This window comes from Robiginitalea biformata HTCC2501 (assembly GCF_000024125.1).
GTDB classification, from domain to species: Bacteria; Bacteroidota; Bacteroidia; order Flavobacteriales; family Flavobacteriaceae; genus Robiginitalea; species Robiginitalea biformata.
The window spans coordinates 3,440,000-3,496,980 of record NC_013222.1; the positions used below are offsets into that span (position 1 = coordinate 3,440,000).

The window sequence follows — 56,981 nt, forward strand, 5'->3', positions numbered from 1 at the left end:
CTTTTCACGGACCAGGGGCATCAGCGGTTTGTAGTCGTTGCCCTTATCGACGCCGCCAACAATCCACACCGTCGGGGCCGTCATGCTGTCCAGGGCGTAAAACGTGGCATTTACGTTGGTGGCCTTGGAGTCGTTGATATACTGGACGTGATGAATCTTGAGTACCCGTTCCAACCGGTGGGGCGCCCCCTGGAAATTGGCGACGCTCTCCCGGATGCTCTCCTTGCGGATGCCGAGCAACCGGGCCACCGTGGCGGCGGCCATCGTATTCTTCATGTTGTGTCGGCCTTCGAGGGCCAGCGTGTCGTTGCTCATAGTAAGTGGCGTATTTTCTTTTTCCAATTGTATGTTTATATCGTTTCCTTTCAGCCAGCCGGCGGCCCCGGGATCTTCTTCCAGGGTCAATGGGAGGAGGTTGGCGGCAAACGCCTCCGGGTTTATTTCCCTTGCCAGCACCGGGTCGTCCCGGTCAAAAACCAGGAAATCCGAGGGCCCCTGGTTCTCGGCAATCCGCTTTTTTGACGCGATGTATCGGTCCATCCGGTATTCGTACCGATCCAGGTGGTCCGGGGTAATATTTGTGATCACCGCAATGTGCGGCCGGAAACCCAGAATGCCGTCGAGCTGGAAGCTGCTGACCTCCAGCACGTAGCAGGGGTGGGATTCCCGGGCTACCATGGCTGCGAAACTATCGCCGATATTCCCCGCCAGGGCCGCATCCATACCCCCCTGCCGCAACAGGTGGTGCGTGAGCATGGCCGTGGTGGTCTTTCCGTTGCTCCCGGTAATGGCCACCAGGGTGGCCTGGCAATACCAGGAGGCGAATTCGATTTCCGAAATCACCGGTACGCCCCTGGCCACAAGCTGCTCCACCAGGGGGGCCGTGTCCGGGATCCCCGGGCTTTTCACGCACAGGTCCGAGTCGAGGATCCGCGATTCGCTATGCCCGCCTTCTTCCCAAAGAATGCCAGTCTGATTAAGAACGTCTCTGTATTTTTCGGCTATCGGCCCATTGTCCGATACAAATACCTCAAATCCTTTTTGCTTCCCCAGCAGGGCCGCCCCAACTCCGCTTTCGCCTGCGCCCAGGACTGCCAACCTGCCGCCCTGCCGAAGCACTGCTACCTGCCGCGCCGTATCCCGTTTTGCCCCTGTTGCCATATCAGCGCACCTTCAGGGTGACGATGGTGACGATGGCCAGCAGGATCCCGATAATCCAGAACCGGGTCACGATTTTACTTTCGTGATACCCCATTTTCTGGTAGTGGTGGTGCAGGGGCGCCATCAGGAAAATCCGTTTCCCCTCCCCGAGCCGCCGCCGGGTATATTTGAAATAGCTCACCTGCAGCATCACCGAGATGGATTCGGCGAAAAAAATGCCGCAGAGCAGCGGTATCAACAATTCCTTGCGCACGATGATGGCAATCACGGCAATGACGCCCCCGATGGTCAGGCTGCCCGTATCGCCCATAAATACCTGGGCGGGATATGCATTATACCAGAGGAAGCCCACGAGCGCCCCCACGAAGGCGGCGATGAACACCACGAGTTCCCCGGCCCGGGGGATGAAAAATATATCCAGGTAATCCGAAAAGATGGCGTTCCCCGAAACCCAGGCAAATATGCCCAGGGTGAGCACGATGATGGCCGATGTCCCGGCCGCCAGCCCGTCGATACCATCCGTCAGGTTGGCCCCGTTGGAAACTGCGGTCACAATGAATATCACAATGGGGATGAACAACATCCAGCCGTATTTCTCAGCCCCTTCCCCGATCCAGCTTACCCATTGGCTGTAATCGAGTTCGTTGTCCTTGAAAAACGGGACATTCGTTTTCAGGGACTTCACCTCCTGCCCCTCCACCTCCTCTAATTCAAAGGATTCCGTAATCACGGTGGTGTTCTTTTCCTTCATGGTGACCTCCGGGTGGAAATACAGCGTGGCCCCCACGATGAGCCCGAGAACCACCTGGCCCGTGATCTTGAACCGCCCTTTGAGGCCTTTCTTGTTCTTTTTAAAAATCTTGATGTAGTCGTCGATAAACCCGATAACCCCCATCCAGAGGGTGGTTATTATCAGGAGGATCACATAGATATTGTCGAGCCGGGCAAATAGCAGGGTGGGAATCAGGGTGGAAACGATGATGATGATCCCCCCCATGGTAGGCGTCCCGGCTTTTTCCTGCTGCCCCTTGAGGCCCAGGTCCCGAACGGTTTCGCCAATCTGTTTGCGTTTGAGGAAGTTGATTACCCGTTTCCCGTAGGCGGTTGCAAGCACCAGGGAGAGCAACACGGCCATGGCCGCGCGGAAGGTCAGAAACCTAAAGAGCGACGCCCCGGGGAACTGGTACGTGCTTTCCAGATACTCGAACAGGTAATACAACATGCGTTGCCGTCTTTTATCGTTATTGCACCAGGTGCATTGATTCGTTCTTTATTCATACTTCCGAAGCCAGCCGCTCGAGCACCTCGCTGACCAGTTTGTAATCGTCGAAATCCCTGCGGACCCCGGCAATTTCCTGGTAGGTTTCGTGCCCTTTTCCGGCAATCAGGATAATGTCGCCTCCTCCGGCCATCTTGCAGGCGGTTCGGATGGCTTGTTCCCGGTCCTCGATTACGAGGACTTTCCGGACATTCTGGGGTTCCACCCCGGCCTCCATTTCCGCGATGATGTCCCGCGGGGGTTCGCGGCGGGGGTTGTCTGATGTGAATATGGCCGTTTCACTCATATCGGATGCGATATGACCCATAACCGGACGCTTAGACTTGTCACGTTCACCACCACACCCCACTACGGTGATGACGCTTTCATTTCCAGTCCTCAATGCATTGATTGTTACCAACACATTTTTTAAGGCGTCCGGAGTATGGGCATAATCAACAATAGCCGTTATGCGCTGCTTCGACACAAAATATTGGAAGCGGCCGTCAACTGTTTGCAGGCCGCTGAGTAATTGTAATATCTCGAGCTGTCCGAGCCCGAGCAGGCTGGCGGTCGCGTAGATCGCCAGTAAATTGTATGCGTTGAACTGCCCGATGAGCTTGGTCCAGACCTCGTTGTCCTGGATCTTGAGCAGTTGCCCGTCCAGCTGCTGTTCCAGAATCTGCGCGCGGAAGTCCGCATAGGAGCGAAGCGCGTAGGTGAGCTTGCGCGCCCGGGTGTTCTGGATCATGAACAGGCCGTTCTTGTCGTCGGCATTGGTCAGCGCAAATGCGCTTTTGGGCAGGCCGTCGAACAGTTTTTTCTTGGTATCCCGGTAATCGGCAAAATCCTTGTGGTAGTCCAGGTGGTCGTGGGAAAGGTTTGTGAAGATGCCCCCTTCAAAAACCAGGCCCTCTGTCCTGCGCTGGGCAATGCCGTGGGAACTGACCTCCATAAAACAGAATTCCACACCCGCCTCATTCATCCGGGACAGGTATTTATTGATCGTCAGGGAATCCGGAGTGGTCAGCCGGGTGGGGAATTCCTGGTCGTCCACCATGATTTTGATCGTCGAGATCAGCCCCACCTTGTATCCCGCCTTCTTAAAAAGCTGGTAGAGCAACGTACTCACTGTGGTCTTCCCGTTGGTCCCGGTAACCCCCACCAACCGCAGGTTGGCAGACGGGTTCCCATAATAGTTCGAGGCCATCACCGCCAGGGCCAGTTGCGTATCCGCGACTTCCACGTAGGTCACCCCGTCCGCCAGATCCTGGGGGAGTTCCTCGCAAATCACGGCGCGCACCCCGTTTTTCACCGCCCCGTCGATAAACCGGTGGCCGTCGGCCTCCGTTCCCCGGATTGCCACAAACGCATCGGACGCGCCGGTTTCCCGGGAATCGAAACGGATCGATTCAATGCCCACAGCGGTACTGCCGCTGACTGCGTGGAGGGATACCCCGAACAACAAGTCCTTGAGTTGTTTCATGAGAGTTCCAGGACAATTCGTTTGACTTCTCGGACTTTGGTTCCCTTGGAAACCGATTGCCGTTTTACCTTGCCGTTTCCACGGACTTCCACCTGCACCCCGAGGTTTTCCAGGATGGATATTGCGTCCATCCCGCTCATCCCCCGCAGGTCCGGCAGCGTTTCCGGCGCCTGGCGCGAGGTTTCATAGTATTTTTCGTATTCCGCTTCCAACCCGGAAGGGTCAATTTGAATCCCGGCCAGGTATTGCTCGCGGGGTTTATTGGCGATAACTTTCTGGGCCACCGACCGGAATACCGGCCCCGAAACGTCCGCCCCGTAGTAGCCCACGCTTTTGTCGGGTTCGTGGATAACCACAATACAGGAGTACTGGGGGTCGTCCGCAGGGAAATAACCCGCAAACGTGGAGATATACGCCAGTTTTTCCGGGTCCTTGTGCGCGTAATTCTTTTGGGCGGTACCTGTTTTACCTGCCAGCGACAGGTAAGGGGAATACAGGCTGCGGCCCGTTCCGTGCTCCCCGGATACCACATTCTTCAGCAGCCGTTGTACCTTCCGAACCGTTTCCCGGGAACATATGGCCGGGTTGATCACCTCTTTTTCGAACCGCTCCACTGTCCGGTCCCATTCCCGAACCTCCTTGATGAGCCGGGGACGCAACAGCTCCCCGTCATTGGCGATCGCATTGTAGAAGGCGAGCGTCTGAAGGGGCGTAAGGGACACTTCATAGCCGTGGGACATCCAGGCCAGGGAAATGCCCGACCACCCTTTATCCCCCGGGTTCCGGAGTACGGGTTTGCCCTCTCCCTTGATCGGCATGCCCAGCGGCTGGGCGAGCCCCATTTCCATCAGGCGGTTAACAAACCGCTGCGGGTTCTCCTTATATCCATTGTGGATGATCTTGGCGAAAGCCGTATTGGAGGATACTTCAAATGCCTTCCCGACGGATATTTCCCCATAGCCCCCGTGTTTCGAATCGCGGACCACGCGGTCGTAGATGCGCCAGTAGCCCTTTCCGGTATCCACCACGGTACTCGTATCCACCACCTGGTCCTCCAGGGCCGCCACCAGCGACATGAGTTTAAAAGTTGAACCCGGCTCGTGGGATTCGCCAATGGCGTAATTCAGCCGTTCGTAGTACGTCCCCTCGGAGGTGCGCCCCAGGTTGCTGATCGCCTTGATCTCCCCGGTGCGGGTTTCCATCACGATTACCGTACCGTGTTCCGCCTTGTAGTGTTCCAGTTGCCGCAACAGGGCATGGTGGGCGATGTCCTGTATATTGATGTCGATGGTAGACACCACGTCATACCCGTCCTGGGGCTCAATAATATTGTCCAGGCCGATGGGCTTCCACTGCCCCTTGGCAATTTTCTGTTTGAGGCGTTTGCCTTCAACCCCCCGGAGGTAGCCCCCGAAGGCGCCTTCCAGGCCCACCCGGGTGGCATAGCCGTTTTCATCAAAGCGCTCGTATCCGACGCTGCGTTCGGCGATTTTCCCTAGGGGGTGTTCCCGCACGGTACGCTGCTCCACGATGATCCCTCCCTTGTACGGGCCTTTGCGGAACAAGGGAAATTCCCGGATCGCCATGTATTCCGAGTAATCCAGGTTCCGGGCCACCAGGAGGTACCGGTTTTTGTTGGCGCGGCCCTTGCGCAATAGCTGCTCGTAATAAGCCGAAGGTTTCCCGAGCAGGTCGGACAGGGCGCGGGAGAGCGGCCCCACCCCTTGAGAAAAATCCGCATCGGAAACGGTCACCGCATCGAATCGGATGGTGTATTTGGAAACCGAAGTGGCCAGCAGGCTCCCGTCCTCGGAGTAGAGGTTGCCCCGGTTTGGGGCAATGGTAAAGAGCTTTTCGGTCCGCTGCATGGCGAGCTCGCGGTACTTATCGCCGTCCACCGTCTGGATGTTGACCAGCTTGAACACCACCGCCCCGGCAAAGAGGAACAGCCCTCCGGCGACAATATACAGGCGTACGAGTATGTTCTTCGGGGTGATAGCCACGTTATTCCTCGGGTGTTACGATTATTTTATTCGGCGGCGTTTCGGCCGGGAGCAACCCGGCTTCCTTCACGCTTTCGCGGATGGTTGATTCCAGTTTCAGCCGCTGGGCCTGCGACCGGATCTCGACAAATTCGCTGCGCAATTCCTTTACTTCCTCATTGAGTGCCGCCAGTTGGTGTACTTTTTTATCGGCAGCATGCGAACTGGCGATCATGATGGTGGCCAGCCCGGAGATAAAAACGATAAAAGCCCAATTCTTGGGGGCGTCCCCGCTTACCAGGAAGGTGCCTCTAAGTATGGATACCAAGCGTTTTCTCATGCTTCTCAATCAATTGACGGACCGCGTGTCCGTTGTTTCAATATCTGTGCGTTCTGCTATTCTGAGTTTGGCGCTCCGGGCCCTTGGGTTCTCCTCCAACTCGTCATCCCCGGGGACAATGAGCTTACCTACTTTGCGAAAGGGCGCCAGCGGGTTTCCGTAAAAATCCTTGTCAACCTCCCCCTCGAATTTCCCGGTCCGGATAAACCGCTTCACCAGTCGATCTTCCAGGGAATGGTAGCTGATCAGGCTCAAACGCCCCCCGGTCGGCAAGAGCGCAGCGGTCTGTTGCAAAAACGCCTCCAGAGCCGCGAGCTCCTGGTTCACCTCCATCCGGATGGCCTGGTAAATCCGGGCCAGCACCTTGTTCTCCTTGCCGCGGGGCAAGAAGGCGCTAACCGCTTCATTCAGGCCGTACGTGGTCTGAATGGACGCCTTGTCCCGCGCCCTGACCAACTCCCCGGCTATCTTCCCGGCGCTGCGGAGTTCCCCGTATCGCTGCAACACGCTGCGCAGCTTTTCAAAGGAATAGGTGTTGACCACATCCCGGGCCGTGATTTCCGCCCGGCGGCTCATCCGCATGTCCAGCCCGGCGTCGAAGCGGGTGGAAAACCCGCGTTCCGCACGGTCGAATTGATGGGAGGAAACCCCGAAATCCGCGAGGATCCCGTCTACCTTCAGAATGCCATAGAACTTCAAAAACTGTCGTATATACCGGAAGTTTTCCCCAATCAGCAAAAACCGTTCGTCTTCCGGCTTATTGGCCAGGGCCTCTTCGTCCTGGTCAAATGCAATCAACCTCCCTTTCGGCCCCAACCTGCCGAGGATTTCCCGGCTGTGTCCGCCCCCGCCAAAGGTGACGTCCACATAGGTGCCGTCCTCCCGGATCGCCAGCCCGTCGACCGACTCCCGGAGCAGGACCGGTTTATGATATTTCATCTCCGTCATCCCCCATCACCTCCTCGGCGAGGTCTGCAAAATCAGCAGCCGTCTCTTCGAGTACATTCTCATAGCTGTCCTTGTCCCAGATCTCCACAATATTAATTGCCGAGCTCAGGACAACTTCCTTGCCGATCCCCGCCACATCAATCAGGTTCTTGGGGATGAGCAGGCGGCCCGTGGCATCGATTTCCACCAGCTTGACCCCGGCGGTGAACCGCCGGATAAAATCATTGTTCTTTTTGCGGAAACGGTTTTTTTTGTGCATCTGCTGCATCAGCTGGTTCCACTCGGCCATGGGATATAACTCCAGGCAGGGCTGGAACACGGAACGCTTGATGACAAACCCCTCGTTCAGGATGGGAACCATCTGGTTTTTCAGCGCCACAGGGATCATAATACGGCCCTTGGAATCGGCCTTGCATTCATATGTCCCGATGAAGCTGATCACAGTTAAAGCTGGTTGTTTGGTATTATAAAACTCAAATATATAGAAATTATTACCACATTTTACCACAAATTACCACTTTGTTCATAAAAAATAGGGATTGCACCCGGAAGTCGCCAATCTGTTCCGCAATTCCGGGCGGTTTCGCAGTGGGAAGGTTGCCTGCCGCTATTCCGCCTTCAATAGCGTCTTCCAACAGGCCCGGGAAGGCCTTATAAAACCTTGCCATATGGTGGAAATGCCTATATTTGCCAACTGACAGCAGCAACCGCCTGTATGAAAGACCAGATTATCAAAGACGGTAAATACCGGTACATCGAAAAGGGCGAAGGGACCCCGATGATTATCCTTCACGGTTTGATGGGCGGCCTGAGCAACTTTCAGGGCGTCTCGGATTATTTCCCCGAAAAGGGCTACCAGGTCCTGATCCCGGAACTCCCCATCTACGACATGCCGCTTATCAAGACGAACGTGAAGAATTTTGCGCGTTTCCTGGAGGGGTTCATCGAGTACAAGGGGTTAAAAGACGTTATCCTGCTGGGGAATTCCCTGGGGGGGCATATAGGCCTGCTGCATACCAAGATGTTTCCGGAAGTAGTCCGGGCCCTGGTCATCACGGGGAGTTCCGGTTTGTACGAAAGCGCCATGGGCGACGGTTACCCCAAACGGGGCGACTACGAATTCATCAAGAAAAAGGCCGAGGACGTTTTCTACGACCCCAAGGTGGCCACCAAGGAAATCGTGGACGAGGTATACGCCACGGTGAACGACCGGATGAAGCTGGTCAAGACGCTCGCCATCGCCAAAAGCGCGATCCGACACAATATGTCCAAGGACCTGCCGGCCATGAAGACGCCCACCTGCATCATCTGGGGAGAGAACGACACGGTAACCCCGCCCAATGTGGCCAAGGAATTCCACGAACTGCTGCCGGATTCCGATTTGTTCTGGATCCCGGAATGCGGGCACGCCCCCATGATGGAACATCCGAAGGATTTTAACCGCATATTGGCTGGCTGGCTGGAAAAGCGCAACTTTTAAGGCAGCGAACCAAACCCCGGGCCTGCCCGGTAACCCGCCGTTTTTATGAAAATCCGATCTGCAGAATTCGTCGTCAGCAATACCGACGTGTCCCGGTGCCCTGCCGAGCCCCTGCCGGAATACGCTTTTATCGGCCGTTCCAATGTGGGTAAATCCTCCCTGATCAATATGCTGACCGATCGGAAACACCTGGCAAAGATCTCGGGCCGGCCGGGTAAAACCCAACTCATCAACCACTTCCGCATCAACGACAACTGGTTTTTGGTAGACCTGCCGGGATACGGGTATGCCCGGACTTCCAAAAAGGACAAGGCCGCCTTTCAAAAACTAATCCACCGGTATTTCAGGGAGCGGCGGCAATTGCTGTCGGCATTTCTGCTCGTGGATATCCGCCACGAGCCCCAGCCCATCGACCTGGAATTCATGGAATGGCTCACCGGCGAAGGAATACCCTTTGCCCTGATCTTTACCAAAGCGGACAAACTCAAACCCGGCGCCGTATCCAGGCAAACGGACGGGTACCTGCAGGCCATGCGCAACGCCGGATGGGAAGCCGACCCGCCTTTCTTTGTGACCTCCTCCCTGAAGGGGATCGGCAAGGATGAGGTACTTGCTTATATCGGGGAGATCAATCAAAATTTCCGGGAGGCTTCCGGGGGACCCCCCCAATAAAAATTACGCCAGCACCCCGCAAACTGCCAGCAGCCCCCGGCATTCACGCCAGCCGTTCCCGCAATACGTCCACCAGGACCTCGAGCCGTTTGACCGCATTCAATTCCCGTGCGGAAAGCAGTATCCGAAGGTGTCCGCTGCGCACTTGCAGCACCGCAGGCAAGGCAACAGCCTCCAGGTCCTTTTCGGCCTGGAGTTGCCGGTATTCATCGCGGTGCAGGAAATGGACGGGCCTGTCCACGGCCTGCAGGAACGCCCTCCAGGACTCCCGGGGCCCTATCGGGCCGTGCGTGAGTTTACAGAGGTTGCAGCCGTAGGTATCCGGACGCATATACTTATGAAGCGTATCCCAAAAAGCCTGGCGCCATCCGGTATCCGCATTGTAGACGAATACCAGGGTTCCGTCTTCCTCCAAAAATTCCGTGTTCATTTTTGTCTTCCTTTCCTTTCTGGCACTGCGCGCCCTTTTCAGTTGGTTCCTTCTTAGGTCAATTCCTTACAATCCCATCTCCTTTAACCTTTCATTAGGCCGGCCCGGCCGGGGAGTTCAGTAAATTAGCCGGAAGTGAAACCGGATATCCATTAAGTTATGAAAAAGATTGTACATCCCTCAGGAGATCGGGGGTTCGCCGACCACGGTTGGCTGAAAAGCAGGCACAGCTTCAGTTTTGCATCCTTCTACGACCCGGATAAAATTCAGTTCGGGGCACTGCGCGTCCTGAACGACGACCGCGTGGCTCCCGGGAAGGGGTTTGGCACCCACCCGCACCGGGATATGGAGATCATTTCCATCCCCCTGGAGGGCGCTCTGGAACACGAGGACAGCATGGGTAACAAAGCGGTAATCCGCGAGGGGGATATCCAGGTGATGAGTGCCGGCACCGGCGTCCGCCACAGCGAATACAATAAAAACCAGGACCGGGAGGTAGCCTTCCTGCAAATCTGGATCCTCCCCGATACGCCCGGGGTGAGCCCCCGGTACGATCAAATCCGGCTCGACCCGGCTGCCGCGCGAAACAAATGGTTTACCGCCCTGGGCCCGCAAGGGAAACACGACGGCCTGTGGATCCACCAGGATGCCTGGCTGCACCTCGGTCACTTTGAATCCGGACAAACACCCCGCTACTCGCTGAAGGCGCCGGAACACGGGCTTTATATTTTTGTCCTGGAAGGTGAAGTGCAAGTGGCGGATACGCGGCTGGCCGACCGGGATGCCCTGGGGGTCTGGCAAATAGGCTCGGTGGACTTCGACATCCTGGAGCAGAGCCGCATACTGCTTATCGAGGTGCCGATGGCGGAACAGGCAGGTACCTGAAGCGAGCAATCCGGCAAATTTGATATTTGTCATGAATTATTCGTATCCTAGGGGGTAGATTTACAATCGAACCTATATTCAACGCATGGAACGCATCAACGACATCCTTGTCCCCTTTGATTTTTCCCCACCTTCCGAACAGGCCCTGGCCTACGCCCTGGATTTTGTGGGAAGCCGCCCCGGCAAAAAGATCACCCTTTGCTTTATGCAGGAAAAAGAAGACCTGAAGGCCCTGGAGAAACAGTTTGCGGATATTCGCGCCGGACTCAGCAAAGCGTTCCGCTCCGAATTGGACTGGGTGCATTTTTCGCCCCCGTCGGTGCCCGGCCTGATTGACAAGAGCCGGGAACTCCACACCGACCTGATCCTGATGGGCACTTCCGGCTCCCAGGATCCGGAGGGAACCACCCACACCTCGCAAACCGTCCTGTCCACGGATTGCCCGGTTTTGGTAATCCCCCAAGGGGTCCCGGAGGAATTCCGCCTGAAGAAAATCGCCCTGGTACTCGGCAGCAACGAAATAGACGACCCCAAGGATCTGGGGACCTTGCTGAATTTTGCACGAACCTTCAATGCGCAGGTGCACGTGCTGACGATTCAGACCACCCCTGGCGTATACGGGTATTCCAGGGAGGAAGAAAAGAACGAGCGGCTACTCGAGTACTACCTGGAAGATTTCTATGCCCAGCATACCTTTATAGAGAGTGACGACATGGTGGAAGGGATTTTTGACTACGCCCAGGAAAAAGAAATGGACCTGATTGCCATCCTGCCACGCAATCACGTGCGCAATGGCAAGCCGTCCGAGGGACGGCTCACCCGGATCCTGACCCTGCAATCCCGAATCCCCCTGCTGGCCATCGAGCACTAAGGACCTGTTATATGTCCTTGCTCCTGACCACTTGTCGGCCATTGGAGTCATTAAAAGGCCGATTTAAATAGAAAGCAACCATTTATACGTAATTTCCGCGGCAAAACGAATTGTACACACCGAAATACCACCCAATATGTCGCAACCCGTCTCCCCCTACCGCAACTGGTACCACCCGTACACCCCCGACCGGAAATACGCCCGCCGTGCAGCCTACTTCAGCATGGAGTTCGGTATCGACCAGGGGCTGAAAATCTATTCCGGGGGCCTGGGCTTTTTGGCCGGCTCCCACCTGAAGTCCGCCTTTGACCTGAAACAGAATATGATCGGTATCGGGATGCTTTGGAAATACGGCTATTACGACCAGGAGCGGCAGCAAGACGGCACCATGGCATCCCGCCTGGTGGAAAAAAGATACGATTACCTCCAGGATACGGGGATTGAGCTTTCGGTGGCTATTAATGACAACCCGGATGTTCGGGTTCGGGTCTGGGTACTCCCACCGGATGTCTTTCAGACAGTACCCCTGTACCTGCTCAGCACGGATGTCCCCGACAATGACCACCTTTCCCGGACGATCACCGACCGCCTCTACGACCCGAATGACGAAACGCGAATCTCCCAAAGCATTGTACTGGGAATCGGCGGGGCAAAGCTTGTCGGGCTGCTGGGAGGGGCCGACTGCTACCACCTGAACGAAGGCCATGCACTCCCGGCTTTTTATTACCTGCGCGACCAGGGGGTTCCCTCCTCCCAAATGGTCTTCACCACGCATACGCCGGAGAAAGGCGGAAACGAAACCCGCAATGGCTACCACCTGAACAACCGCGGATTCTTTGGCCGCCGGTTGCCCGACCCGGAATTGCGCCGGGAACTCGTCGGGGAAGAGCTCAATTATACCGTATCGGCCCTTCGGCATTCCAAAAAGGCGAATGCGGTTTCCAAACTGCACGCCCGGGTGGCCCGGCAGATGTGGCAACCCTTTGGCCTGGATTCCCGGATCGTCCCCATTACCAATGCCCAGCACCCGGGATACTGGACGGATCCTGCACTGCAAAAGCACTTTGAGAAAAATCAGGTTAAAGCCTTCCGAAAGCGCAAAACGCAAATGAAGGCCGACCTGTTCCGGGAAGTCATGAACCAGACCGGAAAGCGGTTTGACCCGGAGGTCCTCACCGTGGTCTGGGCCCGGCGGTTTGCCGCCTACAAACGGGCAGACCTGCTGTTGCGGGATTTTGAGCGTTTCCGAAAACTCCTGACCAACCCGGAAAAACCCATACAGATTATCTGGGCGGGCAAGCCCTACCCGGAAGACTACGGCGCCATCAATATCTTCAACCGACTCATCGAGGTCAGCTGGGGGTTCCCCAACCTGAGTGTGCTGACCGGCTATGAGATGGAACTCTCCAGGTTGCTGAAGGAAGGCTCGGATATCTGGCTCAACACCCCGCGAATCACCCGAGAGGCCTCCGGTACCAGCGGGATGACGGCTGCGATGAACGGTTCGCTGAACCTGACGGTGAACGACGGTTGGATCCCCGAGTTTGCCCGTCACGGCGAAAATGCCTTTGTCCTTCCCGAGGCAGATCCCGGACAGCCCCACAGCGTCCAGGACGAGGTAGACAGCAAAAACCTGTACGAAATACTCGAGAAAGACGTATTGCCCTTATACTACGAGCAACCCGAAAAATGGATGGAGATGGTATTCCGCGCCAAGGAGGAAGTTGTCCCTGCGTTTTCGAGCCACCGGATGGCCGACGCCTACTACCGGGAGCTCTACAAGGCCTGACCTCCCGGGCCGGGCGAATCGCCTTTTAGTTCGAGCTTCTCGGCAAAGTAGTCGCAGAAATCCTTCATGGTGGCCGTCATCTTTTCGTCCTGGGTGGCCTTCATAAACGTATCGGAAAGCGCCACCAGGGTCTGGTGGAAAAAGATCTTCATCTCCTCCACGGGCATGTCCTTGGTCCAGAGGTCAATTTTCAGGGACTCTTTGTTTGCGCTGTCCCAAACAGACAGGAGCATCGCCTTGGCTTCCTCGTTTTCAATCCCGCCGTCCTGGGCAGACCAGTGCAGCTTTTCCGGGACCCGGTTTTCATCCAGGGCCACCCGAAGGGTTATTTCCGATGTATGTAGTTCCGACATAATTTCTTATCTGGGGGGTTTGTAATTTGATTCCCTGAACAGTGCCTCCCCGGGCAATTCCATCAGTTGGCGAAGTTCCGTATCCGGGTTGGCCTCCATATAGGAGCGCACAATCTGCCATCCCATATAGCGACCGATCCTCCCGGGCGATTCGTTGTCGAGTTCCAGTCGGAACTTGCTGAAAGGCGCCGGGTCCAAAAATCGCGGGCCCAGTTCCCGGTCCGTGCTGTAGAGCAGTTCCCGTTCAATCAGGTAGCGCCAGATCTGGGCTTCGTTCTCCCGGGCCCATTGGAGCTCCTCCCCGGTATAGCCGATTTTGGTCGAATCCGGTTCCAGGGGCAGCAATTGATCCTTCAGGTAGAGGATTTTACCGTAATAAACCATCTGGCCGACAAAACTCCGCTCCCGGGGAGCCGGGACCACCGACCGGGCAAATGCCGCCGCCACATCGCTCATCATGAAATCCGCATCCAGGGATTTGGCGATATACCGGTCCATGTTGCCGTAGAAGGGGTGGTCCGGGCCCAGGTAGTTGTCCAGGCCAATCAGCAACAGCGTATCGGCCAGGACCACCCGGTTTTGGTAATCCACATCCGTTGTCAGCGTGATGACCGAAGGCACCGGGCGATCGGGAAAATAAAATTGTACGTGCTTGTAGAAGAGTTCGAGTTCCCGGGCAAACGGCTCAAAATCGGGAAAAACCCGTTCCACCTCCGCCCGCAGCCGGGTTTGCAGGGAATCCTCTTTTTTGGCCAGCCAAATACTGTCCGGGAATTGGGACGGAAACAGGTAGGGGAACCGGGCTTTTAAACCGGGGAGCTCCTCAGGGGCCACAGTGTCAAAGGCACGGTCAAATCGATGGACCTCGAGGTCTACCGGTATCCGGGCAATGCGTTCGGGTACATTCGCCCCGGTTTCCCCACAGCTGCAGAACAGCACCATGGCAACAACAGGTATTCCTTTTATAAGTAATCGCAGCAAGGCTTTCGTATTAGGAGGCGGGGTGCTATTTTTACGGGGCAAAGTTAGTGGTTTTCCAATTGAAACTAAAGCGGGATGCAATCTGAAAAAATCATCGAACATATCGTTAACTGGTTAAAGGACTATGCCCGTGATGCGGGAATGAAGGGGTTTGTCGTCGGGGTCTCCGGGGGCATCGATTCGGCCCTCACCTCCACGTTATGCGCCCGGACCGGGCTGGAGGTGCTCTGTCTGGAAATGCCCATTCACCAATCCACAGCTCAGGTTACGCGGGCTGCCAACCATATCGAATGGCTCCGGAACCAGTATCCCAACGTGCGGTCCGAATGGATCAACCTGACCCCGGTATTCGACAGCCTGATCGGGGTACTCCCGCCGGTGGAATCCGAAGACTCGCGGTTTATGTCCCTGGCCAATACCCGCGCCCGGTTGCGAATGACCTCCCTGTATTATTTCGCCGCCCTGGAAAAGTACCTGGTGGCCGGAACGGGCAACAAGGTGGAGGATTTCGGGGTGGGATTCTACACGAAATACGGGGACGGAGGCGTGGACCTCAGCCCGATTGCGGACCTGCTGAAGACAGAGGTATACCAGCTGGCTTCCCATTTGGGAATCAATAAGGAAATCCAGGATGCCCCGCCCACGGACGGGCTCTGGGGAGACAACCGCACGGATGAAGACCAGATTGGGGCCTCCTACCCGGAATTGGAGTGGGCCATGGAGATGGACGAACGGGGCAAAAAAGCCGATGATTTTAAGGGTCGGGAGCGTGAAGTCTTTAAAATATACAAACACCTCAATACCGTTAATCGACACAAAATGCTTCCTATCCCGGTGTGTGAAATTCCGGAATCCCTCAAATAAGCCACTCAGCCCCAATTCGATGCATTATCTCGAGAATTGAGGGAGATTTCCTAACCAATCGGGAATTTTTTGACAATTTTGTTGAGGTAATAACGGATTTAAGCCTTACATTGCATGTCAGTTTTTAGGGACGTGCCGAGCCTTGAAATCGATAAACAAACCAAAATGATCAATGTACTAATTGCGGATAATCACCCGGTTGTCCGTCTTGGCATCAAACAAGTTCTGGAAAATGATGGCGATATTCAGGTTCTCGGAGACGTTGGAACCACCACGGCGCTTTTCCAGATGCTTTCAAAAGCGACCCCCGACGTACTGATCCTCGAGATGGATATTCCGGAAATCAACGGAATTGCCACCCTGCGCAAAATGAAAGATGAATACCCGGAAGTCCAGGTGCTGATTTACAGTGGCCAGTCCGAGGACGTCTATGCCCTGAGCACCATCCGTGCCGGCGCGCGCGGCTACCTTTCAAAAAGCGCCGAACTCTCCTACCTGGCCGATGCCGTGCATAAGGTAAGTGACGGGGGCATGTTCATCACCAATGAACTCGCCCAGCGGCTGGCCTTTGACGAAGGCACCCAGAAACCCCGCCGCTTTTTCCGCAAGCTGTCTACCCGCGAGGTGGAAGTCCTTAAAATGCTGGCGAGCGGCAAACGAAACAAGGAAGTGGCCCTTGGCCTGAACCTGAACGAAAAAACCGTCAGTACCTACAAGGCCCGCCTGATGAAAAAGCTGAATGTCGACAATATGGTCGATTTGCTTCAACAAGCCAAAGCCCTGGAATTATACTGATTGCAGCGAGGCGAATACTGGATAAAAAAGCCCGGATCCCCGGGCTTTTTTATTTTCGTTGCCCGGGACGCGGGGGATACGCGGCACGTCCCTCAGCTTGCCGGGGTATCGCTTTCAGGATAATACCCGGTTGAGCTTTTTGTTGAGGAGTTTGTTGAGTTGCAGGTAATTGATAATCTCCTCCAGCACCTCGGCATTCGTCTCCCCGGGACGGGATTCGGTCTGCCCCCTCAGCGCCTCGATGCGCTTTTTGATCAGGTAACACCTCAGGGAGAGGATGGTTTCGCTTACGAGTTGCCCCAGGCTGTCCTGCTTTTGTTTCGGGTAGATATCCTTGCGTTCCCAATGGTGCAGCTCGTACTTCTCCTCGTCCATGAGGATGGCCGATAATTCCCCGGCAAATTCCGCATCCGCCTCTTCGGTTAACCGGTGCACGCTGAAATCCGGTTCGGAATTCAGCTTCTCGATGAGTTTGTAGTAGAGGCTCCGGAATCGGGCGTCGCTGAGTTCAATTTCATCCTCCTGAAGGTCCAGAAAAATTTTCTCAAAAACGCGTACTTCGCTACGCTCAGGTTCCAATACCAACTCCCCTTCGTCGTTCTCCTTCAGGACGAGATCCTCGAATTCCTCGGACTCCCTGCCGTAGAGCAGCAGTACTTCGATAATTTTACGCTCCAGCTCGTACTGGGGGTCTACCTTGGCGGCAGCGGGATCCTGCCGGACCACTTCCATGGGTCCCGGTTCGGGCTTGCGCGCCTCTTCCCGCTGGGCCTTGCGGGTCATCTGTGCCAGCGTGTTAAAGAGGACTTCTTCGGATATCCCCATCAGGGAGGCGCACTCCTGTACGTAAACCTCCCGTTTGATGCGATCGGGGATCCGGGCGATGCTGCTGACGATATCCCGGATGGTCTCTGCGCGCCGGATCGGGTCGTTGGCGGCTTCTTCGGTTAGCAGGGCCGTTTTAAACTGTATAAAATCCCGGGAATTCTCCTTGAGGTAGGCCTCGATGGCATCCCGGGAATGAGACCGTGCAAAACTGTCCGGGTCCTCCCCTGCCGGGAACGTGCATACCCGGACGTTCAGCCCCTCTTCCAGGATCAGGTCGATCCCCCGGAGGGATGCCCGCAGCCCGGCTGCATCCCCGTCAAAAAGGACCACCACGTTCACCGTCAGGCGTCGGATCAGGCGGATTTGTTCCGGGGTCAGCGCCGTACCGCTGGAGGCGACCACGTTTTCAATGCCGCTCTGGTACAACTGGATGACATCCGTATACCCTTCCACCAGGTAACAGACATCCTCGCGGGCTATTGCCTTCTTGGCGTGGTAGATGCCGTAGAGCACCTTGCTCTTGTGATAAATCTCGCTTTCGGGCGAATTCAGGTACTTGGCGACTTTCTTCTCGGAACTCAGGGTCCGGCCCCCGAATCCGAGAACCCGTCCGCTCATGGACTGGATGGGGAAGAGTACCCGCCCCTTGAAGCGGTCGAATTTCCTCGGTGGCTGGGCGGGGTCGGCGGCGGGTTTCACTATGGTCAGGCCCGTTTTCTCCAGGAATTCCAGTTGATAGCCCTTTTCCAGGGCCGCATCGGTAAAGGCAGACCACTGGTCCGGGTTGTACCCCAAGCCGAATTCGCGGATAGTATCTTCGGAAAACCCGCGCTCTTTAAAATACGTCAGCCCGATGGCCTTCCCGCTCTCGCTCTCCCAAAGGCACTCCTGGAAAAAATCCCGGGCAAACTCGCTGACCAGCAACATGCTTTCCCGTTCACTCGCCTGCTCCTTCTCCTCGTCCGTCCGCTGGGTTTCCTCTACTTCAATCTGATATTTGCGGGCCAGGTATTTGATGGCCTCCGGGTAGGTGAAATGCTCGTGTTCCATTAGAAACGCCACCACATTGCCCCCCTTGCCGCTGCTGAAATCCTTCCAGATCTGTTTCACCGGGGAGACCATAAAGCTCGGCGTCCGTTCGTCCGTGAACGGGCTCAGCCCCTTGAAGTTGGAGCCGGACTTTTTTAACTGCACAAAATCCCCGATGACCTCTTCCACGCGGGCGGCGTCAAAAACCTTGTCAATAGTCGTCCTGGCAATCAATTCTTCCCGTTTTTGGCAAAGGTAAATGTACGAAATCGTATGGTCCGGAAAAAGGTATTATATCCCGGGTCGTACTGGAAAAAATAAGGGGCGCCCGAAAGCGCCCCTACCGTTATCGGGAATCCGGAACAACGGCTCAAAGGTCAAATCGCAGGCCCATGGACAGGTTGTGCTCGTCCACCGCCGCGTTTTCAAATATGGGGTTCAGGTCGTACTTGGCATAGAGCAGCACCCCTTCCACGCCGATGTACCCGGCCAGGCCATAGACCAGGTCGGAGGTATTGTAGCCCCTTTTCAGTTTGTCTTTTACGCGTTCCCCGTCCCGGGTGTACTTGAGTTTCTGGCGCGCCCCCAGGTTGAAGCCGCCGTACCCGCCCAGCCCGATGCGGAACTGGTTCTCCAGGGAATACCGGAAATGGTCCTCGTACTCCTTGTAGCGCGAAGGCCCGAATTCCAGGTACACGGGCACCACCAGATTGTCCATCCGGAATTTGGATTTGTCCAGCTCGTACTCAAATTCCTGCAGGTTGGTTTGCCCGTCCTCGGCTACGAAATACTGGTTGCCCTCCGGTTTTAAGCCATTGAATTGCAGGGATACCCCGTAATGGAACCGCAAAAAATTACTGTTGTTGAAAACCCGGGTCCGCCAGGACCAGCCAATCTCAAAAAACCGGCTGCCGGCGAGTTTATAGGGGGCCTCCTCCAGGCTCCGGCCGGAAGCCATGGCGTTGTTAAAGCCCACGGCCACCACCAGGTCGGAATACGTGCGGCGGTCATATTTTACCGGCCGGTTCCGTTCGCGCCAGCTAAACACATCCTCGTCGTTAAACCGGATGTTGAAGCCCACCACCTCCCCGGCATCATCACGGTTCTTCCGGGTGCCGAGCACTTCACCTTCGTTCCGCTCCAGCAGGGCAATCTCCCGGTCGATCATGTTGAGCCGGTCCGCGATATTCAGGGCGCGTTTTTCAGCGGCGGCTTCTTTGAGCTGTGCTGCCTCCGCCTCCGTAATCTCCCCGTCAATCAGGCGCTCCTCAATGCGCAGGATTTCCTGTTTCAACGCCTCCTTCTCCTGAAGGGAGACCTGCTCCCGCATCTCTTTGAGGGATTCGACGCGATTTTCATAAGGTTCTTGACCCAGGGCGAGTTGTGTACTTGCGAGGATCAACATCGGGATTAACAGGCGTACTAATGTGTTCATTTCTTTTTGATTTGATGATTGATGAATAGACTCCTCCCGGACCCCGTTACGGGATCGGAATAATTGTTTGTATTTCAATGGGTTAATTGTTCCGGTCGGCTACTGCCGTCCGCACCTTCCTAAAGCCGTCTTTCAACTTTTCGAACAGCTCTTCCCGAAAAGTCTGGTCGAGTTCCGATTCGGCGGCCGAAAGTAGCGACCGCGCGTCCACCGAATCCCGGGGCATGCGGTAGGCCGAGGCAGCTATCCGCTCCTGCGCCTCCCGCAGCAGCGAATCGATTTCGGCATCCGTAACGACAGCGCCCCCTTCCTGCTCCCGTTGGGCAACCTCCGTGAGGATGGCATCGAGTTGCCGGTTTATCTGCAAGGCCAGGCCGCTGGTATCCACCCCGGTTGCCGGGGCCTCCCCGTTATTGGCGATATCCGGGCCGGGATCATCATTTAGCGGCAATTGGGCCGCCCGCGTCGGATCTGCCGACGGTTGCCTTCCTGCCGCAGATTCGGTGGCTTCCCGACGTTTCTCCGGGCTGGCCTCCCCGGCCAGGGCATCCGCAGGGGGCTGCTCCCCGGGGGGTTGTGAATGTTGGCGGTCCTCCGCCCGGGTGTCCGGGGCGGCAACTACGGGCAGGTCCCCGGAAGCCGGATACGGCCCCATGGGATCAATGCCCCCGGCGCTTCCCGGGCCGGATAGCATCCGAACCCCCAGGACGATCAGCAGGCAGGCTGCCGCAGCGTACATCCAGGGCAACCAACGTTTCCGACGGCCCGCCCCACGGGGTACGTCGAGCCGTCCGGACAGGCGCTCCCAGGCCCCGGGGGTCGGTTGGATCTCCTGTTCCTGTAATTTTTCCTTTATTTTCCTTTCAAAATCAACGGGTGCCATAGCGGGTAATTTGATGTTTTTCCAGCTGCTCCTGCAGCAATTTCCGGGCCTTGTACAGCTGGGATTTGGAGGTGCTCTCGGATATATCCAGCAACTCCGCAATCTCCGGGTGTTTGTAACCTTCCACGACGTATAGGACAAAAACGGTCCGGTACCCTTCGGGCAAGGCGTCAATGAGCTCGTAAATCTGGCGCAATTCCAGGAAATCCGATTCCCGATCCGGTTTGCTGGCGGGCTCCGGCAGTTCCTCATGGAGCACCAGGAATTGCCTTTTGCGCAAAAAGTCAATCGATTGCCGCACCATGATCCTACGCATCCAGCCTTCAAAACTCCCTTCGTGCCTGTAGGTTGCCAGGTTTTCAAAGACCTTGACAAACCCTTCGATCATCACGTCTTCTGCGTGCTGCAGGTCCCGTACATACCGACGGCAAACAGCCAGCATTTTCGGGGACCAGTGTTCGTAAAGCGTTTTCTGTGCTTCCCGATGCCCATCGCGGGCCTTTCGGATAAGGGCCTTCTCGTTCTGAAATAAGGCGATGATCTTCACGGTTTGGTGTCGGTTTCTATAGATATAGACGAAGCCGGATGAAAAAGGGTTGCCTGGCCGTCTGATTACTGCCTGCGGTCCACCACATAATTGACCATCAATTCCAGGGCCTCCCGGTAGGATGATTGCGGAAACGGTTTGAGCATTTCCAGGGCTTCCTGTTTGAATTCCTGCATCCGCCCTTCGGCGTATTCCAGGCCGCCGGAAGATTTTACAAAATCGATCACTTCGCGCACCCGCTTCTTATCGGTGTTGTAGTTCTTTACCGAATTGATCAGCCACTTCCGGTCCCGTTCGGATGCTGAATTCAGCGCATAGATCAGGGGAAGCGTCATCTTCTGTTCCTTGATGTCAATCCCGGTAGGCTTCCCGATCCGGTTTTCGCCGTAATCGAACAGATCGTCCTTGATCTGGAAGGCCATACCGCAGCGTTCCCCGAATTTCCGGAACATTTCCACATATTCCGAATCGGGACGGACCGAGGCGGCCCCCAGGCTGCAGCACGCCGCGATCAGGGTAGCAGTTTTCTGCCGGATGATCTCGTAATACACTTCTTCGGTAATATCCAGCCGGCGCGCCTTCTCGAGCTGGAGGAGTTCGCCTTCGCTGATTTCCCGCATGGCCGCCGAAATAATCCGCAACAGGTCAAAATCTCCGTTGTCCACGGATAACAACATCCCCCGGGCGAGCAGGAAGTCCCCCACCAGGACGGCAATCTTGTTCTTCCAAAGGGCATTAATGGAGAAGAAGCCGCGTCGCTTGAAGCTCTCATCCACCACGTCGTCGTGGACCAGGCTGGCCGTATGGATCAACTCAATGACCGAGGCACCGCGGTAGGTCCGTTCGTTTACCTGGCCTTCGTTGAGCAGTTTGGCTGTCAGGAAAACGAACATGGGTCGCATCTGCTTGCCCTTCCGGTTGACGATGTAATAGGTAATCCGGTTGAGCAGCGGCACCTTGGACGACATGGACTGATGAAACTTCTTTTCAAAGAGTTCCATCTCCTTATCAATGGGCTCACGGATGCGGGCGCTGGTCTTCAATCGGGTCGTTTTGGAAGGTCAGGTCTAAGCAGGTATAAATGTAGGCAAAAAGGCGGGAAGCCCGGCAGGAAACCGCCCAAGCGACCTGCATTGTGGATGGACATCGCCGGATTCCCTTCCTGGGCCAGCCATCCAGGGCCCTGGTCGTCCGCCCGTTGTAACAAAACGCAGCATCCTGCGACCTATTAGGCATGAAAAAGCTACAGATTATCAACGCGCTCCTATGGGCCGCATCGATCCTGGTAACCTCGTATTTCTTCCGGGAAGGGACGGGGTATGAGTATGTCCTGGGGGTACAGGTAATTGCGGCAACCCTGATGCTCGGGTTGATCCAGAACCAGAGCAGGAAGCGCGCGGGAACCCGTTAGGAACTGGTTACGGGTCGTGCCGGCCAGACAATGACAGGAGCAGTTGTCTTTTGGGGAGTTACCCCTTGTTGGCGAGCTGCCCGCAGGCGGCGTCGATGTCCTTGCCCCGGGAACGCCTTACAGTAACCGTGATCCCGGCTCCCTCCAGGGCATTGATGTATGCCTGCAGGGCGGGTTCGGATGCCTGCCGGAAGGCATCGTCCCCTATAGGGTTGTACTCAATCAGGTTGACCTTACAGGGGGCGGCCCGGCAGAATGCCAATAGTGCAGCCACGTCCTCCGGCCCGTCGTTAATCCCCTCCCAGACCACGTATTCGTAGGTCACCCGGTTCCCGGTCTTTTCGTACCAGTATACGATGGCGTCCCGCAGGTCGTCAAGCGGAAAGGTCTCGTTGAACGGCATAATCGTTGAGCGGGTGCTGTCGATGGCGGAATGCAGGGATACGGCCAGATTGAAACGCGGGCCCTCTTCGGCCATCCGGCGGATCATCTTGGGGACCCCTGAGGTGGAAACGGTAATGCGCCGGGGGGACATGCCCAGGCCCTCTTCCGAGGTGATTTTATCAATCGCCTTCATCATGTTCGGGTAGTTCATGAGCGGCTCCCCCATCCCCATAAAGACAATATTGCTCAGGGGGCGACCGAAATAGAGCCGGCTCTGCCGGTCGATTACCACCACCTGGTCGTAAATCTCGTCCGGGTTCAGGTTCCGCATCCGCTTCAGGCGGGCCGTGGCGCAGAATTTGCAGTCCAGGCTGCACCCCACCTGGCTGGATACACAGGCCGTGGTGCGGTTCTCGGTGGGGATCAGCACGGATTCCACCACAAGTCCGTCGTGCAGGCGCACAGCGTTCTTTACCGTGCCGTCCGCGCTGCGCTGCATCCGGTCTACTTCAATATGGTTGATGGTGAATTCGGCGGCCAGCTGCTCCCGGAGATCCAGGGAGAGGTTCGTCATCGCATCAAAGTCATGCGCCCCTTTTTTCCACAACCATTCATATACCTGGTTGCCACGGAAGGCCTCCATCCCGCGGGATTCGAAGAAGTCCCGCAGCTGCTCCCGGCTCAGGGCACGGATATCTTTCTTGGCCTCGGACTTCATATGGGCAGGGGTTCAGGCCGCTTCCGGCCGGTTTTAAATTAAAGGATCAGCATAGCATCCCCGTAGGAATAGAACCGGTACTGTTCCAAAATGGCTTCCTTGTACGCCCGCTTCATCAGGTCATGGCCCATAAAGGCCGAAACCATCATCAGCAAAGTGGACTTGGGCAGGTGGAAATTGGTCACCATGCAATTGGCGATGCTGAACTCATACGGAGGGAAGATGAACTTGTTGGTCCAGCCTTCGTGGGTGTTCAGCATGTGCTCGGACGAAACGGCACTTTCCAGGCCTCGCATCACCGTGGTTCCCACGGCACATACCTTGCGTTTGTTTTTCTTGGCGGTATTGACGATCTCGGTGGCCCGCTCGTCGATGACCAGTTCTTCACTGTCCATCTTGTGTTTTGACAGGTCTTCCACCTCAACCGGGCTGAAAGTCCCCAAGCCAACGTGCAGGGTGAGCTCGGCAAAGTTGATGCCCTTGATCTCCAGCCGCTTGAGCAGGTGCTTGGAGAAGTGCAGACCGGCTGTCGGGGCGGCTACGGCACCCTCGTACTTGGCGTAGATGGTCTGGTAGCGGCTTTCGTCTTCCGGTTCCGGGTCGCGCTTGATGTATTTCGGGAGCGGTGTCTGCCCAAGCTCCCGCATCTTGCGGCGGAAATCCGTATAGGAGCCGTCGTAGAGGAAGCGCAGGGTCCGTCCCCGTGAAGTGGTATTGTCGATTACCTCAGCCACCAGGGCCTCGTCTTCCCCGAAATAGAGCTTGTTGCCAATCCGGATTTTCCGTGCCGGGTCTACCAGCACATCCCAGAGGCGCTGTTCTTCGTTCAGCTCGCGGAGCAGGAAAACCTCGATGCGCGCCCCGGTTTTTTCTTTGTTCCCGTACAGGCGGGCAGGGAATACCTTCGTGTTGTTGAGCACTACCACATCGTCTTCCTCAAAGTAGTCGATCAGGTCCTTGAACAATTTGTGCTCGATCTTACCCGTTTCCCGGTGGACGACCATCAATTTGGATTCATCCCGGTTCTCTGTCGGGTACTCGGCCAATAGTTCTTTGGGAAGCTCAAAATTAAAATGTGATAGTTTCATAGTCTGGCGTTCGTGTTTTTTGCGGCTGCAAATATACGACCCTCAAACAGGGGATGTCAAGTAATAGAGAGACTTAAATTGGAAAATGCTGGGAAGTTGCAGGCGGATGCCCACCCGATTTCCGGCAGAAGCGCCAATTGCTTATCTTTAAACGCCCTGAAAGAGGGGGCAAAGCCTGGTATATGAAATACAATTATTGCCTATCCATCATCCTCTGCCTGGCAGCCTTCGGTTCCTGCGGGACCCCCAAAGCCACCGGCGGTTCCGGGTTTCCCTATGCCACAACCTGGGAACTCGATTTTATTTCGGGTACCCGAATCGCTTTTGAGGGCTTGTTCCCGGATCGGAAACCCGTCCTGACCTTTAATGCCGGCGAGGGCACCGCCTCGGGCAACAGCGGGTGCAACGGTTACACGGCTCCGGTTGAGATTTCCGGCAACCGGATTGAATTCGGGCAACCCGGCCCCTCCACCATGATGTACTGCGGACCCGGAGAGAACCAATTCCGGGAAATGCTTCAGAAGGTAAACCGCTGGGAGGTAAATTCGAACGGCAAACTCACGCTGCTCCTCGGGGACATCCCGATGCTGCGGTTTAAAAAGGCATCTCCGTGAATGGGATAAAATCCATAACGACAAATAAAGTTTGCTGCCCGGTTGCCATCGGCCTCTCTTTGTTGCTGGCCCTTGTCGGTTGCACGGAGTCTCCCACCGGGGAGGCAAAGCCCGTGGTGAACTGGCAGGAGCGGGCTACGCGTATCCCTGAAGATTCCCTGCAGGCAGGGGCTACGTATCTGTCGGTCTATTCACAGATCTACAGTCAGTCAGAGCACCGGACCTTCAACCTGACGGTCACCGTCAGCCTGAGAAACACGAATACGGCCGATACGGTCTATATCCAATCCGTGGATTACTACGACACCAGCGGGGAGGCTATCCGGAAGTACATCCGGCAGCCCGTATTTATCGCGCCCATGGAAACGGTGGAAATCGTTATCGCCGAAGACGACCTGCAAGGGGGTACGGGTGGCAATTTCTACTTTGACTGGCTCACCCCGGCAGGATCCCAACCGCCGTATTTCGAAGCGGTTATGATCAGTACCTACGGGTCTCAGGGGCTGTCCTTCAGCACCCAGGGACATCCGGTTGGCACCCCCCGGAAGCATCCGTAGAACCGGGTTGCCGTATAGGTTTTACACCTCCAGGTGGCTGAACCCCAGCGCCTCCAGGTCCTCCCAGAAGTCCGGGTAGGATTTGGAGACTACACCCGCATCCTCAATTACCAGGTCCGTTTTCAGCCCCAGGGGGGCGAAGGCCATAGCCATCCGGTGGTCATTGTAGGTGCGGATGCGCTGCATGGCCACAATTCTCCGGCTGGGTTCCAGGTGCAGGGATTTGTCTGTTACACGGATCTCCGCCCCGAGTTTCTTCAATTCGTTTTCCAGGGCTACCAGCCGGTCCGTTTCCTTGATCTTCAGCGTGTGCAACCCGGTGAGCTCGCATCCGATCCCCAGCCCGAAACAACAGGCTGCCAGGGTTTGGGCCAGGTCGGGGGAACGGATCAGGTCGCAGCGGAAAAAATCGGAATCCGGGTCCCCGCTGCGGGTAATTTCCAGCCGGTCGTCCTCAAAATGGGATTCTACCCCCAATTGCCCGAATATTTCGGGCAGCACGCTGTCTCCCTGCAGGGAGTCTCCCCGGAAGGATCGCAGGCCAATCTGGCTACCCGTGGGGGACAGGGCCACCAGGCTGTAGAAATAAGAGGCCGAACTCCAGTCGGATTCCACCGTGCAGATGCTTTCCGGCAGGGAGGCGGCGTGTTCCACCCGGATGGTTTGGTCCCTGAATTCGGTCTTCACGCCAAGGCGGTCCAGCAGTCCGAGGGTCATCCGGATATAAGGAACCGAGGTGATGGTCCCCTCCAGATGGAGGGTCAGCCCATTCGGAAGGCTCGGGGCAATCAGCAGCAGGGCCGAGATATACTGGCTGCTCACATGGGCAGGCAGGGTAACCTCAGACTTCTCCAGGCGTTTTCCCCGGATCCGCAGGGGCGGGCAGCCCGGGTTTTCCAGGTAGTCGATCTCCGCCCCCAGGTCCCTGAGCGCTTCCACCAGGATTTCTATCGGGCGTTCCTTCATCCGTTGCGATCCGGTAAGGGTCACCTCCCGGCCTTCCCTGCTGGCAAAATAGGCCGTCAAAAATCGCATGGCGGTACCCGCGTGGTGGATGTCCACGGTATCCGCCCCGGATGCCAGGCCGTTTTGCATAACGCGGGCATCGTCGGAATTTGAAAGATTCCGGATCTCGATACCCGGATAGAGGGCGCGCAACAAGAGCAGCCTGTTCGACTCGCTCTTGGAGCCCGTAATGGTGATATCCTGCTGGAGGCGTTGCTGGCGGGGGCCGCTGATTTGTAGATCCAAGTCGGGCGAATTTAATGAACGACCAAAGATAGTTATTTCAACTTTTCATTCCCCTGGTGCCGGTCGTGATCGCGCCGGGCCTTCAGGTGGAGTTTTCGGTTGAATGCGGCTTCCAGGTCAATCCCGGTCTGGTTGGCCAGGCAGAGGACGACAAAGACCACATCGGCCAGTTCCTCCCCGAGGTCTTTCCCCCGGTCCGATTCCTTCTCGCTTTGTTCGCCGTAGCGGCGCGCGATGATGCGGGCCACTTCGCCCACCTCCTCGGTGAGCTGCGCCATATTGGTGAGTTCGTCAAAATAGCGGACCCCGTGGGCCTGTATCCAATTATCTACCGCCTGCTGTGCTCCCCTGAGTTCCATCGGAAATTGTTTTTGTCAAAACTACTTGTTCTGAATCTTTTTTACACAATAAAATGGGGCATTATTCCCGCCTCCGGCTGTCGATGGTGATGGTTACCGGCCCGTCGTTGACCAGGTGCACCTGCATGTCCGCCCCGAATTCCCCGGTTCCAACCGGGCGTCCGGTTAATTCTGCCAGGCTGGCGACGAAGGCTTCGTACATCGGCACCGCCTCCTCGGGCCGGGCTGCCCGGATATAGGAAGGCCGGTTGCCTTTTTTGGTGGCGGCCAGCAGGGTGAACTGGCTAACCACAATGGCCTGCCCGGAGCTATCGATCAGCGACCGGTTCATCTGCCCGTCCGCATCCGGGAAAATCCGCAGGTTGGCAATTTTCCGGCAAAGCCATTCCCGGTCCCCGGCGGTATCCCCGGTTTCCACCCCGAGCAGTATCAGCAAACCCGGGCCGATTTCGGAAACCGCTGCTCCCGCCACTTCCACGCGGGCCTCCCGGACCCTTTGCACCACAGCCCTCATGTTTCCTGAAAAGGATCCTGGCGGTAGGTGTCTTCCTCCCCGGTTACCATTTGCACATAGGACCGGTAGCGACTCTGCGGTATCCGACCCTCCCCGACGGCGTCTTTGATGGCGCAACTGGGCTCATCCAGATGGAGGCAGTTGTTGAATTTACACTGAGCCTTCAATTCAAAAAATTCCGGGAAATAATCCCCGATTTCCCCGGGTTCCATGTCTACCAGGCCAAACCCCTTGATCCCCGGGGTGTCGATAATTTGCGCCCCGAACGACAGGTCGTACATCTCGGCAAAGGTAGTGGTATGCTGCCCCTGCCGGTGCTGTTCCGAGATCTCCGAAGTCCGGAGTTCCAGACCGGGCTCAATCGTATTGACCAGCGTGGATTTCCCCACCCCGGAATGCCCGGCAAAAAGCGAAGTTTTGCCCTCCATGAGTTGCCGCACCTCTTCCACGCGCTCCCCGGTCCGGGCCGAAATCCGCAGGCAGGTGTAGCCGATATCCGAATAGAGACGGTACATCCGGTCTACCTCTGCCTCCATGGCATCCCCGGTGACATCGATCTTGTTGAACAGCAACACGCAGGGGATGGCGTAGGCCTCGGCCGTGGCGAGGAACCGGTCGATAAAAGCCGGGTACGTCCGCGGGTTTTCCAGGGTCACCAACAGGAAAACCTGGTCGATATTGGCTGCGATGATATGGGTTTGTTTGGAGAGGTTGACGGATTTCCGGACGATGTAGTTCTTCCGAGGTTCAATTTCCTCAATGTTCCCAACGGTTTCGTCCCCGATGGTTTCCAGACTGAAGCGCACCCTGTCGCCCACCGCCACCGGGTTGGTGCTCCTGATCCCCTGCAGTCGAAACTTCCCCTTGATCCGACAATTCTGGAATACCCCGTCTTCGTCCTTCACGGTATACCAGCTTCCTGTCGATTTATATACGGTTCCCTGCATTTCTTTTTTTGGCGCCGTCGCAAATTAAGAATTATCGCGTAACATTGTACCGACTTCCCCCGTCATTCATTCATAACATTTTAAACCCATTCGCATGAAAAAATTGATTTTTCTGACATTTTGCGTGCTCCTCGGCCTCCCGGGGCTCAATGCGCAGACGTACAAAGTGGTTACCAGCGTGGAATCAATCGTCCCGAACGGACTCGGCCGTTCCCGGATCATCAACGCCATGGAGGACAAAGACTACAAGGAATTCACCAGCGTACAGACCGAAGACGACAACACGCGGAACAAATCGGACCGCTCGGAAATACGCGTCAAGAATTTTGAAGAGACCAAGTTGCTCAACTTCTACAACCTCGGCGGGATCCGCTTCCAGAACATTGCGGCCAACGACGCGCTTATCACCTCCATGATCAACGACATGACTGCCAACGGATGGGAACTCGTCTTTGTGTCCAGTGCCGTGGAGAGCGAAGGCGGCAAAGGGGATGGCCAGGGAATCTTTATCACCCGGTATATATTCAGAAAATAGCCGGGCAGTTTAAGCCGAAAAACCCCGGGAGCCAGGTGCTTCCGGGGTTTTTCATTTGTCTTGTGAGATGACGCCGCAGACTTAGTCCTTCAGGTAGATGCGGCCGCCAAAAATCCGGTCTTTCTGCACGCGTTTCGGGTTCCCGTAAACATAGACATCCCCGCCAGCGCGGATCTGTATATCCACTTCCTCCCGGGCAAATAGTTCGGCTTCCCCCCCGGCAGATACCCGGATACTGCTCGTTTCCGTTTCCAGGTCCCGGCCCTCGAAGATTCCCCCGGTATTCAGTGTAATCACCTGGTTGGTTGCCAGGCCGGAGGCATAGACCATCCCCCCGGTCACCGCCCGGATTTCCGCATCCCGGACCTTCATCCCGACCTCGATCCGGGCCCCTTCCTGGGCACGGAGTTCAATGCGGTCCTGCTCAATCATTTCGTTGCAGGTAATCCGGGCCCCTTCATTGGCATCCACCACCAGGATATCCGTGTAATATACCTCGATCAACGTGTCCTCCCCCCGGAATTTCTTGTCGAATTCCATCCGCAGTTTCAGCACCCCGTCCCGGTTGACAAACTCGATATCGCCGGCCCGGTCGCCCTTGATGACGATCCGGTTCTCATCGGATCGGATCATATTGACCTCGATCAGGTCAAAGACTTTGATTTCGTGAAAATTGCCGACCTCCCGGTCGATCATCTGCTGGGCACTTGCCGTGCCAAGGCCGAGGACCAGCATGGCAATCAGAAATGTTCTCATTGAAGTTATGTTTTTTCGTTGCTATATCTATAAAGACGGGGGCAAGACCCGGTTGTTACACCTGGCTGCCCCCGAAATTTTAAACCCGCAACGCATCCGGCTGCCGGCAGTGCGGAATCAGTTGTTGATCACCTTCTCCTGGTGGTTGATGGATTCCTGGTGAATCGCCTTGAACATCCTCAGCACGAATTCCTCGCTGAGCCCTTTGGACTCCCCTTCCAGGATCATATTACCCAGGATGGCATTCCAGCGTCCGGTTTGCAGGACTGCCACGTTGCGCTGCTTCTTGAGCGCCCCGATTTCATCCGAGATGCGCATCCGTTTCCCGAGGGTCTCGATTAACTGGTTGTCGATCACGTCGATTTGGGCCCGTAAATTGCTCAGCTTGTTGTTGTATTCCGCTTCCTCATCGGTTTCCTTCCGGATCCTCAGGTCGTTCATGATTTGTACAAGTCGTGCCGGGGTTACCTGCTGGGCGGCATCGCTCCAGGCGTTGTCGGGGTCGCAATGGGTCTCAATCATCAGCCCGTCGAAGTTCAGGTCCAGGGCGGTCTGGGATACGTCAAAGATCAGGTCGCGCCGCCCGCTGATGTGCGACGGGTCGTTGATCAGCGGCAGGTCCGGGAATCGCGTCTGCAGTTCAATGGCCAGCTGCCATTCCGGGATGTTCCGGTACTTGGTTTTTTCGTAGGTAGAAAACCCCCGGTGGATCACCCCGAGTTTCCCGATGTTGGCAGAGTGCAGCCGTTCCACGGCGCCGAGCCAAAGCGACAAATCCGGGTTTACCGGGTTCTTGATCAGCACCACCTTGTCCGTACCCTCCAGGGCATCGGCAATTTCCTGGACGATAAACGGACTCACCGTAGACCGCGCCCCGATCCAGAGCAGGTCCACATCGTGTTCCAGGGCCAGGTCCACGTGGGCCCGGTTGGCCACTTCAGTAGCCGTTTTCAGCCCGGTCTCCTCCTTGACCTTCTGCAGCCATTTCAGGCCAATGGCCCCTACCCCTTCAAAATTCCCGGGGCGGGTCCGCGGTTTCCAGATGCCGGCACGGTAGTAGTTGACATCCGTGTCCTTGAGTTCGTGTGCAATTTCGAGCACCTGCTCTTCGGTTTCCGCGCTGCAGGGCCCGGCAATCACCAGGGGGTGCGGCAGATCCATATCATCGAGCCATTTGCGCAGTTGTGTTGAATTCTCCATAGTCTGTTTTCAGCTTTTATTCAGTGGTATTCCTTTTAATATTTCCCGTATGCGGTTGGTTTGCTCCATTGCCTCATAGAGGGCTTCGTACTGGTCGGAATCGAGCAGGGCCCGGAATTCCTTCAGGTTGGCGATATACTCGTCCAGGGTTTCCAGGACGTTTTTCTTATTCTGTTCAAATATCGGCGTCCACATGGCCGGGGAGCTCTTGGCCAGGCGTACGGTGCTCTCAAATCCGCTTCCCGCCATATCGAAGATATCCCGTTCGTTCTTTTCCTTTTCAATCACCGTCTTCCCCAGCATAAAGGAACTGATGTGCGACAGGTGGGACACATAGGCTATGTGCCGGTCGTGCGCCTCCGGGTTCATATAGCGAATGCGCATCCCGAGCTCCCGAAAGAGGTCCAGGGCGCGTTCCTGTATGGCAAATGCGGTCTCCTCCACCTCGCAGATGATATTCACCTTGCCGTCAAAGAGCCCCTCGACAGCGGCGGCGGGGCCGGTGAACTCCGTGCCGGCAATCGGGTGGCACGCCAGGAAATTCCGCCTTTTGGGATGTGAGGCCACCTCCCTGCAGATCGGGGCCTTGGTAGACCCCGCGTCGATCACCAGTGTCTCGTCCCCCACCCGGTCCAGGATTGAAGGGAGTTCCTCTACAATTCGGTCTACCGGGATACTCACCACCACCAGGTCGGCCGCGGCCAGGTCTGCATCCGATGCCTTCCCGCCTATCAGCCCCAGTTCCCGGGCCGCTTCCAGGTGGGCATCGCTGATGTCCATCCCGAGGACGGTTGCCTCCGGGTCGCTGCGACGGATATCCCGGGCCAGGGACCCGCCAATCAAACCGATTCCAATGATCACTGCCTTCATTTACACTTCCTTTTTGGTTACCGCCGTTTGAATCCGCCCGAGGGCTTCCCGGATTTTCTCTTCGGGCACGCACAGGGAGAAACGGATATAACCGGCCCCGCGACTCCCGAAGATTGTCCCGGGGGCTACAAAGATATTGTGGTTGTACAGGAGCCCGTCAATATATGTCTCCGCGTCCGGGCTGCCTTTCGGCAGACGGGCCCAGACAAACATCCCCACCGCTTCTTTGTCGTAGCTGCAGCCCAGCAGGTCGGCGAGTTCATGCACGGCAGCGCGGCGGCGGCTGTAGATGGCGTCGAGGCCCTTAAACCATTCCGGGTCGCTTTTCAGGGCGGCAATGGCCCCCTTCTGTATCCCGTAGAACATCCCGGAGTCCATATTGCTTTTTACCTTCAGCACCGCAGCGATCAGGCGTTTGTCTCCCAGCGCCATGCCCACGCGCCATCCTGCCATATTGAATGTCTTGCTCAGGGAGTTGAGTTCCAGGACGTGGCCGGAGGCCTCCGGGATATCCAGGATGCTGATAGGTTCCCGGGCGAGCACAAAACTATACGGATTGTCGTTGACCAGCAAGATCTGGTGCCTGTGGGCAAAGGCCACCAGTTCCGATAACTGCTCCCGGGAAGCCTTCGCCCCCGTGGGCATGTGCGGATAGCTCGCCCACATAATCTTTACCCCGCTGAGGTCCGACTGTGAAAGGGCCTCGAGGTCCGGGAACCAACCGGATTCCCCGGATAGCCGATAATGGATGGGTTCGGCTCCTACCAGGCGGGTCACTGCCGCGTAGGTGGGATATCCCGGATCCGGGATCAGCACCTTGTCCCCGGGGTTCAGGAAGGCCATGCTGATATGCATGATCCCTTCCTTGGATCCCATCAACGGGAGGATCTCCGAATCCGGGTCCAGGGAAACGCCGAACTTCCGGTTGTAAAATTCGGATATGGTCTGCCGGAGTTCCGGCAACCCCTGGTAACTTTGGTACTGGTGGGCCCCCGCTTCGCGCACCGAGGCCGTGAGGGATTCCAGGACGGCCTGGGAAGGTGCCAGATCCGGGCTGCCGATGCCCATATTGATCACCGGGCGGCCTTCGGCCATCAGGCCCCGCACCTCGCGGAGCTTGCTCGAAAAATAATATTCCTTGACCGCCGAGAGGCGGCGGGCTTCTTCAATCATATCCGTGCATTTTTGTATTCCCCCAGGACCCGGAAGTCCTCGGTCATTATCGCCAGGAGGGACTTTGCCTTTTCGAACTGCGCATAGGCCTCAAAGGTCACGTCCACAAAGAAGGAGTACTTCCAGGGGGTGTCGATCACCGGCAGCGACTGGATTTTGGTCAGGTTCAGGTTGCAGTCGCTCATCACGTTCAGGACCGTGGCCAGGCTTCCCCGTTTGTGGTCGGTAAGGAAGCGCATGGAGGCCTTGTTAATTGCATCCCGCGGCCATTCCTTGTTCACGGTTTTGACGATGATAAACCGGGTGGCGTTGTTGTTGATGGTCTGGATTTCGGAGGCCAGGATCTCCAGGCCGAATAGTTCTGCTGCCAGGGCCGGGGCGATGGCGCCGACACCTTTTAATTGTTCCCGGGCAATCTTCCGTGCGGGTTCCGCCGTATCGGCATCCTCCACAACGGTCATTTGCGGCTTCTCCTTCAGGTAGTCCCCGCATTGGAGGAGTGCCATCGGATGGCTTCGAACCACCCGGATATCCTCCAGGCGCTGCCCGGGAAGCGCCATCAGGTGGTGGTGTACGTTCAGGTAGTGTTCCCCGATGATATGCAGGCCGTTGTCACAGACCAGGTTGTAATTCGGAATGATGGATCCGGCGATGGAATTCTCGATGGCCATTACGCCTTTCTCCGCCTTTCCCTCAAGCAGGCTGTCTACCAGGCCGGTGAACGACATGCATTCCACCAGCTCGATCCCCTGCCCAAAATATTCCGAAGCCACCTTGTGGTGGTTGGAGCCTTCGATTCCCTGTATGGCAATTTTCCTGGGTTTCATATTCCGTATGCCTTCTGGCACCCCTAAAAAAAAAGTCCCGTTAAGAACGGGACCCGGTTTTATATACTTGTGCGTATGCTACAACGGTCCCGTACTCCCCTTAAAAAAGAAGTAAAAAAAGAAGCCGTTCCAGAAATACGTGGTGTTCATAACGAATTAATCGGGGCTAATGTAGCCATTAATTTTGAATGCCTGCCGGGCACCGTAAATTTTTCACAAAAAAATGCGAATCCGGGATGATGTTGCATTTTTTAAAACGAAATGCGCGTTTTAATGAGAATCCCATATTGACCAGGCAGGTGGCGGTTGTCCGATTTACACGGCCGAATGCGGCAAATACCGCATGGTAAATCGGGGGCAATCCGTATTTTTACCCAAAATAAACGCTCATGTCCATCCGCGTTACCGGTATTTCCAAGCGATTCGGGGCCCAGCTGGCCCTGGACGATGTCCATTTTTCGATTGGCAAAGGGGAAGTGGTGGGGTTTCTCGGGCCGAACGGGGCCGGGAAATCCACCTTGATGAAAATCCTGACCACCTATTACCGGGCGGATTCGGGGACGGCGGAAGTGAACGGGTTGGATGTGGCACGGCATCCGGAACAGGTGCAGCGTAGCCTCGGCTACCTGCCGGAACACAACCCGCTCTACCTGGACCTGTATGTCCGGGAATATCTCGGTTTTTGCGCATCCGTTTACCAATCGTCCCGGGATCGGGTGGCCACTGTGGTGGAGCAGACAGGTCTCGCCCCGGAGGCAGGTAAAAAAATCGGGCAGTTGTCCAAGGGGTACCGCCAGCGCGTGGGCCTCGCCGCAGCCCTGTTGCACGACCCCGATGTCCTGATCCTGGACGAGCCCACGACGGGTTTGGACCCCAACCAGCTCCTGGAAATCCGCAAACTGATCCGGGACATTTCCGGGGAAAAAACCATATTGCTCTCCACGCATATTATGAAAGAAGTGGAAGCCGTATGCGACCGGGTCCTGATTATCAACAAGGGGCGGTTGGTAGCGGATACCACGCTGCGGGAATTGCGCAAGGATGAAATGCAGGTCATCGAGGTGGAGTTCGACTACCGGGTGGAAGAGGTATTGCTCCAGCAGATCCCGCATGTAGACGGGGTGCGCAATACGGGGGGCTTTGTATATGAACTCCGTTTCAGCACGGAGAAGGATATGCGGCCTGCAGTGTTCGACTTTGCCCACGACAACCAACTCAAGACGCTGCAACTCGCCCGGAAGACCCGGAACCTCGAAGCGCTCTTTACGGAACTGACTTCCGGGGCATCAATCGCCGATTAAAGCGGCTCTATTAGTCTACCAATTGAAAATCGATGGTGGAGACTACCCGGACATTTTTGATCTGAGGGGTGTTCGCATCCCGGTTGCTGATGGTGAACAAGCCCTGGCGGGCCACCCGGATCTCCCCTACTTCTGAGTCCGAGTCCCGCGCAAACTTATCTGCCACCTCCCGGGCATTTTTAGTGGCTTCCTCTATCATTTCCGGCTTGATTTCGTTGAGGCCCGTAAAGATATACTCAATGGGCTCCCACTCATTCTTGGATGCGAAGAGAATACCTTCGGACAACAAACCGAGGGAGGCATCCAGGGATTTGAGGAGTTTGGGGATATCCGATGTCCGGACGGTCAGTTCGGATTTGGCCAGGTACCGGTACTTGTTGTACTGGGCGTTTGAATTGTAGAGGTTGGCCTGGGCATCGCTGATATTCACCACGCCCCGGGTCACCTCATCCGCATCGAACCCCTGGTCCATAAAGAACCGGTAAACCTGTTCATTCTGGGTTTCGATCTCCCGCCGGAGCGTCTGCAGGTCGTTCCCTGTCAATACAATGTTGATTGGCCAGACGGCCAGGTCGGCCGGGACTTCCCGTTCGGAAAGCCCTTTTACGGAAACATACCGGTCGAATTTCTTGCCTTTCAGGAAGGTCTCCCCGATAAAATACCCGGCAAGGGCAAGCCCCAGGGCAACTATCAGGGCCGGGATCCAATTTGTTTGTTTCATAAGTCTTCGGTTTTGGGATGTTAAGGAGTCCGTATTGCCCGGAGCCCGGATGGGGTCCAGTTGCGGGCCGCTGATAAATATACGGGCATTTCAGGGGATTCAGATTTCAGGTATCCAATTCGGGGTAGGCCACTTCTGTTGTTATTTCGGGTACATTCCCCGGGTAGGATTTGCCCCGCAACTTCCCGACTGTGTAGGCGGCGAGCTCCTCCTCCGGATAAGAACGGATCAATTCCTCAAGGGCCTGGCGGTCTGCCGCGTCCTGGCAGGGCTCCAGCCACTTATCGGCCAATTCGTCCGGCAGGATCAGCGGCATCCTGGGGCCCGCCAGCTTTGGGTTGTTGTGGATTCGGGCCATCATCGGGTTGCCCTCGGTGGTGACAATGGAAAAGGAGGTGATGACCTCCCCGGTCTCCGGATCCGCCCAGTCGCTGTAGAGGCCGGCCAGGATCAGGGGTTCCCCGTCCCTGCGGTGGATATAATGGGGATAGGTGCTGCCTTTGTGGTGGTGGTGTTCGTAAAACCCGTCAATGAATAGCAGGCAACGATTGCCTTTGGCTGCCAGGCGAAAAGCGGGTTTCTCAAAAATCGTTTCGCCCCGGGCATTCAGCGTACGGTTCCAAATCTGTTTTTGCTGGGCGGAATCTTTTACCCAGTGCGGGATTAGCCCCCAGGTGGCAACGGACGGGTATTCCGGGGATTCGTCCGTATAGATGAGCAGGCGCGGGTGGCTGAACCCGGATGCGTGGAAAAGGGGCAGGTCGGTAAAGGGCAGTAATTTTTCCCGAATCTCCCCGGCTGCCTCCTGGTCGCCCCGCCTCAGGGCGCGTTTTAACTGGGTCTCCAGGCTGGCCCGGATATCGTAGCACATATTCTTGGTTTTCTCCGGGGGCCCTGCCCCCTCCCGATTTATAAGTTACATCATCCCAATGCAAAAGATACAAAAAAACACCCCCAAACCAGGCGTTTAACTGCCGGGCCGGGCTGGGAACACGAGGTTGAAGCCGGCTATTCCAGGATAAACTTCACCTGGACGCTCACCTCCACCCGGGTCTTCTGGAAATCCGAGTCGACGGGCTGGTAGGCGTCCGCCTCCTGCATGGCGCTCATCTGGACTCCGGCGGCTTTGCCCCTGAGCATCGGGTAGACATTGTATCCGGAATCGGAAATATAGATGGCCCTGCCCAGCCCCTGCCCCAGGGCCTCGCTCATCATCCGCCCCTGTTCCCGCGCTTTGCGGACAGCAGCCGTCTTGAGTGCCATCTGCAGGGATTCCAGTTTGGAGTATTCGGTGCGATTCAAAGAAACATTGGCGATACCGAGTTTCTCCAATTCAAAGAGGACACGGCCCGCCATTTGCGCATCGTATACGACCAGTTCAAAAGATTTGTCTTTTTCCACTTCCTGCCCGCGGAGGAAGTACCGGCGAAAATCGCTCGAAAGACTTGCCACAGCCAGTTGCTTTTGAGTATCGACACCAATGGCTTTCAGGCGGGCCGACATTTGTTGTTCGAGCTCCTCTACAGTGGTGCGGCCCCGGGTATCGGATTCCTTCAGCAGGATCCCCAGGTAGATGCGATCCGGGATGACCAGGGTGTCTGCGGAGGCGGAAGTTTCCAGATAGGGCTGGTCCAGGAAATTTTTATTCTGGCCGGTGGCCGCGGCCGTAAACAGGAGCCCGGCAAAAAGGAACAATAGCTTTTTCATTTTTTTTAAATTTTTGTTACAAGCCTAATGTACAGGGATTGTGCCAAATTTATGCTTCCCCCCTACGCGGGAATACCCCAATGCGCATCGAGTGGAATGCAATGCGTCAAACAGCCGGTTGATTGAGGGAGCCGAATGAACCTGCCGCGCCTTCGGCAGGTTGGCCCGGGCATTCAATCCCCCGCATTCCATCCCCTCGCAGGTATTCAACCCCCTTTGTCCCGCCCGGCACTTTCCAGCCCGGACAAGGCGGCATCGATGGCCGTGTCGAGTACGGGCTGAACACCCGGATCCGTACAATTCATCAGCACAGCCAGCACAACTTCCGCATCCGGATAGACGAAAAAATTGCTGTATCCCCCCACTGCATTGCCCACATGACCATAGTACCGGCGGCCGGAGGCATCCCGGCCGACCTGCCAGCCCAACCCGTACCAGGTGGGGCCCTGGGGCGTTTCCCGCGATGTCAGGAATTCCGCGGCCAGATCCGGATTCACGGCAGAACCATCCAGATAGGCCTGGCCGAGCCTGCACACATCCCCAACCGTTGACAGGTAACCGCCCCCTGCGAGTTTGTACCGGTTGTCCACTGGCACGGCCCTTCGGAAGCCCCCGGCCCTTCGCGTATAGGGCTTGGCCAGGCCGTCGGGCAGCTGTTCGGGCTGCTCGGCCTGCGTATGTTCCATCCCAAGGGGTTGCAACACGAGTTCCCGTACCAATGCGTCAAACGGCATGCCCGCGGCCCGTTCCATCGCCAGGGAGAGCAATACAAAATCAAAGCTGTTATAGAGAAATCCGGTTCCCGGGGCAAATTCCAGGGGGTCGTCCCGGAATACTTCCAGGCTTGCCTCAATGGAATAGGGCCTGTTCAGGGCGTACTCCTTTCCCCGGTACCCCCGAAGCCCGGCCGTATGCGCGGCGAGTTGGTGGAGCAGGATGCCGTGGTCGGGATATTCGGGCACATAGCGCGCCAGCGGGTCGTCCAGTCGGAGCAGGCCTTCCCCCGCCATCCGCGCCAACGCCGTGGCCGTAATCGGTTTGGATACGCTGGCGATACGGAATAGCGTTTGGGGCGTGGCCGGAACCCCTCCTTCCAGGTCTGCATACCCGAAGGCGGCTTCGTGCACCCATTGCCCCCGGTGCTGGATACGCATTGCCAGGCCGGGAACCCGTCCACCTTCCGCCAGGTCGCCGAGCAGCCCGGCAGCCCCGTTCACCCATTCCGGACCGGATGGTTCCGAACGGGAGGCTGCTGAAGAAAAAACCTCCCTGATCTGTCGCCAGAAATTCCCCATCATTCCACAAATATCAATCGCCCCCGGTAACGTTCCTCCACATCCACAGTATCCGGCCGGTTGTAGCTCAACACATCCCCGTAGCCCCGGATAACCCCGTCAAGCCGGCCCGTCGGGTTTACGAGGACCTGGTTGCTGCCCCGGTGGTCCAGCGTCACCCGCCCGGATACCAGTTCGGAAGCCTCCACCCGGGAATCCCCGGCCGCAATGGTTACCCGCAGGGACCCGGCGGTACCGCGCAATTTAAAATAGGCAATCCCGTTGGCTACCAATCGGACTTCGCCGGCAGCCAAATCCATGTCAAAGGCACCGTCGGTGGTTTCCGTTTCGGGGTTGTTGAAACTCTCCGAAATCAGCGTCAGCGCATCAAAGGCCAGTACCCCGTCGCTTGCTATGGGCCATCCGGTACTGCTTCGGATGGTGCCGAGATCCGGGGCGGTTACGTAGAACGTGGTGAGCCCGTATTCGCGAAACAGGTTGCAGTTGTTGGAATCGCGCAACTCCAGTACGCCGTCTTCCACCCGGGCGGAAACCCCATCCCTGAGGTTCTTCCCGGTTTCCAGGACCACGCGTTGCTCCGGTCCCTGACGGACAACCAGGCGGACGTTTTCAAAGACTGTGATCTCCGAGAAGCCGGGCACGGCAATTTCCTCCCGCTGCAGATCGCCCGCAGATCCGAGGCAGCCCGCACCCTCCTTGCCGCATCCCCACAGCGATACGATCAGGGCGAACAGGCAAACGAACCGGTATGTGGCAGGTAATTTCATGGTCAGAGGCGGATTCCGATTGCAAATTCCAGGGCTTCGGCCTTGGCTCCGTGTGATTTCAGGCTGAGGGCGCCGAACCAGTTTGGCCCGAAATAGCGCTTGAGCCCGACCCGGTTGTAGGTTCGCCCTTCAAAATCAAAAGGGTAATATACGTAATAGCCCAGTTGGGTGATGACGCTGAGCTTATTGATAAAGAGCTCGTGGCCGATAAAAGCCCCGGCCCTTTTGTAGTCCGCATCCGGGTCTACGCCAAGTTCCGGGAAAGCTGTAGCCTGGAACCGGATAAGTTCCTTCAGAAAGTTGGAATAGAAGATGTCCGTACCCAGCTGGATGGCGCTTAACCGGCCGAGGCGCTTGTCCGCATAGGCGGAAAAAATGTAAAAGGGGAATTGCCCGGACCCCACCACGTCGCTTTCGTTCACGCCGCTGCGGAATGCCAGGTTAACCCGCAGGCGTTCCTGTACGGGATCTGATGATGTAACCCGGTACCCGGGTTCATCCGCCGGGGACAGGTCGTATAAAATCCCCGCAGTGAGCCCGAAGGTATTCGTGGAGGTATTAGGAGCCCGCAGGTTTGCGTTGGAATAATGCACCAGGGTTAGCCCGGCCCGGAATCCCCATCGATCCCAAACGCGTTGCCGGTAATATTGCAGCATCAGGTAGGTGGAACTCAGCAGGTGGGTGCCGTAGGCATTGTTGCGGAAATTTTCCGTCGCATCGTAGGGGTTGGTGTTATAGGCCACCCCCTGGCCGATCCGCAGCTGGAGGCTCCTTTGGAAGAAATAGAAATTGTAGTGGGCATACAGCCCAAAGTGCTGTCCCAGGGTTTCGTTCCGCATATCCTGATAGACAAAGGAAATGCCGGTATCCGGGTAATTGAACAGGGACTGCCAGGCTTGTGAGCCAAAGGTTTTGGTGTTCCAGCCCAGGATGATCCCGGAGGGATGGTTGCGAATCAGGTGGGAAATGTCCGTGTTGTGCAACAGGACGGACCCGTAAAACGCATTCAGATCCAGGTTGCGCACCGGCTGTTCTGCCTGGGCAAAAGTACGTGACAGGGCCAGCAACGCGGCAGAAAGAAACAGGATACGACGCCTCATGCCGACCAAAGGTAGTTTTTTTGGCCCACAGGCCGAAGCCGGGAACCGCCTAAAAAACGGCCTTGGCAATTGCCTGTATATTGTCGGATTTCCCCATGGAGTAATAATGCAGCACGGGTACGCCCGCCGCTTTCAGCTCCCGCGACTGTTCAATGGCCCATTCGATACCCACCTGCCGGACCGCCTTGTTGTCCTTACAGGCTTCCACGGCCTCAATCAGGGGTTCGGGCAGCTCGGTGCGGAAAACCTGGGGCAAGAGCTGCAGGTGCCGCTTTACCGCTATGGGCTTGATCCCGGGGATAATCGGAACGTCAATCCCCATTTCGCGGGCCAGATCTACAAATTCAAAGAATTTTTGGTTGTCGAAAAACATCTGGGTGACGATATAATCGGCGCCCAGGTCTACCTTGTGCTTCAGCCACTTGATGTCCGTGCGCAGGGAAGGGGATTCCAGGTGTTTTTCCGGATAGCCCGCCACCCCGATACAGAAATCCGAGCAATCGTCCGTCTCCACCACATCGTGGAGGTATTGCCCCTTGTTCAGGCAAACGATCTGGTCTACCAGTTCCGAGGCGTAGGCGTGCCCCCCCTGGGTCGGTTCAAAGTATTTCTGCTCCTTCATCGCATCCCCCCGGAGCGCCATCACGTTGTCGATGCCCAGGTAGTGGCAGTCCACGAGCAAATACTCGGTTTCCTCCTTGGTAAACCCGCCGCACAATACGTGCGGGATCGTATCCACATCGTATTTGTGTTTGATGGAAGCGCAGATCCCAAGGGTCCCCGGCCGCATCCGGGTCACCTGCTTCTCGTAGAGCCCGTCCCGATCGATGTAGACGTATTCCTCCCGGGAAGTCGTCACGTCGATAAACGGGGGCTTAAATTCCATCAGCGGGTCGATATTCCGGTAGAGCTCATCGATCCGGCGGCCTTTCAGAGGCGGGATGACTTCAAAGGAAAACAGGGTTTCCCTGGCATTTGCGATATGTTCGGTTACTTTCACGGGTTGAATTAGGTAGCTAAGTTATACATGGTCGGAGGTGTGGCTCATTGAACGGTTGCGGCTGCTTCTGCCAAATTGGGCTGCAGCCATTTTTCTGCGGTTTCCAGGGGGATTCCCTTGCGGTCTGCGTAATCCTCCAGCTGATCGCGCGTAATTTTCCCCAGCCCGAAATACCGGGCGCCGGGATGCGCAAAATAATATCCGCTGACGCTGGCCGCCGGCCACATGGCCAGGCTTTCGGTCAGTTCCACGCCGATGGTTTCTTCAACTTGCAGGACCTCCCAGATGGTCTGCTTCTCCAGGTGGTCCGGGCAGGCGGGATACCCGGGGGCGGGGCGGATGCCTTTGTATGCTTCGCGGATCAGCGCGTCGTTGTCCAGGGTTTCCCCCGGGGCATACCCCCAATGCAAAACGCGCACCTCCCGGTGCAGGTATTCGGCCGCCGCCTCGGCCAGGCGGTCGGCCAGGGCCTTGACCAGGATGCTGTTGTAGTCGTCCAGGCGGTCTTCGTATTCCCGGGCGAGTTCGGCTGCGCCAAATCCGGCCGATACGCAAAAACAGCCCATGAAATCGGAAATCCCCGAATCTTCCGGGGCGATAAAATCCGCCAGGGCGATGTTGGGTACCCCCTGTTTCTTTTTGGTTTGCTGCCGCAGGGTCCGGAAGGAGAACTCGCGGTTGTCATCCCGCCGGATGACGATATCGTCCCGACGGGTGGAGACTGCCGGGAACAAACCGAAAACGGCCCGCGCTGTCAGGGATTTTTCCCGGAATATCTTCTTGAGCATCTCCCGGGCATCCCGGTAGAGTGCCGTTGCCTGCTGGCCAACTACCGCATCCTCCAGGATGTCCGGGAATTTGCCGTGCAGGTCCCAGGACCGGAAAAAAGGCGACCAGTCGATAAACGGTTCCAGTTTGCGCAGGTCGATAGACTCGATTACCTGTACCCCCAGTTGTCGGGGGACATGTACCTGATCCGGGCCAAATTCCAGGCCGAGCCTGTTGGCGCGGGCAGCCTCCAGCGGAAGGTATTCCCGGATTTTACCGCGTTTCAGGAACTTTTCCCGGAAGGACTCGTAGTCGAGCTTCACGGCCTTTTTATACTCCTGGGACCGCTCTTCCTGCAACAGGTCGCCCACCACGGTCACCGCCCGGCTCGCATCGTTGACATGTACCACGGCAGCGCTGTATTGCGGATCGATCTTGACCGCCGTATGCGCCTTGCTCGTGGTTGCCCCGCCGATGAGCAGGGGTACGCGGAAGCCCTGCCGCTCCATCTCCCGGGCCAGGAAGACCATCTCGTCCAGGGACGGGGTGATCAGCCCGCTCAGGCCGATAATATCCACATCTTCCTCCCGCGCCTTTTCAATAATGCGTTCCGGGGGTACCATCACCCCCAGGTCCACAATCTCGTAATTGTTGCACGCGAGTACCACGCTGACGATGTTTTTACCGATATCGTGCACATCGCCTTTTACGGTTGCCATCAGGACCTTGCCGGCGGCCTGTTTGCTGCCGGGCTGGGCCGCCTTCGCCTCTTCGATGAACGGGGTGAGGTAGGCTACGGCTTTCTTCATCACCCGGGCCGACTTCACCACCTGGGGCAGGAACATTTTTCCGCTGCCGAAGAGGTCGCCCACGACGTTCATCCCGGTCATCAGGTGGCCCTCGATCACTTCAATGGGCTTCCCGGCCGCTTGCCGGGCCTCCTCCACATCCGCTTCGATAAACTGGTCGATCCCCTTCACCAGGGCCCGGGTAATCCGGTCCTGTAATGGGGCCTCCCGCCAGCTCATATCCGTTTTGCGGTCTTTTTGGGTCCCCTGTACGGTTTCCGCGTATTCCAGCAGGCGCTCCGTGGCTTCCTCCCGCCGATCCAGGAGGACATCTTCCACATAGCCCAGCAATTCCTTCGGGATGTCGTCGTAAACCTCCAGCAAGGTGGGGTTGACAATACCCATATTCATCCCCGCCCGGATGGCGTGGTAAAGGAAGGCCGAATGCATGGCTTCCCGTACCGGGGTATTCCCGCGGAAACTAAAGGAAACGTTGCTGACCCCCCCGCTCACGCTGCAATGGGGCAGGTTGTCCCGGACCCACCGGGTGGCTTCGATAAAATCCAGGGCGTTTCGGCGGTGCTCCTCCATGCCGGTAGCCACCGGGAAGATATTCAGGTCAAAAATGATATCCTCGGGCGGAAATCCGGCCTGTTCGGTAAGCAGGCGGTAGGACCTTTCGGCTATTTCGATCCGCCGCTCGAAGTTGTCTGCCTGCCCGGTCTCGTCAAAAGCCATCACGATGACCGCTGCCCCGTAAAGGAGGATTTTCCTGGCCTGTTCCAGGAAGACAGCTTCCCCTTCCTTCAGACTGATGGAATTGACCACGCTTTTGCCCTGCACCACCTGCAGCCCCGCCTCGATGATGTCCCATTTGGAACTGTCGATCATGACGGGGACACGCGCGATATCCGGCTCGGCCAGCATCAGGTTCAGGTACTTGACCATCGCCGCTTTCCCGTCGATGAGCCCGTCGTCCATGTTGACGTCGATAATCTGGGCGCCTCCGTCCACCTGGTCGCGTGCAATCTCGAGCGCCTCCTCAAAGTTGCCTTCCTTGACCAGCCGCAGGAATTTCCGGGAACCCGCCACGTTGGTGCGTTCCCCCACATTGACAAAATTGCTTTCCGGTGTAATCACCAGGGGTTCCAGCCCGGCCAACTTCAACTGCCGGGGTCTGCCGTCGGGAATCTGTCGCGGCTTGTATTCGGCCACCAGTTCGGCCAGGGCGCGGATGTGATCGGGAGTGGTCCCGCAGCAACCGCCCACGATATTCACCAGCCCTTTCTCCAGGTATTCCCGTACCTGCCGGGCCATTTGCGCCGGGTTCTGGTCGTATTCCCCAAAGGCATTGGGCAAGCCTGCATTCGGGTGGGCCGAAACGGCCACGCCGGCACGCGCGGAGAGGACCTCCAGGTGGGGCACCAGCTGGGATGCGCCCAGGGCGCAATTCAGGCCGATGGAGAGCATCGGGATATGTGAGACCGATACCAGGAAGGCTTCCGCAGTTTGTCCCGACAAGGTTCTCCCGGAGGCGTCCGTGATGGTGCCGCTGACCATTACGGGCGTGTCGATGCCCCGTTCCGATTTGAGTTCTTCAATGGCAAATAGTGCCGCCTTGGCGTTCAGCGTATCGAAGACGGTTTCCACCAGAAACAGGTCCACCCCCCCGTCGAGCAGGCCTGCAGCCTGTTCCCGGTAGGCCAGCCGGAGGGCTTCAAAATCAATGGCGCGATAACCCGGGTCATTCACATCCGGCGACATACTGGCCGTTTTGTTGGTCGGACCCAGGCTCCCGGCCACAAATCGGGGTTTCGCCGGGTTGGCCCGGGTGGCGGCTTCGGCTTCCCGTTTGGCAATTTCCGCGGCGGCCCGGTTGATTTCGTACACGAATTCCTGCATGCCGTAATCCGCCATGCCCACGGAAGTTGCCGAGAAGGTGTTGGTTTCCAGGATATCCGCCCCCGCCTCCAGATAGGCGCGGTGGATCTCGCCCAATGCCTTTGGCTGGGTCAGGGAAAGCAGGTCGTTGTTGCCCTGAAGCGGCTGGGGCCAGTCCGCAAACCGGTCACCCCGGTAATCGGCTTCCGTAAAGCCGTACCGCTGCAACATGGTCCCCATGGCGCCGTCCAGCACCAGGATTCTTTCAGTCAGCAAGTCGCTCAGGTTGTGCATGGTATGTTTTGTTTGGGTTCACCGCAGGCCGGACCTGCCGGCAGGCCGGTCAGGCGTATCGAAATCAAGAAAGTTCTGGAACAATGAGCCACTGTGGCTAATGGTTATCTGTCCGGGCAGCGGTTTCCGGTGCGGGTAGCCACCGGGCTGCAGGATAGAATGTAGCACCTTCTTTTGCCCCGGACAGGGGTAAAGGGTTGCTAAGGTTTCACCGGGTCTATTCCCTCCACCTTTCTTGATAACGCTCAGGCTGGCAATGAACAGTTGCAAAGTAACGGTACGCCTGCTTCAAAAGCAAACATTCCCATTTCTTTTTAGGCTTTAAAAAAAGCCCGGCCCCCTGAAATTACAGGGTTCCGGGCCAAGCCAACTAATTGTAGGATCTCAGGCAATAGCCTGTATGACTTCTTTTTTCGCTTCCTTTTTACTCCCGTCAAACCCGGTGACCCCGCCCACGGTAGTGTACTTCATCACGTAGCGTTTACCCGGGTTTACCACCTGGTAGGCACTCTGGCACATTACAGCCGCCTCGTGGAAACCGGAGAGGATCAGCTTGAGTTTCCCGGGATACGTGTTCACGTCCCCGATGGCATAGACCCCCGGGATATTGGTCTGGTAATCGTAGGCGTTATTAACCTTGATGGCATTCCGCTCGATCTCCAGGCCCCAGTCGCCTATGGGCCCGAGCTTGGGCGACAGGCCGAATAACGGGATAAAATGGTCTGCCTCCACGTACGATTCGCCCCGCTCCTGGTCATTATAGGAGACGACGACGGCTTCCAGGTGGGCATCGCCGTAGAGCCGCGTCACCTGCGCCTCCGTATAGAGCCGGATCTTCCCGGCAGCCGCCAGGGCCGATGCCTTTTCCACAGAATCCAGGGCACCCCGGAATTCATTCCTCCGGTGCACGAGGCTCACCTCGGCGGCCACATCGGCCAAGAAGATGGACCAGTCCAGGGCCGAATCGCCACCACCGGCTATGACCACTTTTTTATCGCGGAATACCTCGGGGTCCCGAACCATATAACTCACGCCCCGATCCTCAAAATCCGCGAGGTTGTCGATCTGGGGTTTCCGCGGTTCAAAAGAGCCCAGCCCGCCGGCAATAACCACGACAGGCGCCTTGTGGCGTGTTCCCCGATTGGTGGTCACCACAAATTGGCCGTCCTCCTGTTTCTCCAGGGTCTCGGCGCGTTCGCCCAGGGTGAAACCCGGGTTGAAGGGTCGGATTTGTTCCATAAGCCGGTCTACCAGGTCGCCCGCCAGGATCTCCGGGTAAGCCGGGATATCGTAGATGGGCTTTTTCGGGTAGATCTCCGCACACTGCCCGCCGGGCTGTGGCAGCGCATCGATCAGGTGGCATTTGAGCTGGAGCAATCCGGCTTCGAATACGGTGAACAGCCCGGTGGGGCCTGCGCCAATGATCAGGATATCGGTTTGTATCATGCTAAATTTCTGTTTTTTGGGCTACCAGCTTTTGGGTAACTTCATTCATCTCGTTTACTTTGGCCTCAAAATCCCCGGCCAGGGTTTTCCGGTACGCGTTCAGGTACTCCACCATCCGGCTGATATCATCCGGGAGCACGGCTTCGAAAAATTGCCGGAGCCGTTTGGCTGTGGTCGGCGACTTGCCGTTTGTACTGATGGCGATCTTCACATGTCCCTTGGTGACAATTCCGCCCATATAAAAATCGCACAGGGGCGGGTTGTCCGCTACATTTACCAGAATGTGTCGCTGACGGCAGTCTGCAAAGATCTTTTCATTGACCTTCGGGTTATCCGTGGTGGCAATCACCAGATGCTGGTCCTGCAGGTATCCCGGATGGTATTCCGATTCAATCAGCTTTGCGCCGAATTCGCCGGCCAGCCTCCGGGTATCCTCCCTGAAAAACGGGGCCACCAGGGTTACCCGGGCGTCCGGGCTGGACTTGGTCAGGAAATACAATTTTTCCTCGGCCACATATCCGCCGCCGACAATGAGGATATCCAGCGTCCGGCATTTCAGGAATATGGGGTACAGATTATTTCGTTCCATGATTACGCGGTTTCCAATGGGTTCGTAAATGCCGCTTTAACCGGATGGGACACCTGCCGGGGCTCGACGCGCGCAGACCAGGTGCCTTCCCGGTGGCGCACGGTTTCTCCGATCAGGATGATCGCCGGGTTTGTCAGCCCGAGGCGCGAGACTTCCCCTGCAATGGTATCCACAGTCCCCAGGGCAATCCGTTCGCCCTGGGTGGTCCCTTCCTGGATGACCGCTGCCGGGGTGCCTCCCTTGCCGTTCTCACGGAAAAGCGCAGTTATTTCAGGGAGTTTGGACATGCCCATGAGGATCACCACGGTGGCCGACGATCGGGCCGCCAGGGCTACGTCCTCACTGAGCGCGTGCTCCCGGGTGGTGCCTGTTATAACCCAGAAACTCTCGGCAATACCGCGGAGGGTAACCGGGATGTGCTGGCTGGCGGGAACGGCCAGGCCGGAGGAAATCCCCGGAATCACGGCGACTTCCATCCCGTGGGCAGCTGCATGGGCCATTTCCTCGGCCCCGCGTCCGAATACAAACGGGTCACCGCCTTTGAGACGGACCACGTGCTTGCCGCCATTGCCCCGGGCGACGATCAGGTCGTTGATCTGGGATTGCCGATAAGCCACGCAGCCTTTACGCTTCCCGACAAAGATGCATTCGGCCCCTCGGGCGTATTCGAGCAACTCCCTGGCCACCAGTGCATCGTAGAGCACAACATCCGCCCGTTCCAGGGCCCGCAGGGCCTTGAGCGTAATGAGTTCCGGGTCGCCGGGCCCGGCGCCGATAACCGTTAATATACCTTCAGGACGCATGGCTGAGTTCTTTTTGTCGGAAGGCTGAAGCTTCGGAGAGGAAGTTGCGCGCCTGTTCCAGGTATTCCCTTGCAAAGCCGGCGTCCGGCGCATGGCGGTTCATCCGCAATACGGCCTGTCGAAACGAATCGTTCCCGAATCCGCGCGGCTGGTCGATAAAATGGGTGTCAAAATCTTTCAGGATGGCCGCATGGGAATTTACCGCGACGTCCTCGGAAGTGAGCAGTGCCTTGGCTGCGTGGATTTGCGCACTGTAGGCATAGTAGATAGAAGCGGCCCATTTGCCCGCTTCCAGGGCCTTTTGCGCGTCCTCCAATTTCTCTTCCGCTTCGAGCAGCAAGGTGGAAATCAGGTCGATGACCACCCCGGCACATTCCCCTATGCCGATCGCCTTCTCGTACTTTTTATCAGTGCCCCAATCGATAAAATCTTCCGGGGTCAGGTCGGAAACATCGGAAAGCGGCTTGAGCTTGTCGTAAAAGTAATGCTGCCCCTGTTCCTGGTAATAGCGATCGTAGGGTTGGCCGCCGCCGTTTTCCAGGTAATCGTCCAGGATAATGCGCAGCGCCTGGGGACCCCGCTTGGACGGAATTTTGATCACCTTGTCGGCGAAAATCCCTTCACCCCCGCCGCGGTTACCGCCACCCAGCAATACCTGTAGGGCCGGTGCCACCCGTTTGTCGCGGGTACGAACCGACATGCCCTGGAAACCGATATGAGCCATGTTGTGCTGCCCGCAGGCGTTCATGCACCCGCTGATCTTGATAACCACGTCCGGGTTGTGGATAAAGTCCGGGTATTCCGCTGCAATTACCCTTTCGAGTTCCGTCGCGATTCCCGTACTGCTGGCAATCCCCAGGTTGCAGGTATCCGTACCCGGGCAGGCCGTAATGTCCGCGGCCGTATTGTACCCGGGTTGGGCCAGGCCGATTTTTTCGAGTTCATTGTGGAAATACGGCAACCAGGCTTCCCGGACAAATGGGATCAGGATATTCTGGCGGAGGCTGAGCCGGATTTCCGAAGCGGCGTACCTGGCAACCAGGTCGGCCAATTGACGCGCTTGCCGGGTAGTGAAATTCCCCAGGAAGACCCGAAGCCCAACCGCCACATACCCGTCCTGCTTCTGCCGGATGGTATTGGTGCGTTTCCACGCCTGGTAGGCCTCCATGTCCGCAGGAACCGGGATATCAGGGGGAGTCGAAGCAGGCCGGGGTTGCGGATAGGCCTCCGCGTCGATGGGATATTCCCTGACGGGAATCCCGGGGGTTTCCTCGGCCAACAGCTCCCGGAACCGGTCCAGGCCAATATCCCTGATGAGGAATTTCATCCGGGCCTTGGCCCGGCTTTTCCGTTCCCCATACCGGTCAAAGACCCGGAGAACCCGCTCCATTAACGGGATAATCTGTTCCTGGGGCAGGAATTCGTACAGCACGTCCGCATGGCGCGGCTGGGCACCCAGGCCGCCCCCAACCAGGACTTTGAATCCCCGCCGGCCGGCTTCCACCCGGGCGATAAACCCGAGATCGTGCATATAGGAAAGCCCGGTGTCCGCATCCGATGCGGAAAAAGACACCTTGAATTTCCGACCCATCTCCTGCCCTACCGGGTTCCTCAGGAAATATTCGAAAAGCGCCTGCGCATAGGGGGATACGTCGAAAGGTTCCCCGGGGTCGATCCCCGCGGTCTCACTGGCCGTTACATTGCGGACCGTATTCCCGCATGCTTCCCGAAGCGTGACGGCATCCCTTTCGAGTTCCGCCCACAGTTCGGGGGTTCGGTCCAGGTCCACATAGTGGATCTGGATGTCCTGTCGTGTGGTAATATGGAGGATCCCGGTAGAATAGGTGTCGGAAACATCGGCAATGCGGTGCAGTTGCCGCGCAGTCACTTTTCCGTAGGGAAGTTTGATCCGTACCATCTGCACCCCGGGTTGCCGTTGGCCGTAAACGCCGCGGGCCAGCCGGAGGCTTCGGAACTTCTCCTCATTGAGCTCGCCCTCGCGGAACTGCCGGATCTTCCGTTCCAGTTCAACAATATCCTTCTCAACCACCGGGTTCTCCAATTCTGTGCGAAAGCTTTTCATATATCTATTATTCCTATGGATTTTATAGTTTATTAGACGCATTCTTTCCGGGCAGGAACGAACAGGCAAAATCAGGTGTGCAGGCCGCACTCCCGATTCTCGAGCACCTTGGTCGGGTCAAAATACGTATGCTCGTTCGGCAGGTCTCGGGATGCCAGGTAGACGTCCAGCTGCGAGTCGTTCCAGTAATAGAACGGGCTTACCTTGAGGATCCCGTCCTTGCTCAGGCTCAGGATATCCAGGGTGTCCCGGTGTGCCGTCTGCCCCTTCCTCAGGTTCGTGAACCACACGTCCGGGCGGTGTTCCGACATGGCGCGCCGGAAGGGTTCCAACTTCACCTGTTCGGTAAACAATTCGTGGCGGGGGTCCTCGATATCGGGGATACCCATAATGGCATCCCGATGGGCCGCCGTCTGTTTGGGAACGTAGAGCCGGATATCGAGTTGGAGTTTGACAATGAGTTCTTCGGCATGCCGGTAGGTTTGCGGGGTATTGTAGCCCGTGTCGCACCAAATTACCGGAACGCGTCGGTCGATGTCCGTTACGGCATGCAGGATGGCGACCTCATACGGCCTGAAATTCGTGGTGAGTACCGGCCGTTTTGCCCGGTCCAGGGCCCAGGAAATAATTTCTTCCGGCGGAATGCCTTTCAGTTGCTGGTTCAGGTGTCGGACCTGAGATTCGGAGATAACCATAGTATTAAATCTATTGACTTACTAGACTATTTGATTTCAAAACTACACTTCTTTTCCAAACCTCAACGTTAAAATTTGATAAAATGTATGATTACCCTATAGTTTTAATAGATTTTTAAAATTTTCGGGGGGATGTTGCCAAATTGACAACCCCGGGCATAGCGACTCCCCGGGTCTACACAAAATCGGCCAGCGTATGGTTCCGGTATACGGCCAGGGCGCTGTCGCGCACCATGAGCATCAGCTTATGGACCGAGCAGGCAGATTCGTCCGGGCAATCATCGCAGGGTTCATAAAAATTCAGGCTGACGCAGGGTACCATGGCGATGGGTCCTTCCAGTACCCGCATGACGCTGGTCATCCGGATTTCACCCGGGTCCTTAATCAGGTAGTAGCCTCCGCCCTTCCCCTTTTTGGACCCCAGGAATCCGTTTTTGCGAAGCGTCAGGAGGATGCTTTCGAGGAACTTCTGGGAAATATTCTCGTGCCGGGCGATTTCGGCAATCTGAACGGGTTCCCTGTCTTTCTGCGCAGCCAGGTAGGTGAGCGCCTTGAGCCCGTATTTCGTTTTCTTGGATAGCATAGTACCAAGATAGGCAAAATAGACCTACTTCCCCTATTTTACGGCATCCAGGGCCTGCCCCAGGTCGGCGCAGATATCATCCGGGTGTTCCAGGCCCACGGATATTCGCACCATCCCGTCGGTTATCCCGGATTCCAGGCGGTCTTCCGGGCTCAGTTTGCTGTGGGTGGTGGAAGCCGGGTGGGTGACGATGCTGCGGGTATCCCCCAGGTTGGCGGATAGCGAAAGCAGTTCGATCTGGTCAAAGAATGTCCTACCGCCATCGACGCCCCCCTGCACCTCAAAGGCGACTACGCACCCCCCTGCTTTCATTTGCTTCTTGGCCAGTTCATATTGCGGGTGGGTCTTTAGAAAAGGGTATTTCACCCAGTTCACCTTGGGGTGGGACGAGAGGAACTCGGCGATTTTCAGCGCATTCTCGCAATGGCGGTCTACCCGTACCGCAAGGGTTTCCATGCTCTTGGACAGGAGCCAGGCATTGAACGGTGAGAGCGCCGGGCCGGTAATCCGGGAAAACCTGTATACCCGGTCTATCAGTTCCCTGCTGCCCACGGTAATCCCCGCCAGCACACGCCCCTGACCGTCCATGAGCTTGGTTCCGGAATGAATGACCAGGTCGGCCCCGAACCGGATGGGCTGCTGGAGGTACGGCGTGGCAAAACAATTGTCGATGACAAGCAGCAGGTTGTGCTTACGGGCCAGTTGCCCGAGGGCCTCCAGGTCCAGCACATCCACTCCGGGATTCGTAGGCGATTCCGCATAGAGGATCCGCGTTTCCGGGCGGATGAGCGCCTCGGCCTCCTCCAGACGGTCGTAGCGGAAGTAGGAATGGCTGATATTCCACTTGGGGAAAACCTGCGTAAACAGCGTGTGGGTAGACCCGAAAACGGAACGGGAAGACACTACGTGGTCGCCGCTGTTGAGCAAGGCGGCAAAGGTGGAAAATACCGCGGCCATCCCGGACGCAAAGGCAAAACCGTCTTCGGCCCCTTCCATCTTGCAAACTTTCTCAATCCATTCGGAGGTATTCGGGTTTGAGTAGCGGGAGTAAATGGTCCGCTCCTTTTCCTCGGCAAAAGACGCCCGCATATCTTCGGCGTCCTCAAATACAAAGCTGGAAGACAGGTAAAGCGGTGCGGAGTGTTCGAGGAACTCCGTCCGGTTGATCTGCGTACGGATGGCTTCCGTCTCTGGCTGATGTCTCTTTTTCATGACCTGGTGTTCTTTTGGTTTCATGGCGGGGCTCCCGCGCCGCTGTGTTTTTTAATCTGCAAATCCCTTCTCGGCAATGCGAAGAATGTCCCCGAAAACGCCCCGGGCGGTAACGGCTGCACCGGCACCCGCCCCCTGGATCACCAGGGGTCGTTTCCCGTAGGATTCCGTGTAAATCTCTATCAGGGAATCCGCATCCTTTACCTGGCCGAGCGGGCTGTCGGCGGGCACGGATACCAGCTTCACTTCCAGGTTGCCCTTGTCCTGCTGCAAGTCGCCGGACAGGTCGCCCACATAGCGAAGTACATGGCCCGCCTCCTGCCGGTCGCGGATGGCCCCGAAGTGATCATCGAGTTGGGACAGGGATTCCAGGAATTCCTCCCGGGTCCCGCCCCGCAGTTCTTTGGGAATCAGGTTTTCGATGGATACATCCCCGAATTCGTTCTGCAGGTCGAGTTCGCGGGCGAGGATAAGGAGTTTGCGCCCCACATCGTTGCCCGAGAGGTCTTCCCGGGGGTCCGGCTCGGTAAATCCTTTGTCCAAAGCTGCCTGAACGCAGGCAGAAAACGAGGTTCCTCCCCGGGAAAAGGTATTAAAAATATAACTGAGCGACCCGGAAAACACCCCGCGGATACGCGTAATGTTCTCCCCGGACAGATGCAGGAGCTGTATGGTGTCGATCAGCGGCAGGCCGGCCCCGACATTTGTTTCGTACAGGTACTGCTTCTGATGGGATTCGAGTTCCTCCCTCAGGAGGCTGTAGAAATCGTATCCCAGCGTATTGGCGACCTTGTTGGAGGAAACCAGGTCGAACCCGTTCTCCACAAAATCGAAATACCGGGCCACAAAATCCTCGCTGGCCGTATTGTCCACGGCAACCAGGTTCTCCAGGTGGTGCGACCGGGCGTAGTCGAACAGCTCCGTAAGCTGGTAACCCTCCGGGGCGCTGGACAAGCGGGAACTCCAGTCCGCTCCCACGCCTGCCTCGTCGAGCAACAGCCGGGTGGAGTTGGCCACCGCAAAGACATTCAGGCGGATGCCTTTGCGCGCCTCGATCTTGTCTGCCGAGGCGAGGAGCTGGTGCATCAGCGTGCTGCCAACCGTCCCCACGCCGAACACCGCCAGGTTGATCTTCTTGCTGATCCCGAAAATCTGTCCGTGCATCACGTTCAGCGCCTTGAGCGTATCGGCTTTGCGGACCACCAGGCTGACGTTCTTGCCGGTCACTGTATTGTTGAACAACAAGGGGATCACCTGGTTGCGGATCAGCGCGTTATACGGTTTGTGGAAGGTGCTCAGGTCCTGCCCCACGATAGAAATGACCGAGACGTCCGAAGTCATGTGGATCCGGGTGATGTCCTGGTTGCGAAAATCCTCCTCGAACTCCGCTTCGAGCGCTGCCTTGGCGCGCTGCGCCGCATCCGCCCGTACCACCAGACCGATACCCCGTTCCGAGGAACCCTGGGAGATAATCCCCACATTGATCCCGCTCTGTCCGAGCGCCTTGAAAATCCGGGCATCCACGCCGACCTTGCCGAGCAGCCCCCGTCCCTCCAGGTGGATCAGGGCCTCGTGCTCGATGACCGAAAGGGAGCGGATACCGTCCCGGCTGGACCGGGCGCTGATCAGCGTACCCTCCCCGTCCCCGTCAAAGGTATTTAGGATGCGCAACGGGATATTCTTCTCCAGGAGCGGAATAATGGTTTTGGCATGGAGGATCGTCGCCCCGAAATTGGCCAGTTCGTTGGCCTCCGAATAGGAAAGCTGTTCGATGCGCCGGGCGCCGGGGACCAGGTCCGGGTTCGCCGTGTAGATGCCGTTGACATGGGTGTAATTCTGCAATTCGGCAGCGTTCAGGTAGTTGGCCAGCAGGGAAGCCGTGTAATTGCTCCCATTGCGGCCCAGCGTGGTGGTCTCCCCCAGGGCGTTGGATGCGATGAACCCCGTGACGACGGCCACGGTGTCTGCCTGGAGCCCGGAGAAAAAGCGGTTGACGTTTTCCCGGGATACTTCGTCCAGTACCTGGGCGTTCCCGAAGCCCGAGTCCGTACGGATCAGCTCACGCGCATCTACGAGTACGGCGTTCAGGCCCCTGCCGATCAACAGCTTGGTTATCAGCCGGGCAGACAGCAACTCTCCCTGGGCCAGGACCTGGTCTTTGATCTTCGGGCTGTAATCGCCCAGCAGGCGTACCCCTTCCAGCAGCCTCGCAATCGCTTCAAAGGAATCCCCCAGACCGACATTGGAGAACGTGTGCCGCTGATAGTTTTCGAAACGGCTGAAAGCCTCGCTGTAATCCTTCCCGTCCGCGGCCAGTTCCAGCAGTTCTTCGAGCTGGTCCGTGGCCTTTTCCCGTGCGGACAACACCACCGCTACGCGTTCCTTTTCCGCTACGCGTGCCGAAATGATATCCAGGACGCGGTCAATGCCCTCGCCGTTGGCCAGGGATTTCCCGCCGAACTTCAGCACCTTCAGGGGACGCTGTCCGGTGCCACCGAAAACGTCCTGCAGCAGCTGTTCCATCTGGTCGAATTCTATCAGGAAGGCATCGTGCCCGTGCACGGAATGGATTTCCCCGTAGGTGACATTGGAATTGACCTGGGCGAGCTGTTTATAGGTCTCCTTGTTTTCGGCAGCCGTAAAAAACAAATCGGAATCCACCCCGATGATATGGATATGCGTGGCGCTTTGCTGGAGCCGCTGGAAGGCCTCTTCCCCGCCCCTTGTAATATCGATGGTCTTCAGGAGCTGGTTGGTGAGCTTGTAAGCCGCCAGCTGAAAACGTTCCTGCAGCTTCTTGCCGTGGTGGAGCAGCCAGCTTTCGACGTTGAACAACCGGGACTCCTCGTTTGTACTCCGGCGAAAACGCTGCTTAAACGACTCGGGGGTCCGGTAACAGAGCATGGCGTGCATCCGCGCATCGTGTACGGGTTGGGAGGAATTTACCAGGAATTGCTCCTGTATCTGGCAATTGGCGATGAGCCAGTCTGTCGACTTCCAGTCGGAAGCCACCGGGATCAGGTGGGTTGCCAAATCCGGGCGCAGAGCTGCCATCTCCCAGGCAATCCCGCCCCCCAGGGAGCCGCCAATCAGGGCAAAGAGCTTGTGGATGCCGAGGTATTCCAGACCCAGGAGGAAGATGCGCGCAATGTCCCCGGCGATAAAATCCTTGTAATTCTCTATCAGGAAACCGTCATAGCCGTTTCCGGGAACATTAAAACAGAGTACCGTGTAAGTCTCCGTGTCGATGCACTTGCCCGGGCCCACCAGGGACGTCCACCAGCCGTCCGGCCCGGCGACGTTGGAATTTCCCGTGAGGGCGTGGTTTACCAGCACAACGGGGGCCGTGTGGAGTTTCCTCCCGAAGAGCTGGTACGACAGCTCGATCTGCTGGGTAACGCCTTTTTCGGTGGTAAAGGCGTTTAACTGGATATGTTGCAATGGCGATGCTTCCATGGTTTTATTTGAAGGCCGTTCCGTCCGGGGCGTCCGTTGGGCACCCATCCGGAATACGGATTGCTTTAAATGTCGGCGTTAAAAAGAAAATGGAAGCGGGGCAGCGCCCGGTTGTTATCTGCCCCGCACCGCGGCAGCCAGCTGGCCCCGATCCCGGTCCGGGTTAGAATGTAGCACCTTCTTCGATTGTGCGAAGGGTTGCCAAGGCTTCACTGGGTCTAGTCCCTCCACCTTTCTTGATAACGAGTCAGTATATATGTGAACGTCTCGG

The 56,981-nt window shown here is 56.9% G+C and carries 54 protein-coding genes and 2 riboswitches (1 of these 56 cut by a window edge); of the genes, 12 read left to right on the forward strand and 42 right to left on the reverse strand.

All coding sequences use genetic code 11. The features are described 5' to 3' along the window. The 7 genes in view from murD to mraZ are tightly spaced (at most 52 nt apart) and all read right to left on the reverse strand, a layout consistent with a single transcriptional unit that may run on beyond the window. Positions 1-1,161, reverse strand: the 5' portion of a protein-coding gene (gene murD / locus RB2501_RS15240) for a UDP-N-acetylmuramoyl-L-alanine--D-glutamate ligase (protein WP_015755768.1). The gene continues 234 nt to the left of window position 1, outside the view; only the first 1,161 of its 1,395 coding nucleotides appear in the window; the start codon lies at positions 1,159-1,161; its stop codon lies beyond the left edge, outside the window. 1 nt (position 1,162) lies between these two features. Then, on the reverse strand, positions 1,163-2,383 hold the full coding sequence (gene mraY / locus RB2501_RS15245) for a phospho-N-acetylmuramoyl-pentapeptide-transferase (RefSeq protein ID WP_015755769.1): 1,221 nt from the start codon (positions 2,381-2,383) through the stop codon (positions 1,163-1,165). A gap of 52 nt (positions 2,384-2,435) precedes the next feature. Next, positions 2,436-3,905: a UDP-N-acetylmuramoyl-L-alanyl-D-glutamate--2,6-diaminopimelate ligase gene (locus RB2501_RS15250; protein WP_015755770.1), complete on the reverse strand. Its 1,470-nt coding sequence runs from the start codon at positions 3,903-3,905 to the stop codon at positions 2,436-2,438. Continuing rightward, entirely contained in the window at positions 3,902-5,908 is a 2,007-nt protein-coding gene (locus RB2501_RS15255) for a penicillin-binding protein (RefSeq protein ID WP_015755771.1), read from the reverse strand. The genes RB2501_RS15250 and RB2501_RS15255 overlap by 4 nt, the downstream gene beginning before the upstream one ends. Before the next feature lies 1 nt (position 5,909). Continuing rightward, positions 5,910-6,227: an FtsL-like putative cell division protein gene (locus tag RB2501_RS15260; protein ID WP_015755772.1), complete on the reverse strand. Its 318-nt coding sequence runs from the start codon at positions 6,225-6,227 to the stop codon at positions 5,910-5,912. 9 nt (positions 6,228-6,236) lie between these two features. Beyond that, positions 6,237-7,166: a 16S rRNA (cytosine(1402)-N(4))-methyltransferase RsmH gene (rsmH, locus tag RB2501_RS15265; protein WP_049764906.1), complete on the reverse strand. Its 930-nt coding sequence runs from the start codon at positions 7,164-7,166 to the stop codon at positions 6,237-6,239. After that, positions 7,153-7,617, reverse strand: a complete 465-nt coding sequence (gene mraZ / locus RB2501_RS15270; protein WP_015755774.1) for a division/cell wall cluster transcriptional repressor MraZ — start codon at positions 7,615-7,617, stop codon at positions 7,153-7,155. The genes rsmH and mraZ overlap by 14 nt, the downstream gene beginning before the upstream one ends. A 273-nt stretch (positions 7,618-7,890) precedes the next feature. On the opposite strand from mraZ, the gene RB2501_RS15275 reads away from it, so the two are divergent. Then, complete coding sequence (locus RB2501_RS15275; RefSeq protein ID WP_015755776.1) at positions 7,891-8,655, forward strand: alpha/beta fold hydrolase; 765 nt, start codon at positions 7,891-7,893, stop codon at positions 8,653-8,655. 45 nt (positions 8,656-8,700) lie between these two features. Continuing rightward, positions 8,701-9,327, forward strand: a complete 627-nt coding sequence (yihA, locus tag RB2501_RS15280) for a ribosome biogenesis GTP-binding protein YihA/YsxC (protein ID WP_015755777.1) — start codon at positions 8,701-8,703, stop codon at positions 9,325-9,327. Positions 9,328-9,370: 43 nt separating this feature from the next. Here the strand turns inward: yihA and RB2501_RS15285 are convergent, their stop codons facing one another. Beyond that, positions 9,371-9,757, reverse strand: coding sequence for a hypothetical protein (locus RB2501_RS15285; protein WP_015755778.1), 387 nt, complete (start codon positions 9,755-9,757; stop codon positions 9,371-9,373). Positions 9,758-9,916: 159 nt separating this feature from the next. Between RB2501_RS15285 and RB2501_RS15290 the strand changes: the two genes are divergently transcribed. The 3 genes from RB2501_RS15290 to glgP all read left to right on the forward strand — a co-directional run bounded on the left by RB2501_RS15290 (position 9,917) and on the right by glgP (position 13,302). Next, a complete protein-coding gene (locus RB2501_RS15290; RefSeq protein WP_015755779.1) occupies positions 9,917-10,642 on the forward strand; it encodes a pirin family protein in 726 nt (241 codons plus the stop codon). Positions 10,643-10,727: 85 nt separating this feature from the next. Next, positions 10,728-11,513: a universal stress protein gene (locus tag RB2501_RS15295; RefSeq protein WP_015755780.1), complete on the forward strand. Its 786-nt coding sequence runs from the start codon at positions 10,728-10,730 to the stop codon at positions 11,511-11,513. A 136-nt stretch (positions 11,514-11,649) separates the two neighbouring features. Next, a complete protein-coding gene (gene glgP, locus RB2501_RS15300; protein ID WP_015755781.1) occupies positions 11,650-13,302 on the forward strand; it encodes an alpha-glucan family phosphorylase in 1,653 nt (550 codons plus the stop codon). On the opposite strand, the gene gldC is transcribed toward glgP, so the two are convergent. Together gldC and gldB are read right to left on the reverse strand one after the other, a co-directional pair. Next, a complete protein-coding gene (gene gldC, locus RB2501_RS15305) occupies positions 13,290-13,655 on the reverse strand; it encodes a gliding motility protein GldC (protein WP_015755782.1) in 366 nt (121 codons plus the stop codon). The two genes, glgP and gldC, sit on opposite strands and share 13 nt — an antisense overlap. Positions 13,656-13,661: 6 nt before the next feature. Then, positions 13,662-14,597 carry a gliding motility lipoprotein GldB gene (gldB, locus tag RB2501_RS15310; RefSeq protein ID WP_015755783.1) on the reverse strand — a complete coding sequence of 312 codons (936 nt, stop codon included), beginning with the start codon at positions 14,595-14,597 and terminating at the stop codon, positions 13,662-13,664. 114 nt (positions 14,598-14,711) lie between these two features. Here gldB and nadE point away from each other — a divergent pair, with 114 nt between their 5' ends. Together nadE and RB2501_RS15320 are read left to right on the forward strand one after the other, a co-directional pair. After that, entirely contained in the window at positions 14,712-15,500 is a 789-nt protein-coding gene (gene nadE, locus RB2501_RS15315; RefSeq protein ID WP_015755784.1) for an NAD(+) synthase, read from the forward strand. Between the two features lie 165 nt (positions 15,501-15,665). Continuing rightward, a complete protein-coding gene (locus RB2501_RS15320) occupies positions 15,666-16,295 on the forward strand; it encodes a response regulator (RefSeq protein ID WP_041327936.1) in 630 nt (209 codons plus the stop codon). 114 nt (positions 16,296-16,409) lie between these two features. Here the strand turns inward: RB2501_RS15320 and dnaG are convergent, their stop codons facing one another. The 5 genes from dnaG to RB2501_RS15345 form a co-directional block, all read right to left on the reverse strand. Next, positions 16,410-18,386, reverse strand: a complete 1,977-nt coding sequence (gene dnaG, locus RB2501_RS15325; RefSeq protein ID WP_015755786.1) for a DNA primase — start codon at positions 18,384-18,386, stop codon at positions 16,410-16,412. Between the two features lie 136 nt (positions 18,387-18,522). Next, positions 18,523-19,587 carry a porin family protein gene (locus tag RB2501_RS15330; RefSeq protein WP_041327333.1) on the reverse strand — a complete coding sequence of 355 codons (1,065 nt, stop codon included), beginning with the start codon at positions 19,585-19,587 and terminating at the stop codon, positions 18,523-18,525. A gap of 82 nt (positions 19,588-19,669) precedes the next feature. Beyond that, the gene (locus RB2501_RS15335) at positions 19,670-20,470 is read right to left on the reverse strand and encodes a hypothetical protein (protein WP_015755789.1); all 801 of its coding nucleotides are present in this window, start codon (positions 20,468-20,470) and stop codon (positions 19,670-19,672) included. Continuing rightward, positions 20,457-21,017: an RNA polymerase sigma factor gene (locus RB2501_RS15340; protein ID WP_015755790.1), complete on the reverse strand. Its 561-nt coding sequence runs from the start codon at positions 21,015-21,017 to the stop codon at positions 20,457-20,459. Before RB2501_RS15340 ends, RB2501_RS15335 begins: the two co-directional genes overlap by 14 nt. Positions 21,018-21,082: 65 nt before the next feature. Beyond that, positions 21,083-22,060 carry a polyprenyl synthetase family protein gene (locus tag RB2501_RS15345; RefSeq protein ID WP_015755791.1) on the reverse strand — a complete coding sequence of 326 codons (978 nt, stop codon included), beginning with the start codon at positions 22,058-22,060 and terminating at the stop codon, positions 21,083-21,085. A gap of 191 nt (positions 22,061-22,251) precedes the next feature. Here RB2501_RS15345 and RB2501_RS16325 point away from each other — a divergent pair, with 191 nt between their 5' ends. Continuing rightward, on the forward strand, positions 22,252-22,428 hold the full coding sequence (locus RB2501_RS16325; protein WP_015755792.1) for a hypothetical protein: 177 nt from the start codon (positions 22,252-22,254) through the stop codon (positions 22,426-22,428). A 58-nt stretch (positions 22,429-22,486) separates the two neighbouring features. Here RB2501_RS16325 and rlmN read toward each other — a convergent pair whose 3' ends face one another. Continuing rightward, positions 22,487-23,530, reverse strand: a complete 1,044-nt coding sequence (rlmN, locus tag RB2501_RS15350; protein ID WP_015755793.1) for a 23S rRNA (adenine(2503)-C(2))-methyltransferase RlmN — start codon at positions 23,528-23,530, stop codon at positions 22,487-22,489. A gap of 38 nt (positions 23,531-23,568) precedes the next feature. Beyond that, complete coding sequence (gene queA / locus RB2501_RS15355) at positions 23,569-24,618, reverse strand: tRNA preQ1(34) S-adenosylmethionine ribosyltransferase-isomerase QueA (protein ID WP_015755794.1); 1,050 nt, start codon at positions 24,616-24,618, stop codon at positions 23,569-23,571. 182 nt (positions 24,619-24,800) lie between these two features. Between queA and RB2501_RS15360 the strand changes: the two genes are divergently transcribed. Together RB2501_RS15360 and RB2501_RS15365 are read left to right on the forward strand one after the other, a co-directional pair. Then, positions 24,801-25,232, forward strand: a complete 432-nt coding sequence (locus RB2501_RS15360; protein ID WP_015755795.1) for an META domain-containing protein — start codon at positions 24,801-24,803, stop codon at positions 25,230-25,232. Further along, positions 25,229-25,789 (forward strand): DUF3124 domain-containing protein, encoded by a 561-nt coding sequence (locus RB2501_RS15365; RefSeq protein ID WP_238528082.1) that lies wholly within the window; start codon positions 25,229-25,231, stop codon positions 25,787-25,789. The genes RB2501_RS15360 and RB2501_RS15365 overlap by 4 nt, the downstream gene beginning before the upstream one ends. A gap of 21 nt (positions 25,790-25,810) precedes the next feature. Here RB2501_RS15365 and RB2501_RS15370 read toward each other — a convergent pair whose 3' ends face one another. The 4 genes from RB2501_RS15370 to rsgA form a co-directional block, all read right to left on the reverse strand. Then, complete coding sequence (locus tag RB2501_RS15370) at positions 25,811-27,040, reverse strand: 3-phosphoshikimate 1-carboxyvinyltransferase (protein ID WP_015755797.1); 1,230 nt, start codon at positions 27,038-27,040, stop codon at positions 25,811-25,813. 32 nt (positions 27,041-27,072) lie between these two features. After that, a complete protein-coding gene (locus tag RB2501_RS15375) occupies positions 27,073-27,399 on the reverse strand; it encodes a nucleotide pyrophosphohydrolase (protein WP_015755798.1) in 327 nt (108 codons plus the stop codon). Positions 27,400-27,460: 61 nt separating this feature from the next. Next, positions 27,461-27,913 (reverse strand): D-aminoacyl-tRNA deacylase, encoded by a 453-nt coding sequence (gene dtd / locus RB2501_RS15380; protein ID WP_015755799.1) that lies wholly within the window; start codon positions 27,911-27,913, stop codon positions 27,461-27,463. Continuing rightward, positions 27,910-28,860 carry a ribosome small subunit-dependent GTPase A gene (rsgA, locus tag RB2501_RS15385; RefSeq protein ID WP_015755800.1) on the reverse strand — a complete coding sequence of 317 codons (951 nt, stop codon included), beginning with the start codon at positions 28,858-28,860 and terminating at the stop codon, positions 27,910-27,912. Before rsgA ends, dtd begins: the two co-directional genes overlap by 4 nt. A gap of 94 nt (positions 28,861-28,954) precedes the next feature. Here rsgA and RB2501_RS15390 point away from each other — a divergent pair, with 94 nt between their 5' ends. Continuing rightward, the gene (locus RB2501_RS15390; protein ID WP_015755801.1) at positions 28,955-29,395 is read left to right on the forward strand and encodes a hypothetical protein; all 441 of its coding nucleotides are present in this window, start codon (positions 28,955-28,957) and stop codon (positions 29,393-29,395) included. Between the two features lie 81 nt (positions 29,396-29,476). Here RB2501_RS15390 and RB2501_RS15395 read toward each other — a convergent pair whose 3' ends face one another. From RB2501_RS15395 to RB2501_RS15415, 5 genes are all read right to left on the reverse strand, one after another. Beyond that, positions 29,477-30,151, reverse strand: a complete 675-nt coding sequence (locus RB2501_RS15395; protein ID WP_041327334.1) for a head GIN domain-containing protein — start codon at positions 30,149-30,151, stop codon at positions 29,477-29,479. A gap of 117 nt (positions 30,152-30,268) precedes the next feature. Continuing rightward, a complete protein-coding gene (locus RB2501_RS15400; protein ID WP_015755803.1) occupies positions 30,269-31,351 on the reverse strand; it encodes a bifunctional 3-deoxy-7-phosphoheptulonate synthase/chorismate mutase type II in 1,083 nt (360 codons plus the stop codon). Between the two features lie 9 nt (positions 31,352-31,360). After that, entirely contained in the window at positions 31,361-32,221 is an 861-nt protein-coding gene (locus RB2501_RS15405) for a prephenate dehydrogenase (protein ID WP_015755804.1), read from the reverse strand. Next, complete coding sequence (locus RB2501_RS15410; protein WP_015755805.1) at positions 32,222-33,394, reverse strand: pyridoxal phosphate-dependent aminotransferase; 1,173 nt, start codon at positions 33,392-33,394, stop codon at positions 32,222-32,224. Beyond that, positions 33,391-34,221, reverse strand: a complete 831-nt coding sequence (locus RB2501_RS15415; RefSeq protein ID WP_015755806.1) for a prephenate dehydratase — start codon at positions 34,219-34,221, stop codon at positions 33,391-33,393. Before RB2501_RS15415 ends, RB2501_RS15410 begins: the two co-directional genes overlap by 4 nt. A gap of 389 nt (positions 34,222-34,610) precedes the next feature. Here RB2501_RS15415 and gldA point away from each other — a divergent pair, with 389 nt between their 5' ends. Continuing rightward, positions 34,611-35,522, forward strand: a complete 912-nt coding sequence (gene gldA / locus RB2501_RS15425; protein ID WP_015755808.1) for a gliding motility-associated ABC transporter ATP-binding subunit GldA — start codon at positions 34,611-34,613, stop codon at positions 35,520-35,522. A gap of 10 nt (positions 35,523-35,532) precedes the next feature. Here the strand turns inward: gldA and RB2501_RS15430 are convergent, their stop codons facing one another. The 16 genes from RB2501_RS15430 to thrA all read right to left on the reverse strand — a co-directional run bounded on the left by RB2501_RS15430 (position 35,533) and on the right by thrA (position 56,710). Continuing rightward, a complete protein-coding gene (locus tag RB2501_RS15430; RefSeq protein ID WP_015755809.1) occupies positions 35,533-36,243 on the reverse strand; it encodes an SIMPL domain-containing protein in 711 nt (236 codons plus the stop codon). Positions 36,244-36,349: 106 nt separating this feature from the next. Beyond that, a complete protein-coding gene (locus RB2501_RS15435) occupies positions 36,350-37,114 on the reverse strand; it encodes an SOS response-associated peptidase (protein WP_015755810.1) in 765 nt (254 codons plus the stop codon). A 137-nt stretch (positions 37,115-37,251) separates the two neighbouring features. Then, complete coding sequence (locus tag RB2501_RS15440) at positions 37,252-37,950, reverse strand: SIMPL domain-containing protein (RefSeq protein ID WP_015755811.1); 699 nt, start codon at positions 37,948-37,950, stop codon at positions 37,252-37,254. Between the two features lie 206 nt (positions 37,951-38,156). After that, positions 38,157-39,248 (reverse strand): serine hydrolase domain-containing protein, encoded by a 1,092-nt coding sequence (locus RB2501_RS15445; RefSeq protein ID WP_148214404.1) that lies wholly within the window; start codon positions 39,246-39,248, stop codon positions 38,157-38,159. Continuing rightward, entirely contained in the window at positions 39,245-40,012 is a 768-nt protein-coding gene (locus RB2501_RS15450) for a head GIN domain-containing protein (RefSeq protein WP_015755813.1), read from the reverse strand. Before RB2501_RS15450 ends, RB2501_RS15445 begins: the two co-directional genes overlap by 4 nt. A gap of 2 nt (positions 40,013-40,014) precedes the next feature. After that, positions 40,015-41,112 carry an acyloxyacyl hydrolase gene (locus RB2501_RS15455; RefSeq protein WP_041327335.1) on the reverse strand — a complete coding sequence of 366 codons (1,098 nt, stop codon included), beginning with the start codon at positions 41,110-41,112 and terminating at the stop codon, positions 40,015-40,017. A 49-nt stretch (positions 41,113-41,161) separates the two neighbouring features. Next, a complete protein-coding gene (metF, locus tag RB2501_RS15460; RefSeq protein ID WP_015755815.1) occupies positions 41,162-42,112 on the reverse strand; it encodes a methylenetetrahydrofolate reductase [NAD(P)H] in 951 nt (316 codons plus the stop codon). Positions 42,113-42,156: 44 nt separating this feature from the next. Beyond that, positions 42,157-45,843, reverse strand: coding sequence for a methionine synthase (gene metH / locus RB2501_RS15465; RefSeq protein WP_015755816.1), 3,687 nt, complete (start codon positions 45,841-45,843; stop codon positions 42,157-42,159). Between the two features lie 101 nt (positions 45,844-45,944). Then, a riboswitch (SAM riboswitch) is annotated at positions 45,945-46,088 on the reverse strand. A 139-nt stretch (positions 46,089-46,227) separates the two neighbouring features. Continuing rightward, positions 46,228-47,289, reverse strand: a complete 1,062-nt coding sequence (locus tag RB2501_RS15470; RefSeq protein WP_015755817.1) for an NAD(P)/FAD-dependent oxidoreductase — start codon at positions 47,287-47,289, stop codon at positions 46,228-46,230. Position 47,290: 1 nt separating this feature from the next. Next, the gene (locus tag RB2501_RS15475) at positions 47,291-47,878 is read right to left on the reverse strand and encodes a precorrin-2 dehydrogenase/sirohydrochlorin ferrochelatase family protein (RefSeq protein ID WP_015755818.1); all 588 of its coding nucleotides are present in this window, start codon (positions 47,876-47,878) and stop codon (positions 47,291-47,293) included. Between the two features lie 2 nt (positions 47,879-47,880). Next, positions 47,881-48,681 (reverse strand): uroporphyrinogen-III C-methyltransferase, encoded by an 801-nt coding sequence (gene cobA, locus RB2501_RS15480; protein WP_015755819.1) that lies wholly within the window; start codon positions 48,679-48,681, stop codon positions 47,881-47,883. Further along, positions 48,671-50,764: a HEPN domain-containing protein gene (locus RB2501_RS15485; protein ID WP_015755820.1), complete on the reverse strand. Its 2,094-nt coding sequence runs from the start codon at positions 50,762-50,764 to the stop codon at positions 48,671-48,673. The genes cobA and RB2501_RS15485 overlap by 11 nt, the downstream gene beginning before the upstream one ends. A gap of 71 nt (positions 50,765-50,835) precedes the next feature. Beyond that, positions 50,836-51,459 (reverse strand): phosphoadenosine phosphosulfate reductase domain-containing protein, encoded by a 624-nt coding sequence (locus tag RB2501_RS15490; RefSeq protein ID WP_015755821.1) that lies wholly within the window; start codon positions 51,457-51,459, stop codon positions 50,836-50,838. A gap of 175 nt (positions 51,460-51,634) precedes the next feature. After that, a complete protein-coding gene (locus RB2501_RS15495; RefSeq protein ID WP_015755822.1) occupies positions 51,635-52,042 on the reverse strand; it encodes an RrF2 family transcriptional regulator in 408 nt (135 codons plus the stop codon). A gap of 33 nt (positions 52,043-52,075) precedes the next feature. Further along, positions 52,076-53,254 (reverse strand): trans-sulfuration enzyme family protein, encoded by a 1,179-nt coding sequence (locus RB2501_RS15500; RefSeq protein WP_041327939.1) that lies wholly within the window; start codon positions 53,252-53,254, stop codon positions 52,076-52,078. Between the two features lie 51 nt (positions 53,255-53,305). Then, positions 53,306-56,710: a bifunctional aspartate kinase/homoserine dehydrogenase I gene (gene thrA, locus RB2501_RS15505; protein WP_041327940.1), complete on the reverse strand. Its 3,405-nt coding sequence runs from the start codon at positions 56,708-56,710 to the stop codon at positions 53,306-53,308. Positions 56,711-56,821: 111 nt separating this feature from the next. Continuing rightward, positions 56,822-56,956: riboswitch (SAM riboswitch) on the reverse strand. Positions 56,957-56,981: the final 25 nt, after the last annotated feature.

Bases quoted from the DNA above. Each gene is read 5' to 3' on its own strand.
- mraY (WP_015755769.1), bottom strand. From the start codon at position 2,383: ATGTTGTATTACCTGTTCGAGTATCTGGAAAGCACGTACCAGTTCCCC.
- RB2501_RS15250 (WP_015755770.1), bottom strand. From the start codon at position 3,905: ATGAAACAACTCAAGGACTTGTTGTTCGGGGTATCCCTCCACGCAGTC.
- RB2501_RS15260 (WP_015755772.1), bottom strand. From the start codon at position 6,227: ATGAGAAAACGCTTGGTATCCATACTTAGAGGCACCTTCCTGGTAAGC.
- rsmH (WP_049764906.1), bottom strand. From the start codon at position 7,166: ATGAAATATCATAAACCGGTCCTGCTCCGGGAGTCGGTCGACGGGCTG.
- RB2501_RS15275 (WP_015755776.1), top strand. From the start codon at position 7,891: ATGAAAGACCAGATTATCAAAGACGGTAAATACCGGTACATCGAAAAG.
- yihA (WP_015755777.1), top strand. From the start codon at position 8,701: ATGAAAATCCGATCTGCAGAATTCGTCGTCAGCAATACCGACGTGTCC.
- RB2501_RS15285 (WP_015755778.1), bottom strand. From the start codon at position 9,757: ATGAACACGGAATTTTTGGAGGAAGACGGAACCCTGGTATTCGTCTAC.
- RB2501_RS15290 (WP_015755779.1), top strand. From the start codon at position 9,917: ATGAAAAAGATTGTACATCCCTCAGGAGATCGGGGGTTCGCCGACCAC.
- RB2501_RS15295 (WP_015755780.1), top strand. From the start codon at position 10,728: ATGGAACGCATCAACGACATCCTTGTCCCCTTTGATTTTTCCCCACCT.
- glgP (WP_015755781.1), top strand. From the start codon at position 11,650: ATGTCGCAACCCGTCTCCCCCTACCGCAACTGGTACCACCCGTACACC.
- gldC (WP_015755782.1), bottom strand. From the start codon at position 13,655: ATGTCGGAACTACATACATCGGAAATAACCCTTCGGGTGGCCCTGGAT.
- gldB (WP_015755783.1), bottom strand. From the start codon at position 14,597: ATGGTGCTGTTCTGCAGCTGTGGGGAAACCGGGGCGAATGTACCCGAA.
- nadE (WP_015755784.1), top strand. From the start codon at position 14,712: ATGCAATCTGAAAAAATCATCGAACATATCGTTAACTGGTTAAAGGAC.
- RB2501_RS15320 (WP_041327936.1), top strand. From the start codon at position 15,666: ATGATCAATGTACTAATTGCGGATAATCACCCGGTTGTCCGTCTTGGC.
- RB2501_RS15330 (WP_041327333.1), bottom strand. From the start codon at position 19,587: ATGAACACATTAGTACGCCTGTTAATCCCGATGTTGATCCTCGCAAGT.
- RB2501_RS15335 (WP_015755789.1), bottom strand. From the start codon at position 20,470: ATGGCACCCGTTGATTTTGAAAGGAAAATAAAGGAAAAATTACAGGAA.
- RB2501_RS16325 (WP_015755792.1), top strand. From the start codon at position 22,252: ATGAAAAAGCTACAGATTATCAACGCGCTCCTATGGGCCGCATCGATC.
- rlmN (WP_015755793.1), bottom strand. From the start codon at position 23,530: ATGAAGTCCGAGGCCAAGAAAGATATCCGTGCCCTGAGCCGGGAGCAG.
- queA (WP_015755794.1), bottom strand. From the start codon at position 24,618: ATGAAACTATCACATTTTAATTTTGAGCTTCCCAAAGAACTATTGGCC.
- RB2501_RS15360 (WP_015755795.1), top strand. From the start codon at position 24,801: ATGAAATACAATTATTGCCTATCCATCATCCTCTGCCTGGCAGCCTTC.
- RB2501_RS15375 (WP_015755798.1), bottom strand. From the start codon at position 27,399: ATGGAACTCAGGGGAGCACAGCAGGCGGTAGATAATTGGATACAGGCC.
- dtd (WP_015755799.1), bottom strand. From the start codon at position 27,913: ATGAGGGCTGTGGTGCAAAGGGTCCGGGAGGCCCGCGTGGAAGTGGCG.
- rsgA (WP_015755800.1), bottom strand. From the start codon at position 28,860: ATGCAGGGAACCGTATATAAATCGACAGGAAGCTGGTATACCGTGAAG.
- RB2501_RS15390 (WP_015755801.1), top strand. From the start codon at position 28,955: ATGAAAAAATTGATTTTTCTGACATTTTGCGTGCTCCTCGGCCTCCCG.
- RB2501_RS15395 (WP_041327334.1), bottom strand. From the start codon at position 30,151: ATGAGAACATTTCTGATTGCCATGCTGGTCCTCGGCCTTGGCACGGCA.
- RB2501_RS15400 (WP_015755803.1), bottom strand. From the start codon at position 31,351: ATGGAGAATTCAACACAACTGCGCAAATGGCTCGATGATATGGATCTG.
- RB2501_RS15405 (WP_015755804.1), bottom strand. From the start codon at position 32,221: ATGAAGGCAGTGATCATTGGAATCGGTTTGATTGGCGGGTCCCTGGCC.
- RB2501_RS15410 (WP_015755805.1), bottom strand. From the start codon at position 33,394: ATGATTGAAGAAGCCCGCCGCCTCTCGGCGGTCAAGGAATATTATTTT.
- RB2501_RS15415 (WP_015755806.1), bottom strand. From the start codon at position 34,221: ATGAAACCCAGGAAAATTGCCATACAGGGAATCGAAGGCTCCAACCAC.
- gldA (WP_015755808.1), top strand. From the start codon at position 34,611: ATGTCCATCCGCGTTACCGGTATTTCCAAGCGATTCGGGGCCCAGCTG.
- RB2501_RS15430 (WP_015755809.1), bottom strand. From the start codon at position 36,243: ATGAAACAAACAAATTGGATCCCGGCCCTGATAGTTGCCCTGGGGCTT.
- RB2501_RS15435 (WP_015755810.1), bottom strand. From the start codon at position 37,114: ATGTGCTACGATATCCGGGCCAGCCTGGAGACCCAGTTAAAACGCGCC.
- RB2501_RS15440 (WP_015755811.1), bottom strand. From the start codon at position 37,950: ATGAAAAAGCTATTGTTCCTTTTTGCCGGGCTCCTGTTTACGGCCGCG.
- RB2501_RS15445 (WP_148214404.1), bottom strand. From the start codon at position 39,248: ATGATGGGGAATTTCTGGCGACAGATCAGGGAGGTTTTTTCTTCAGCA.
- RB2501_RS15450 (WP_015755813.1), bottom strand. From the start codon at position 40,012: ATGAAATTACCTGCCACATACCGGTTCGTTTGCCTGTTCGCCCTGATC.
- RB2501_RS15455 (WP_041327335.1), bottom strand. From the start codon at position 41,112: ATGAGGCGTCGTATCCTGTTTCTTTCTGCCGCGTTGCTGGCCCTGTCA.
- metH (WP_015755816.1), bottom strand. From the start codon at position 45,843: ATGCACAACCTGAGCGACTTGCTGACTGAAAGAATCCTGGTGCTGGAC.
- RB2501_RS15470 (WP_015755817.1), bottom strand. From the start codon at position 47,289: ATGATACAAACCGATATCCTGATCATTGGCGCAGGCCCCACCGGGCTG.
- RB2501_RS15475 (WP_015755818.1), bottom strand. From the start codon at position 47,878: ATGGAACGAAATAATCTGTACCCCATATTCCTGAAATGCCGGACGCTG.
- cobA (WP_015755819.1), bottom strand. From the start codon at position 48,681: ATGCGTCCTGAAGGTATATTAACGGTTATCGGCGCCGGGCCCGGCGAC.
- RB2501_RS15485 (WP_015755820.1), bottom strand. From the start codon at position 50,764: ATGAAAAGCTTTCGCACAGAATTGGAGAACCCGGTGGTTGAGAAGGAT.
- RB2501_RS15490 (WP_015755821.1), bottom strand. From the start codon at position 51,459: ATGGTTATCTCCGAATCTCAGGTCCGACACCTGAACCAGCAACTGAAA.
- RB2501_RS15495 (WP_015755822.1), bottom strand. From the start codon at position 52,042: ATGCTATCCAAGAAAACGAAATACGGGCTCAAGGCGCTCACCTACCTG.
- RB2501_RS15500 (WP_041327939.1), bottom strand. From the start codon at position 53,254: ATGAAAAAGAGACATCAGCCAGAGACGGAAGCCATCCGTACGCAGATC.
- thrA (WP_041327940.1), bottom strand. From the start codon at position 56,710: ATGGAAGCATCGCCATTGCAACATATCCAGTTAAACGCCTTTACCACC.